At 53.3% G+C, this 57671-nt stretch carries 47 protein-coding genes and 3 pseudogenes (1 of these 50 running past the window's edge); 20 read left to right on the top strand and 30 right to left on the bottom strand.

Features of this window, described 5'->3' with window-relative positions; all coding sequences use genetic code 11:
• From urtC to GF617_RS03445, 5 genes are all read right to left on the bottom strand, one after another.
• Positions 1 to 289, bottom strand: partial view of an urea ABC transporter permease subunit UrtC gene (gene urtC / locus GF617_RS03465; protein WP_181623479.1) — the start only. It extends 785 nt beyond the left edge of the window; 289 of the gene's 1074 nt are visible here — the first part of the coding sequence; the start codon lies at positions 287 to 289; the stop codon falls past the left edge of the window.
• Positions 289 to 1863, bottom strand: coding sequence for an urea ABC transporter permease subunit UrtB (urtB, locus tag GF617_RS03460; RefSeq protein WP_203451062.1), 1575 nt, complete (start codon positions 1861 to 1863; stop codon positions 289 to 291). Before urtB ends, urtC begins: the two co-directional genes overlap by 1 nt.
• Positions 1864 to 1888: 25 nt before the next feature.
• A complete protein-coding gene (gene urtA, locus GF617_RS03455) occupies positions 1889 to 3160 on the bottom strand; it encodes an urea ABC transporter substrate-binding protein (RefSeq protein ID WP_203451061.1) in 1272 nt (423 codons plus the stop codon).
• Between the two features lie 201 nt (positions 3161 to 3361).
• Positions 3362 to 4465 carry a cobalamin-independent methionine synthase II family protein gene (locus GF617_RS03450; RefSeq protein WP_181623475.1) on the bottom strand — a complete coding sequence of 368 codons (1104 nt, stop codon included), beginning with the start codon at positions 4463 to 4465 and terminating at the stop codon, positions 3362 to 3364.
• Between the two features lie 168 nt (positions 4466 to 4633).
• The gene (locus GF617_RS03445; protein WP_181623474.1) at positions 4634 to 5035 is read right to left on the bottom strand and encodes a rhodanese-like domain-containing protein; all 402 of its coding nucleotides are present in this window, start codon (positions 5033 to 5035) and stop codon (positions 4634 to 4636) included.
• A 73-nt stretch (positions 5036 to 5108) separates the two neighbouring features.
• Here GF617_RS03445 and ftrA point away from each other — a divergent pair, with 73 nt between their 5' ends.
• From ftrA to GF617_RS03430, 3 genes are all read left to right on the top strand, one after another.
• Complete coding sequence (gene ftrA / locus GF617_RS03440; RefSeq protein ID WP_181623473.1) at positions 5109 to 6101, top strand: transcriptional regulator FtrA; 993 nt, start codon at positions 5109 to 5111, stop codon at positions 6099 to 6101.
• 320 nt (positions 6102 to 6421) lie between these two features.
• On the top strand, positions 6422 to 6727 hold the full coding sequence (locus tag GF617_RS03435) for a hypothetical protein (protein ID WP_203451060.1): 306 nt from the start codon (positions 6422 to 6424) through the stop codon (positions 6725 to 6727).
• Positions 6728 to 6867: 140 nt separating this feature from the next.
• Entirely contained in the window at positions 6868 to 7098 is a 231-nt protein-coding gene (locus GF617_RS03430) for a DUF2554 family protein (protein ID WP_181623471.1), read from the top strand.
• Here the strand turns inward: GF617_RS03430 and GF617_RS03425 are convergent, their stop codons facing one another.
• The gene (locus tag GF617_RS03425; protein WP_203451059.1) at positions 7099 to 9063 is read right to left on the bottom strand and encodes a U32 family peptidase; all 1965 of its coding nucleotides are present in this window, start codon (positions 9061 to 9063) and stop codon (positions 7099 to 7101) included.
• Between the two features lie 80 nt (positions 9064 to 9143).
• On the bottom strand, positions 9144 to 9671 hold the full coding sequence (locus GF617_RS03420; protein WP_203451058.1) for a helix-turn-helix domain-containing protein: 528 nt from the start codon (positions 9669 to 9671) through the stop codon (positions 9144 to 9146).
• 92 nt (positions 9672 to 9763) lie between these two features.
• Here GF617_RS03420 and GF617_RS03415 point away from each other — a divergent pair, with 92 nt between their 5' ends.
• Positions 9764 to 10930 (top strand): benzoate/H(+) symporter BenE family transporter, encoded by a 1167-nt coding sequence (locus GF617_RS03415; protein WP_203451057.1) that lies wholly within the window; start codon positions 9764 to 9766, stop codon positions 10928 to 10930.
• Here the strand turns inward: GF617_RS03415 and GF617_RS03410 are convergent.
• The gene (locus GF617_RS03410; RefSeq protein ID WP_181623467.1) at positions 10910 to 11782 is read right to left on the bottom strand and encodes a helix-turn-helix domain-containing protein; all 873 of its coding nucleotides are present in this window, start codon (positions 11780 to 11782) and stop codon (positions 10910 to 10912) included. The two genes, GF617_RS03415 and GF617_RS03410, sit on opposite strands and share 21 nt — an antisense overlap.
• Positions 11783 to 11953: 171 nt before the next feature.
• On the opposite strand from GF617_RS03410, the gene GF617_RS03405 reads away from it, so the two are divergent.
• The gene (locus tag GF617_RS03405; RefSeq protein WP_203451056.1) at positions 11954 to 12850 is read left to right on the top strand and encodes a DMT family transporter; all 897 of its coding nucleotides are present in this window, start codon (positions 11954 to 11956) and stop codon (positions 12848 to 12850) included.
• A 40-nt stretch (positions 12851 to 12890) separates the two neighbouring features.
• Here GF617_RS03405 and GF617_RS03400 read toward each other — a convergent pair whose 3' ends face one another.
• Positions 12891 to 13565 (bottom strand): DUF3313 domain-containing protein, encoded by a 675-nt coding sequence (locus GF617_RS03400; RefSeq protein ID WP_181623465.1) that lies wholly within the window; start codon positions 13563 to 13565, stop codon positions 12891 to 12893.
• Between the two features lie 135 nt (positions 13566 to 13700).
• Positions 13701 to 15296: an ABC transporter substrate-binding protein gene (locus GF617_RS03395; protein ID WP_203451055.1), complete on the bottom strand. Its 1596-nt coding sequence runs from the start codon at positions 15294 to 15296 to the stop codon at positions 13701 to 13703.
• A 112-nt stretch (positions 15297 to 15408) separates the two neighbouring features.
• On the opposite strand from GF617_RS03395, the gene pepT reads away from it, so the two are divergent.
• Complete coding sequence (gene pepT / locus GF617_RS03390; protein ID WP_181623463.1) at positions 15409 to 16638, top strand: peptidase T; 1230 nt, start codon at positions 15409 to 15411, stop codon at positions 16636 to 16638.
• On the opposite strand, the gene tehB is transcribed toward pepT, so the two are convergent.
• Positions 16635 to 17228, bottom strand: a complete 594-nt coding sequence (tehB, locus tag GF617_RS03385) for a tellurite resistance methyltransferase TehB (RefSeq protein WP_203451054.1) — start codon at positions 17226 to 17228, stop codon at positions 16635 to 16637. The two genes, pepT and tehB, sit on opposite strands and share 4 nt — an antisense overlap.
• Positions 17225 to 18229, bottom strand: coding sequence for a dicarboxylate transporter/tellurite-resistance protein TehA (gene tehA / locus GF617_RS03380; RefSeq protein ID WP_203451053.1), 1005 nt, complete (start codon positions 18227 to 18229; stop codon positions 17225 to 17227). Before tehA ends, tehB begins: the two co-directional genes overlap by 4 nt.
• Positions 18230 to 18351: 122 nt before the next feature.
• Here tehA and ydcK point away from each other — a divergent pair, with 122 nt between their 5' ends.
• Entirely contained in the window at positions 18352 to 19329 is a 978-nt protein-coding gene (gene ydcK, locus GF617_RS03375) for a YdcK family protein (RefSeq protein ID WP_203451191.1), read from the top strand.
• Here ydcK and rimL read toward each other — a convergent pair.
• Both rimL and GF617_RS03365 read right to left on the bottom strand, forming a co-directional pair.
• A complete protein-coding gene (gene rimL / locus GF617_RS03370; protein WP_203451052.1) occupies positions 19324 to 19872 on the bottom strand; it encodes a 50S ribosomal protein L7/L12-serine acetyltransferase in 549 nt (182 codons plus the stop codon). The genes ydcK and rimL overlap by 6 nt on opposite strands.
• Positions 19873 to 19951: 79 nt before the next feature.
• A complete protein-coding gene (locus tag GF617_RS03365; protein WP_181623459.1) occupies positions 19952 to 21607 on the bottom strand; it encodes a glucan biosynthesis protein D in 1656 nt (551 codons plus the stop codon).
• Positions 21608 to 21637: 30 nt separating this feature from the next.
• On the opposite strand from GF617_RS03365, the gene GF617_RS03360 reads away from it, so the two are divergent.
• Positions 21638 to 21883 (top strand): hypothetical protein, encoded by a 246-nt coding sequence (locus tag GF617_RS03360; RefSeq protein WP_203451051.1) that lies wholly within the window; start codon positions 21638 to 21640, stop codon positions 21881 to 21883.
• A gap of 82 nt (positions 21884 to 21965) precedes the next feature.
• Here GF617_RS03360 and GF617_RS03355 read toward each other — a convergent pair whose 3' ends face one another.
• Entirely contained in the window at positions 21966 to 22739 is a 774-nt protein-coding gene (locus GF617_RS03355) for an ABC transporter substrate-binding protein (RefSeq protein ID WP_181623457.1), read from the bottom strand.
• A gap of 10 nt (positions 22740 to 22749) precedes the next feature.
• Positions 22750 to 23919, bottom strand: a complete 1170-nt coding sequence (locus GF617_RS03350; protein WP_181623456.1) for a pyridoxal phosphate-dependent aminotransferase — start codon at positions 23917 to 23919, stop codon at positions 22750 to 22752.
• 113 nt (positions 23920 to 24032) lie between these two features.
• On the opposite strand from GF617_RS03350, the gene GF617_RS03345 reads away from it, so the two are divergent.
• Entirely contained in the window at positions 24033 to 24875 is an 843-nt protein-coding gene (locus GF617_RS03345; RefSeq protein ID WP_203451050.1) for a LysR family transcriptional regulator, read from the top strand.
• Here GF617_RS03345 and GF617_RS03340 read toward each other — a convergent pair.
• Both GF617_RS03340 and GF617_RS03335 read right to left on the bottom strand, forming a co-directional pair.
• On the bottom strand, positions 24862 to 26370 hold the full coding sequence (locus GF617_RS03340; RefSeq protein WP_203451049.1) for a carboxylesterase/lipase family protein: 1509 nt from the start codon (positions 26368 to 26370) through the stop codon (positions 24862 to 24864). The genes GF617_RS03345 and GF617_RS03340 overlap by 14 nt on opposite strands.
• 42 nt (positions 26371 to 26412) lie before the next feature.
• A complete protein-coding gene (locus GF617_RS03335) occupies positions 26413 to 27756 on the bottom strand; it encodes a VOC family protein (protein ID WP_181623453.1) in 1344 nt (447 codons plus the stop codon).
• Between the two features lie 274 nt (positions 27757 to 28030).
• Between GF617_RS03335 and GF617_RS03330 the strand changes: the two genes are divergently transcribed.
• A complete protein-coding gene (locus GF617_RS03330; RefSeq protein WP_203451048.1) occupies positions 28031 to 28954 on the top strand; it encodes a LysR substrate-binding domain-containing protein in 924 nt (307 codons plus the stop codon).
• A 288-nt stretch (positions 28955 to 29242) separates the two neighbouring features.
• Positions 29243 to 31627, top strand: a complete 2385-nt coding sequence (locus GF617_RS03325) for a glucose/quinate/shikimate family membrane-bound PQQ-dependent dehydrogenase (RefSeq protein WP_203451047.1) — start codon at positions 29243 to 29245, stop codon at positions 31625 to 31627.
• Positions 31628 to 31678: 51 nt separating this feature from the next.
• Here GF617_RS03325 and GF617_RS03320 read toward each other — a convergent pair whose 3' ends face one another.
• The 4 genes from GF617_RS03320 to GF617_RS03305 all read right to left on the bottom strand — a co-directional run bounded on the left by GF617_RS03320 (position 31679) and on the right by GF617_RS03305 (position 35548).
• Complete coding sequence (locus GF617_RS03320; RefSeq protein ID WP_203451046.1) at positions 31679 to 32170, bottom strand: hypothetical protein; 492 nt, start codon at positions 32168 to 32170, stop codon at positions 31679 to 31681.
• Between the two features lie 102 nt (positions 32171 to 32272).
• Positions 32273 to 33964 carry a methyl-accepting chemotaxis protein gene (locus GF617_RS03315; protein ID WP_203451045.1) on the bottom strand — a complete coding sequence of 564 codons (1692 nt, stop codon included), beginning with the start codon at positions 33962 to 33964 and terminating at the stop codon, positions 32273 to 32275.
• A 156-nt stretch (positions 33965 to 34120) separates the two neighbouring features.
• Entirely contained in the window at positions 34121 to 35239 is a 1119-nt protein-coding gene (locus GF617_RS03310; RefSeq protein ID WP_181623448.1) for an S-(hydroxymethyl)glutathione dehydrogenase/class III alcohol dehydrogenase, read from the bottom strand.
• 33 nt (positions 35240 to 35272) lie between these two features.
• Positions 35273 to 35548, bottom strand: coding sequence for a metal/formaldehyde-sensitive transcriptional repressor (locus GF617_RS03305; RefSeq protein WP_134350232.1), 276 nt, complete (start codon positions 35546 to 35548; stop codon positions 35273 to 35275).
• Positions 35549 to 35710: 162 nt separating this feature from the next.
• Between GF617_RS03305 and GF617_RS03300 the strand changes: the two genes are divergently transcribed.
• Both GF617_RS03300 and GF617_RS03295 read left to right on the top strand, forming a co-directional pair.
• A complete protein-coding gene (locus GF617_RS03300; protein WP_203451044.1) occupies positions 35711 to 36457 on the top strand; it encodes a DeoR/GlpR family DNA-binding transcription regulator in 747 nt (248 codons plus the stop codon).
• A 13-nt stretch (positions 36458 to 36470) separates the two neighbouring features.
• Complete coding sequence (locus tag GF617_RS03295; RefSeq protein ID WP_203451043.1) at positions 36471 to 37544, top strand: oxidoreductase; 1074 nt, start codon at positions 36471 to 36473, stop codon at positions 37542 to 37544.
• A 39-nt stretch (positions 37545 to 37583) separates the two neighbouring features.
• Here GF617_RS03295 and GF617_RS03290 read toward each other — a convergent pair whose 3' ends face one another.
• Together GF617_RS03290 and cybB are read right to left on the bottom strand one after the other, a co-directional pair.
• On the bottom strand, positions 37584 to 38840 hold the full coding sequence (locus tag GF617_RS03290) for an MFS transporter (protein ID WP_203451042.1): 1257 nt from the start codon (positions 38838 to 38840) through the stop codon (positions 37584 to 37586).
• Positions 38841 to 38889: 49 nt separating this feature from the next.
• Positions 38890 to 39420 carry a cytochrome b561 gene (cybB, locus tag GF617_RS03285; RefSeq protein ID WP_181623444.1) on the bottom strand — a complete coding sequence of 177 codons (531 nt, stop codon included), beginning with the start codon at positions 39418 to 39420 and terminating at the stop codon, positions 38890 to 38892.
• Positions 39421 to 39609: 189 nt separating this feature from the next.
• On the opposite strand from cybB, the gene gap reads away from it, so the two are divergent.
• On the top strand, positions 39610 to 40611 hold the full coding sequence (gene gap, locus GF617_RS03280) for a type I glyceraldehyde-3-phosphate dehydrogenase (RefSeq protein ID WP_203451041.1): 1002 nt from the start codon (positions 39610 to 39612) through the stop codon (positions 40609 to 40611).
• 39 nt (positions 40612 to 40650) lie between these two features.
• Here the strand turns inward: gap and aldA are convergent, their stop codons facing one another.
• Positions 40651 to 42090 (bottom strand): aldehyde dehydrogenase, encoded by a 1440-nt coding sequence (aldA, locus tag GF617_RS03275; protein ID WP_203451040.1) that lies wholly within the window; start codon positions 42088 to 42090, stop codon positions 40651 to 40653.
• A 194-nt stretch (positions 42091 to 42284) separates the two neighbouring features.
• A complete protein-coding gene (locus GF617_RS03270; protein WP_203451039.1) occupies positions 42285 to 43088 on the bottom strand; it encodes a YdcF family protein in 804 nt (267 codons plus the stop codon).
• Between the two features lie 386 nt (positions 43089 to 43474).
• On the opposite strand from GF617_RS03270, the gene GF617_RS03265 reads away from it, so the two are divergent.
• Positions 43475 to 44794, top strand: a complete 1320-nt coding sequence (locus GF617_RS03265) for an MFS transporter (protein ID WP_239006313.1) — start codon at positions 43475 to 43477, stop codon at positions 44792 to 44794.
• A 185-nt stretch (positions 44795 to 44979) separates the two neighbouring features.
• Here the strand turns inward: GF617_RS03265 and hrpA are convergent, their stop codons facing one another.
• Complete coding sequence (hrpA, locus tag GF617_RS03260) at positions 44980 to 48882, bottom strand: ATP-dependent RNA helicase HrpA (RefSeq protein ID WP_203451038.1); 3903 nt, start codon at positions 48880 to 48882, stop codon at positions 44980 to 44982.
• A 204-nt stretch (positions 48883 to 49086) separates the two neighbouring features.
• Here hrpA and azoR point away from each other — a divergent pair, with 204 nt between their 5' ends.
• Together azoR and GF617_RS03250 are read left to right on the top strand one after the other, a co-directional pair.
• Complete coding sequence (azoR, locus tag GF617_RS03255) at positions 49087 to 49692, top strand: FMN-dependent NADH-azoreductase (protein WP_181623438.1); 606 nt, start codon at positions 49087 to 49089, stop codon at positions 49690 to 49692.
• A 198-nt stretch (positions 49693 to 49890) separates the two neighbouring features.
• Positions 49891 to 50286 (top strand): VOC family protein, encoded by a 396-nt coding sequence (locus GF617_RS03250; protein WP_181623437.1) that lies wholly within the window; start codon positions 49891 to 49893, stop codon positions 50284 to 50286.
• Between the two features lie 128 nt (positions 50287 to 50414).
• Here the strand turns inward: GF617_RS03250 and paaY are convergent, their stop codons facing one another.
• The 3 genes and pseudogenes from paaY to paaK form a co-directional block, all read right to left on the bottom strand.
• Positions 50415 to 51011, bottom strand: coding sequence for a phenylacetic acid degradation protein PaaY (paaY, locus tag GF617_RS03245; protein ID WP_181623436.1), 597 nt, complete (start codon positions 51009 to 51011; stop codon positions 50415 to 50417).
• 9 nt (positions 51012 to 51020) lie between these two features.
• Positions 51021 to 51956 (bottom strand): phenylacetic acid degradation operon negative regulatory protein PaaX, encoded by a 936-nt coding sequence (gene paaX / locus GF617_RS03240; RefSeq protein ID WP_203451037.1) that lies wholly within the window; start codon positions 51954 to 51956, stop codon positions 51021 to 51023.
• A gap of 85 nt (positions 51957 to 52041) precedes the next feature.
• Positions 52042 to 53136 (bottom strand): annotated as a pseudogene (gene paaK / locus GF617_RS03235) (phenylacetate--CoA ligase PaaK); the annotation flags it as partial.
• On the opposite strand from paaK, the pseudogene tynA reads away from it, so the two are divergent.
• From tynA to GF617_RS03220, 3 genes and pseudogenes are all read left to right on the top strand, one after another.
• Positions 53134 to 54096 (top strand): annotated as a pseudogene (gene tynA, locus GF617_RS03230) (primary-amine oxidase); the annotation flags it as partial. The pseudogenes paaK and tynA overlap by 3 nt on opposite strands.
• Positions 54097 to 54471: 375 nt before the next feature.
• Entirely contained in the window at positions 54472 to 56445 is a 1974-nt protein-coding gene (locus GF617_RS03225) for an alkyl/aryl-sulfatase (protein ID WP_203451036.1), read from the top strand.
• Positions 56446 to 56520: 75 nt separating this feature from the next.
• A pseudogene (locus GF617_RS03220) lies at positions 56521 to 57615 on the top strand (membrane-associated sensor domain-containing protein).
• Positions 57616 to 57671 lie beyond the last annotated feature (56 nt).

The following is a 57671-nucleotide window of genomic DNA, read 5'->3' as shown; positions in this document are numbered from 1 at the left end:
GCATCAGGTACATCCCCATGGCATACCCTCCAAGCGCGAAGAAAATACCGTGCCCCAGCGATAACATCCCGGCATACCCCCACACCAGATCAAGCGCGACCGCCACAATGGCATAACAGAGAATTTTGCCGGTTAAGGTCAGCATCCAGGTCGATAAGGCCAGCGGATGGCTGGCGGGCAATAAGGCGAAAAATGGCATAATCAGCAAGAGTGCGACCAGCAAACAGCCGACAATTTGCGTCGTCCGTGGCGCTTTGCGCGCCAGCGTTAAGGTAAGTGGCTGGCTCATTAGTCTGTAACCCTCCCTTTCAGGGCAAACAATCCCTGCGGACGTTTCTGAATAAACAGTATGATCGCCACCAGAATCAGGATTTTACCCAGCACCGCGCCCATCTGTGGTTCAAGGATTTTGTTGAAAATGCCCAGACCAAAGGCCGCCGCGACGCTGCCGGCCAGTTGACCAACACCCCCCAACACCACCACCAGGAAGGAGTCGATGATATAGCCCTGGCCCAGCTCCGGCCCGACGTTACCGAGCTGCGAAAGTGCCACACCGCCCAGACCTGCAATACCTGACCCAAGACCAAATGCCATCATGTCAACGCGACCAGTCGGTACGCCGCAACAGGCCGCCATACTGCGGTTTTGCGTCACGGCACGCACGTTCAGACCCAGACGGGTTTTATTCAGGATAAGCCAGGTAAAGAACAGCACCAGCAGGACAAAACCCAGCACCACAATCCGATTCCACGGCAGCGTCAGGTTGGCAAAAACCTGCACCCCGCCGGAGAGCCAGGCCGGGTTGGCGACCTCAAGGTTTTGCGCACCGAATGTCATGCGCACCAGCTGAATGATCATCAAGCTGATGCCCCAGGTGGCGAGCAGGGTTTCCAGCGGTCGGCCATACAAATGACGGATGATCGTCCGCTCAAGTATCATTCCCACGGATGCCGTGAGCATAAACGCAACCGGCAAAGCGACGACCGGATAAAGCGTCAGCCACTGCGGGGTAAACTGCGTCATCCCCTGCTGAACCATCCAGGTGGCATATGCGCCCAACATCAGCATTTCGCCGTGAGCCATGTTGATAACACCCAGCAGGCCATAGGTGATCGCCAGCCCCAGTGCAGCCAGAAGTAAGACCGACCCAAGAGAAAGCCCCATAAAGGCTTGTCCGAGTATGTCGCCCCACATCAGGCGATGCTGGATGTGACGCAGGCTCTCTGTGGCAGCCTCCCGAACGGTGGCATCCGGCTCGGTCTGGGCCTGCGTAAACGGTGTGAGTTTCGCCTGAACATCCGGATCATCAGACTGCCCCAGCAGCCCGACAGCCTTACGACGAATATCCGCCTGCGGACTGGTTAACTGCAGGTTGGCAAGCGCCAGCATAAGCGCCTGACGCGCCACGCTATCCGTCTCACCGCTCACGCGTTTTTGCAGAAAATCGAGCATATCTGGCTGGGCATCACGCTGAAGTTGCCGTGCGGCAACTCGCCTTTCCGTTACGTTGTCACTGACAAGCTGATGCGTTGCCAGCGCCGTCGCGGCCAGCACCCGCAGGCGGTTCGTCAGGCGAACGGCTTTGGTCTGCCCCTCAGCCGCCGTCGACTCCCCCAGGGCGATCATCGCGTCGTTGTGGCGAGCAAACGCATGCTTCTGACTGTCGACGTACAGATTTTCCTTTTGCAGCGCCTGAAGCAACGGCAGCCGCGTCGGATCGGGCGCGGCTGCCCACTGCTCCAGCATCGCAGCCTGCTGGCTGCGATTTGCGGCAACAAAAACATCGGCATCCGCTGCCTGCACCATCCCTGGCAGCAGTCCGGCAAGCCACACTATGGCGACAAGAATGCGCATGGCGTTCATGGCTTTTCTCCCTTATGGCATCAGCTTAATTGCTGGCGGTTTTCATCGGCTGGTCAGGCTTTTTATCGTTCCCGGCAATGTAGGGACTCCACGGTTGAGCACGCACCGGCTTATCCGTTTGCCAGACCACGTTAAACTGCCCGTTGCCTTCGATTTCCCCGATCATGACCGGCTTATGCAGATGATGATTGGTTGCGTCCATCGTCAGCATAAAACCGGACGGCGCTTTAAAGGATTGCCCTGCCATCGCGGCGCGCACTTTGTCCACGTCCGTCGTCCCGGCTTTTTCCACCGCCTGGGCCCACATGTGGATGCCCACGTAAGTCGCTTCCATCGGGTCGTTGGTCACGACGGTATCGGCATTAGGCAGCTTATGGGCTTTGGCATAGGCTTTATAATCCGCCACAAAGGCCTGGTTAGTCGGGTTATCAACGGATTCGAAGTAGTTCCACGCCGCGAGGTTACCCACCAGCGGTTTGGTATCAATGCCGCGCAACTCCTCTTCCCCCACGGAGAATGCCACGACCGGAACATCGGTCGCCTTCAACCCCTGGTTCGCCAGCTCTTTGTAGAATGGAACGTTGGAGTCGCCGTTAATAGTCGACACGACTGCCGTTTTGCCACCCGCAGAGAATTTTTTGATATTGGCGACAATGGTTTGATAGTCGCTATGACCGAACGGGGTATATACCTCTTCGATATCTTTATCCTGAACGCCTTTGGAGTGGAGGAATGCCCGGAGGATCTTGTTGGTGGTGCGCGGATAAACGTAATCGGTTCCCAGCAGGAAGAAGCGTTTCGCACTGCCCCCATCTTCACTCATCAGGTACTCTACCGCCGGGATCGCCTGCTGGTTCGGTGCTGCACCGGTATAGAAGACGTTCGGAGACATCTCTTCACCTTCGTATTGCACCGGATAGAACAGCAGCCCGTTCAGCTCTTCAAAGACCGGCAATACCGATTTACGTGAAACCGACGTCCAGCAGCCAAACACCACCGCGACCTTGTCCTGGCTCAGGAGTTGCCGGGCTTTTTCCGCAAATAACGGCCAGTTAGATGCCGGGTCCACCACCACCGGTTCCAGCTTTTTACCCAGCACACCGCCTTTGGCGTTGATCTCATCGATCGTCATCAGCGCGACATCTTTCAAGGGCGTTTCAGAAATGGCCATCGTGCCGGACAACGAGTGCATGATCCCAACTTTGATGGTATCGGCAGCCTGGACGCCAAAACTCATTCCCATGGCGACCACAGAGGCCGACAGTGCAAAAGCTTTTAACAAGGTACGACGGTGCATATTTTCACTCCTGAAAAGAAAGCTGCGCTAAACGTCCATTACGGCATGGACGCAGAAAATAAAAACGTCAGCTTAAGGAGAGCAAAAAAGATGCCAGGGTGGAGGATGCGGATTTTCAGGGATGAGAAAAGAGGATTCGGAGAAAACGACTCAGGATGGTACAACGCTGCACTTTTATAATGCAGCGTTGTACCAGAGGCATTACCAGACGTCGCTGGCGATCTGCGTCACCAGACGCACTTTATCCCACTGTTGCGATTCGCTCAGGGCGTTCCCCTCTTCGGTGGACGCAAAACCACACTGTGGGCTGAGGCAAATCTGATCTTTTGCCACGTACTTTGCCGCCTCTTCCAGCCGCGCCTTCACGCCCTGTGGGTTTTCCAGCTCGCCATTTTTGGTAGTGATAAGCCCCAGCACTACCTGCTGTTTGCCCGGACGGACAAAACGCAATGGTGCAAAATCACCGCTACGGTCATTGTCATATTCCAGGAAGAAGGCATCCACGTTTACCGTACCGAACAGGATTTCTGCCACAGGCTCATAGCCACCTTCAGAGATCCAGGTTGAACGGAAGTTACCGCGACAAACATGCAGGCCGATGGTCAGATCGTCCGGTTTGCCTTCCAGCGCTTTGTTCAACACGCGGGCATAAATGCGCGCCAGTTCATCGGCATCATCGCCACGCTCGCGGATTTGGCGGCGCTGATCGTCGGAGCAAAGATAAGCCCAGACGGTGTCATCCAGTTGCAGGTAACGGCAGCCCGCCGCGTAAAACGCCTGAATTGCATCGCGCCAGGTGGTCGCCAGATCGTCAAAATAGGCGTCCAGATCCGGGTAAACCGTGGCATCAATATCTTTACGACCGCCACGGAAATGCAGCACGCTCGGGCTTGGAATGGTCATTTTCGGCTGCGCATTACCGCTGATACTTTTCAGGTAACGGAAATCCTCCAGCATTGGATGATCACCAAAACCCAGTTTCCCCGTTACGCGTACGCCATGGGCTTTAGTCTGCACGCCATTGAACTGGATGCCCTGCTGCGAATCGTAGCGTTCAACACCCTGCAACCCATCAAAGAAATCGAAATGCCACCATGCACGACGAAATTCACCGTCGGTCACCACATGCAACCCACAGGCGCATTGTTGTTCGACAACATGACGGATCGCCTCATCCTCAACAGCACGCAGTTGCCCGGCATCAATCTCACCGCTGGCAAACTGCAGACGGGCCTGTTTGATGGCATCGGGACGTAAAAAACTGCCGACTACATCGGCGCGGTATGGGGCGTGTTGTCGCTGCATGGAAATCTCCTTTGTCTGCTGGCGATAATTGCCAACAGTGATAATTCATTATTTGAACCTTTAGACTTCTGGATGTCTAAATGTCCAAAAAAGATGTCATATCTGCTGCTTCACGACAAACGAGAAAATTTCACCTGTATTGAAAAAAATTCATGTTCGGCAGGAGGATCATGAAATATCACTGGCGAATGCCAGGTTCTCGTCCTCCCAGCCGGTGATGCCACCAATCATGATTTTGACCGGCAACCCCAGACGCGCGAGCTTTAATGCCGCTCTGTCCGCGCCGTTGCAGTGCGGACCGGCACAATAAACCACAAAAATCGTCTCTACTGGCCATTCCGCCATACGTTCAGCCGTCATCTGTGACCACGGCAGATGGATGGCCCCAGGAAGGTGGCGGCGTGCAAACTGTTCCGGTTTACCCACGACATGCAGCAACACGAAATCCTGCTCATGGTTTGCCAGCGCATGATGCACATCCGCGCAATCCGTCTCAACACTCAGACGACGCAGAAAATGTGCGACGGCTTCCTGCGGTTCAGCAGTTGGAAATTCAGTAACATAACTCATGACCCTTCCTCCTCTTTGGCGTTTGTGTTAACACTACTCTATCCAAAAATTCATCCGGCGAATGTATCCACTCATGCCAGAAAACAGCAAAAAGATGACAACGTTAAGACCGGTTTTTCGCCCGCGCGTGGTCGTCCTGGCCTATGACGGACTCTGTACCTTTGAGTTTGGCGTCGCCGTTGAGATCTTCGGCCTGCCGCGCCCGGAGATGGGCGATGACTGGTATCGTTTTGCTGTTGTCGGAGTTGATCGCGGTGAGCTTCGCGCAACAGGTGGGATCAGGATGCTTGCTGACGGTGATCTCAGCCTTCTTGAAGAGGCCGATTTGGTGGTGATCCCTGGCTGGCGTGGCGTGGATTCACCTGTTCCTGCTGCGCTGAGTGAAGCACTGAGGGAGGCCAGTGCCCGGGGCTGCCAGATAATGTCAATCTGTTCCGGCGTCTTCGTTCTTGCCGCATCTGGCCTGCTCGACGGGCGAAAAGCTACCACACACTGGCGTTACCTTGAGCAACTCAAAACGCGTTTTCCGGCCGTCACCGTCGTGGAAGATGTCCTCTATCAGGATGAAGGCGACATTCTGACTTCAGCGGGTAGCGCGGCAGGGATTGATTTGTGCCTGCATGTGGTCCGTCGGGACTACGGTATGGAAGCAGCCAACCATGTTGCGCGTCGCCTGGTGATCCCACCGCACCGGGATGGCTCGCAAACACAGCAGCTTAGCCGCCCAGTGGCACAACTGCGGGAAAGCCAGCGTATTGGACAACTGTTCGACTTTCTGCATCAGCACCTTGCGCTTCAGCACAGTATTGACTCGCTGGCGCGGCGTGTCGGGATGAGTCAACGCACGTTCCTGCGCCGTTTTCAGGATGCAACCGGAACAACTCCCTCACGCTGGCTGCTCAATGAACGTCTGTTACGGGCAAAAGATTACCTGGAAAATAGTCGATTAAGCATCGATAGCATTGCGGAACAGACCGGCTTTGGTCAGTCAGCCACATTGCGACACCACTTCCGTCAGCTTTATGCGATCTCCCCAGGAGAATATCGTAAACAATTTCTCCGTTAATTCCGCTAACCACCGAAGTACAGGCAAAAAAAACCGCCAGAAACTGGCGGTAAATGCTTGCATGGATAGATCTGTATTTCTTCTCTGGGTTCCCGACATTCCCTGCCGGGTTGGATCTGATGTAACCCTAACACTGGAAAATTCAATGAAGGCTAAACAAACGTTTTAACCATGCTGAAATTTCGCGATTTCAGTCTGCATATTTCTCTCTTTCCGCTGCAAATCCAGGCCGAATCTGAATATCCCAGGTCATCCACATTTTCTCCATTTTTCGGTGCTGAAATCACCGCCGTTAAATAAACGAGAAAGGAATTATCGACATGAAAAAATTTGCCACACTTACCGCGGTCATTGCGCTGGGGCTCTCTTCTCATGTATTTGCAGACAACAAACCGCCCGTCCAGCCTGAGAAGCCCCCCATTCAGCATAACGAAAAGCAACCACCACGAGATGGCAAACAACCACAGCATCAGGGCAAAGCACCGCAGCAGCATCTGAACGGCGATAAGACTCAGCATCACAATAATAAATCGCAACATGATGGCAAACGCCCGCAGCATAATGACGGTAAACAGCCGCCAAAAGAGGGTAAAAAACCGCTGCCACCGAAAGACGACCGCCGATAAAATGCAGGGGCACAACGCCCCTGTTTTATTTCAGCCACCACAGTAATTGACAATCCCTTTGCGCTAATTTGAATTATTGAATAATAACTCTATGAAATTACCTTCATGATAGCCGTGAAATATCATTCAGCGGTGAGATAATGTTTAAAAAAGGGTTTTCAATCATGTTGTTGATCTGCGCATTATTCTCAGGTCAACTGATGGCGGGGCATAAAGGGCATGAATTTTTGTGGGTCAAGAATGTCGACCACCAGCTTCGTCATGAAGCCGACAGCGATGAGTTACGCAGCGTTGCCGAAGATTCAGCAGACGGTTTGCGCGAACACCACCACTGGCAGAAATCACGCAAACCCGAGACTCACTTTCGCTAATTAACTGCCTTTACGTTTCGGCAGCGTCTTCATCAGATCTTCCGGACTGACGGATGCCACCACACTTCCCGGTTGTGGCATTTTAAAGATGTGATTCTTCATCTTGCCAATCACATGCATTTCACACGGCCGACAGTCAAATTTCAGCGTCAACACCTCGTCACCATTCACCAGCTGCATAGGCGTTGCCTTCCAGCTCTTAATGTTGCCTTTTGCCTGTTTCGGGCACAGATTAAAGGCGAAACGCAGACAGTGTTTGGTGATCATGACCGGCACGTCGCCCTTCTCTTCATGTGCTTCATAAGCGGCATCAATCAACTGCACGCCATAGCGATGATAGAACGCACGCGCTTTATGGTTGTATACGTTTGCGAGGAAGGATAAATGCGTATCGGGATAGACCGGCGCAGGTACGGAAACGGCCTTACGGCTACCACGCGGATACTGAGCCAGACGTGCCTCATCCAGCCTCTCCGTCGTTTCGCGACGGAACTGGTTCAGGAGGCTATTCGGCACAAACAACGCGTCCGGTAAATTGACGTCGATATTGCGCGCGTAATAGATCGTCTGACCGAGTTTCGCCACGCCATCCTTCAGGCTGTTCAGTACTTTTTCGGCATGATTAGCCACGTCGAACTGACCGTCAAGGGTATGCGTTACGCTGACGCCCTCTTCACTGGTCATGGTCAGGATTAGCTGTTCCTTCCAGCCTCCCAGTTCGATATCCACGGCAACACGACGCTCGCTGGAGGTCTTTAGTAATGCCTGTTGCCAGTTGTGATCAAGGTTGCGGTTGAGGGCGGCATTGGGGCGTGCTTTGTATAAGTCAGCAGGCATTTCATTTGGCCAGACGCGGTAGCGATTTTCACCGGTTTTTTCCACCGTATTCGCGCGGAATCCGACCACTTCACGCTTGATCATCACGTTCAGACCATCGCCATTTGCCAGTGGCTCCGTAACCTGAACATCCAGATGATCTTTCGCCACTTTCAGCACTTCACCGACCGGTAAGCCGATAAATTTCGGCGAATCGAACGCACCGATATCCCCTTTACGCGCATTAACAAAGTAATCGGTGCTGCCACGGTGGAACGTTTTGTCTGTCGACGGGATAAAGAAATGCTCGGTACGTCCGGCTGACGCACGCGCCAGGTCGCCACGATCGTCAATGATGGCATCCAGCATCTGACGATAATGCGCGGTGATGTTCTTCACGTAGCTCATGTCTTTGTAGCGCCCTTCAATCTTGAAGGAACGAACGCCTGCGTCAATCAGCGCAGCCAGGTTGGCAGTCTGATCATTATCTTTCATCGACAACAGGTGTTTTTCAAAGGCAACCACCCGGCCCTGATCGTCTTTCAGGGTATACGGCAGGCGACATGCCTGAGAGCAGTCCCCCCGGTTAGCACTGCGACCGGTCTGCGCATGTGAAATATTACACTGACCGGAATACGCCACACACAACGCGCCATGGATAAAGAACTCGATAGTCGCATCCGTTGCCTGGTGAATATCGCGGATCTGATTCAGGTTCAGTTCACGGGCCAGCACAATCTGGGAGAAGCCGACATCGGAGAGAAATTTCGCTTTTTCGACCGTACGGATATCACACTGAGTGCTGGCGTGCAGTTCAATCGGGGGAATATCCAGCTCCAGCACGCCCATATCCTGAACGATCAGCGCATCAACACCGGTCTGGTACAAATCGGTAATCAGTCGCTGCGCAGGTTCCAGTTCATCATCATGCAGTATGGTGTTCAGCGTCACGAACACTTTCGCCCCATAGCGATGGGCAAAAGGCACGAGAGCGGCGATATCACTCAGGCTGTTGCTGGCATTATGGCGAGCACCAAAGCCAGGCCCGCCAATGTAGACGGCATCCGCGCCGTGAAGGATAGCCTCACGGGCGATGGAGGCGTCACGCGCCGGGCTTAAGAGTTCGAGATGATGGGATTGCAGGCGCATACGTCGTCGTTATCCGTTATGGTCAAAATGGCGGCTATTGTAGTCAGAAGTATGCGACAGCGAAACCGTTTTGCGTACCTTCAGCGGGGATAATGTATCAGTGAGTGGAAGTGCACGGTCTGAGCCGTACTATTGCGATAAGCGTGGGGTTTATCGCCCGCAAATTTCACGCCGGAATCAGCCTGAATCGTCTGCCAGACCCCTTCAATGTTCATCTCCAGTTCACCGCTTATGACCACAACATGTTCGATCACCCCCGCTTCGTGCGGCGTTGACTCGCTCAACGTGCCGGGTGCAAGCGTAATGGAAAAATGGTCGTATTTGAGCGCGTCATCCCAGGGGAACAACGGTTTTACCACCATCGCTTGCTGTTGCGGATCAAAGACCGCCTGCGGGCTTGCACCGGGTGTGATAAATGCCGAAAACGGCACGTTCAGTCCGGTGGCAATCTTCCAGAGCGTAGCAACCGTCGGGCTAGATTCATTGCGCTCGATTTGCCCAAGCATCGCTTTCGATACCCCGGTCTCTTCAGACAATTTTGACAGGCTCCACCCGCGTGCCTGTCGCAGTGTTTTCAGTGTAGATGCAAGATGTTGAGTAATATCCATAACCTCTCCTGTTAGGGCGAAGTCTATCACTTGTACGCTATAACGCACAGTGTTACATTGCACCGGACGTTATAACGCACAACGGAGTTCCTATGCGCAGTTCCTCTCATCTCTTTCCTGCCGTACTGGCTGGGTTTGTCGCCGTGCTGGTGGGATATGCCAGTTCTGCTGCCATCATCTGGCAAGCCGCTGCTGCTGCTGGTGCGGATGCGCACCAGATTGCAGGCTGGATGACCGCTCTCGGGCTGGGGATGGGCGTCAGCACCCTTGCGCTCTCCTGGTGGTATAAAGCGCCGGTACTCACCGCATGGTCAACACCAGGCGCCGCCCTGCTTGCCACCAGTTTGCAGGGCGTGACGCTTGCCGAAACCATTGGAATTTTTATTTTTGCCAATGCGCTGATTCTGCTCTGCGGAGTGACGGGGCTTTTTGCGCGCCTGATGAAGCTGATACCTCATTCACTTGCCGCCGCGATGCTGGCTGGCGTGTTGCTGCGTTTTGGTCTCCAGGCCTTTACACACCTGAATGGCCACGTTTTGCTGTGTGGTAGCATGCTGGCGGCGTGGCTGGCAGCGAAAGCCCTTGCGCCACGCTACGCCATTGTCGCGACCCTGTTGGTTGGGGGGTTTGTCGCCTGGGCTGGCGGTGACGTTGTCACGGACAAGATCACCTTATCCGTCGTCATGCCGCAATTTATCGCACCCGTATTTACCGTTTCCAGCCTGATCAGCGTTGGATTGCCCTTCTTCCTCGTCACAATGGCGTCGCAGAATGCCCCAGGCTTCGCCACCATGAAAGCATCCGGTTATCCGCTTGCCGTTTCACCGTTGATTATTTTTACCGGCGCGCTGGCACTGCTGTTTTCGCCTTTCGGGGTCTATTCCATCTGTATTGCTGCCATTACCGCCGCCATTTGCCAAAGCCCGGATGCCCATCCTGATGCCAGTAAACGCTGGATGGCGGCAGCGGCAGCAGGTGTCTTTTATCTGCTGGCTGGCGTGTTTGGCGGCTCCATTACCGGATTACTGGCCGCTCTTCCACTGAACTGGATCCAGACGCTGGCCGGGCTGGCGTTGCTGGGAACAATAAGTGGAAGCTTATATCAGGCGCTGAACAATGAAGCGGAACGTGATGCGGCAATTGTCACTTTCCTGATGACGGCTAGCGGCGTCACAATTCTTGGAATGGGGTCAGCCTTCTGGGGACTGGTACTTGGCGGAGTCTGTTACGCTGTATTTTCACGCGCTCGCCGCGCGTAGCTGCGAAGGCGTCATCCCCATCATGCTGCGAAAGCGGTTGCTGAAATGGCTGGCAGAGTTAAACCCGCACGCGAGTGCAATATCCGTGAGCGGGCTTTCGGTGTATTTCACCAGCACTTTTGCCTTTTCCATCCGCCGGTGCATCACATACTGATGAGGGGCTTGCTGCATCGACTGGCGGAACATACGGGCAAAATGGTACTCACTCAGTGCGGCCTGCGCTGCCAGCTCGGCCAGGGTCAGTGGCTGCGCGAGATTCTCTTCAATAAAGGCCAGTACATTACGCAAAATAAAGGGTGACAACCCGCCAGTCACCACCGGTAACTTCCATTGCACGTTGGTATAATTCTGCAACAGATGCGTCAGCAGCAGTGTGGACGCCGTGCTCAGAGTGAGCTGGTTGGCTTTCTGCTGCCAGTCGCAACCCAGTAAAAACTGACGATAAAGCGCAGTAATTTTAGGGTCGCTGCCAAAGATTTTTTCATCCAGCGTCAACGTCAGTGGGCGTTTATCCCAGATTTTTTCCCCAATATCCCGCAAATGGTCATCGGTGCAATAGAGATGGACAAATGACAGATCATCACGAATATCCCAGGTGGATTCGCTGTCTTTAGGCATCAGGCAGAAACGATCCGGACCACCGCCATTCTTCCAGCCAGCCGGTGTCTTTTGGTAGCTCTCGTAGCCGTCAGCTACGTAAAGGCTCAGGGTGTGGTGATCGCTTTTAACCGTAATGGTGTCGTGCTTGTTGTACCACGCCGCCAACTGGATACCCGAATTGAGCGCAACGGTTTCCCGGAGCACTGCGTTTTGCTGGCGTAGCGTTTCAAAAGTATCGTAAGCGCGAGACATAACCGTTAACACGTGATTAAACAGATCCCCAGTCTATGAACTGTCGCGCCCTGATTCCAGTAGCGGCGACAGAAAAAAGCGCAAGAATTTGCAAGCCCGGCGCAAAACGGTGACAGCACACGATCGCCGTTGCCAGCACAATGTCGTTTTCGGCTGTGAGAAGAGAGACACATGAACGCATTACTGTATGGGCTGGTGGTGATTATCTGGGGAACCACCTGGATTGCAATTTTCCTGCAACAAGGGCCTGTCGCGGCTCCCGTCTCTATTTTCTGGCGCTTTGCCGTCGCCTGCGCCATCATGATGATTGTGCTTATCGCGCTGCGTCGCGTGCGCAAACTTGCGCTCAAAGATCACCTCTTTTGCCTGCTTCAGGGCTGTTGTGTCTTCTGCTTTAACTTCTGGTGCTTTTACACCGCCGCCGCTCACATCAATACGGGGCTGGAGTCCGTCATTTTCTCCATGGCCGTGCTGTATAACGCCATCAATAGCTTTATTTTCTTCGGGCAACGCCCGCCTGCCCGCTTCTGGACAGCGGCTTTTCTGGGGTTGATTGGTATCGTCACCCTCTTCTGGGATGACTTGCTGGCGAGTGGCTGGAGCGCGTCACTGCTCACGGGGATTGGCCTGTCCGCACTTGGCACATATGGCTTTTCACTGGGAAATATGATCAGCATGCGCCATCAGCGCAACGGTCTGGAGACAATGACAACCAACGCGTGGGCTATGCTCTACGGCACGCTGGTGATGGGCGGCATTGCGCTGATCCGCGGTGATAACTTCATGCCGGAATGGACGGTGAGTTATATTGGCGCGCTGCTCTATCTTGCCCTCTTTGGCTCGGTCATTGCGTTTGGCGCATATTTCACACTGGTCGGGCGCATTGGAGCGGGCAAAGCCGCTTACAGCACCTTACTGTTTCCGCTTGTGGCTTTATCTATCTCAACGGTGTACGAAGGTTATGTCTGGCACATCAATGGGATCGTGGGTTTGCTGTTGATTCTGGGCGGGAATATGGTGATGTTTACGAAACCTGAAACCTGGTTCAGACGGCTTCGTACTGCCTGAAAATAAGCCGGCCTGCACTCCATCAGGCCGGCCTGGAGACTTATTTCGCCGGCTTCTTCACGTCAAACATGGTGGCATCCGTCGCCATATCATCAACAACCTGTTTCAGCGTAGCAAAGCCAAGTGGCGTATTTTCATTCGCCAGCTCTTTACCTTCGCCTTTACGGACGACTTTGATAACCGGTTTTCCTGTCGCGGCATCAATCAACTCACCTTCAAAATAGAGGTGGGTATCCATAGTGCGATGACCGGTTGCCATTTGCGTACCCGCCAGAACCAGTGCGACAGGAACAACTTCGTAGAACTGTAACCCTTCCTGTTTAGAGCTAACACCGGTGATAGCACCACGGAAGATCAAACTGCGTGGTCCTGGTGTTGCGACAATAGGCTTACGCTGGCCAATCGCCGTTTTCATTTTGTTGTCCGTATACGTCCGCAATTCATCAAGCGTTTTTTGGCCAATCTGCGTTGTCGGTTTAGGCGCTGGATAATACGTAATAGGATTCCAGACAATATTGTCATATTTCGCATCACTGTATGCCGGGTCGACCCAACGCAGAACCGGTTTACCTGTCGCAGAAGTGGTTTGCTGCAAGCCAGAATAATCTTTTAAAAAACCTGAATACTGCTCGGGTGACGTGACTTTTGAAGCACAGCCCGCCAACGCCAACAGTCCAGAAAGCACTGCAACTTTAAAAAAAGTTTGAGTACGCATGATGGTATTCCATGTTATTTGCAAGTATGCACTTGAAGTTATAGCAAAAGGTGGGCGGGTTTGTTGTGGCAAAAAATGAGGTTAGCAGCACAAATTGATAAATCACTGCCCGAAATCAATTCGGGCAGTTCCTTGCTACTCTTTAATGTCAACCTGCCAGAAAAGGTGTTTCCCAAAGGGATCAATTTCATAGCCCGTCACTTCTTTTCGCACTGGCTCAAAAATCGTCGAATGGGCAATCATGACGGCAGGCATTTGATCGTGCATTATCTGCTGCGCCTGCTTATAAAGCGCGACACGTTTTTCGTGATCGGTTATCGATTTTGCTTCTGCAATGATGTTGTCAAAAGGTTTGTAGCACCATTTAGCCGAGTTCGAACCGCCATTGGCTGAAGTACAGGTAAACAGTGGGCCGAAGAAGTTATCGGGGTCGCCTGTTGCTGTCGTCCATCCCATCAGCGCCGCCTGATGCTCACCGCTCTTCACCCGTTTCAGGTACTCACCCCACTCATAGATCACGATTTTGGTCTGCACGCCAATTTTCGCCCAGTCAGCCTGAATCATTTCCGCCATGCGTTTGGCATTCGGGTTATAGGGGCGTTGAACGGGCATAGCCCATAAATCAATGCTAAGTCCGTTAGCAAACCCCGCCTCTTTCAGCAACGCTTTCGCCTTCTCAGGATCGTATTCATAATCTTTCAGTTCGCTGTTCGCGCTCCAGACACCGGGCGGTAACAGGTTCTTCGCTGCGGTTCCTGTCCCCTGGAACACGGCATCAATAATTGCGGGTTTGTTGATGGCAATAGCCAGCGCCTGGCGCACCTTAACGTTATCCAGCGGCGGTTTTTGGGTATTAAACGCGAGGAAACCGGTATTCAGCCCGGATTTGCTCATCAGGTTGATATCGGGGTTAGCCTTCATACGGGTTAAATCGGCCGGATTAGGGAACGGCATCACCTGACACTCATTTTTTTCGACCTTCGCATAACGTACGGCGGCATCAGGGGTAATGCTAAACACCAGCCTGTCGAGTTTTGACTTGCCCTGCCAGTAATCCGGGAAAGCCGTGTAGAGGATGCGTGAATCTTTTTGATATTGCGCCAGCCTGAAGGGGCCAGTGCCAATCGGATCCATATCCACTTTTTCTGGCGTACCGGCCTTGAGCATCGCGTCGGCATACTCAGCTGAGAGGATCGAGGCAAAATACCATGCCAGATCGGCGACAAATGGCGCTTCAGGGTGCGCCAGCGTGAAGCGCACGGTGTGATCATCCACTTTATCAATCGCGGTGATCAGCGTGCCAAACTCCAGGCTTTCGAAGTTGGAGTAGCTGCCGTTGGAGACATTGTGATACGGGTGATTCGCATCCTTCTGGCGCATGAAGGAGAAAATCACATCATCAGCATTAAAGTCTCGTGTTGGCGTAAAGGTTTTATTGCTCTGAAACTTCACCCCTTTTCGCAGGTGGAAGGTATAAACCTTGCCATCGTCGCTGACATCCCAACGTTCAGCGAGGCTCGGAACCAGCTCCGTGGTTCCGGGTTTAAAATCAACCAGTCGATTGTAAACCGGCACGGCGCTGGCATCGACGCTGGTTCCCGAGGTATATAACTGAGGATTAAAGTTCTCCGGTGATCCCTCGGAGCAATACACCAGCGTTTTCGCCGCAACGGTGGAACTGACCGTCAGTGCCGCAATCGCCAGAGTTAAAACTGTGAGTTTGCTTTTCATCTTTTATTCCTGTCTTTTTAATTCGACGGCTAATTAATTCTTTTGCCATTTCATAAATAACATTAAAGTGATATTGCAAACACCTGATAAAACAAAAAAAGAGGGAATCACTATGGCTTCAGCACTCTCCAGACAATTAACCCAACGCTTTTTTCGTTATCTTGCCATTACCAGCCAGAGCGATCCCAAAGTGAAAACACTGCCCTCCACGTCAGGCCAGCATGATATGGCGCGGGAACTGGCTGACGAGCTTACCCGTCTGGGTTTAGACGAGATTGTGATTGACGAATTCGCCACTGTCACCGCCGTGAAAAAAGGCAATGTAGCCGGAGCACCGCGTATCGGTTTTATTACCCATATTGATACCGTCGACGTCGGTTTATCACCGGATATTCATCCGCAAATATTAACTTTCACCAGTGAAGACCTCTGCCTGAATAAAGAGCAAGACATCTGGCTACGCGTTGATGAGCACCCTGAAATACTGGCTTACCCCAATGAAGAGATTATTTTCAGCGATGGAACCAGTGTATTAGGCGCAGATAATAAATCGGCGGTTACAGTGGTCATGACCGTGCTGGAAAACCTGACGGCCAGGCATCAACATGGCGATATTGTGGTGGCCTTTGTACCCGATGAAGAGATTGGGCTTAACGGGGCAAAAGCGCTGGATCTGAAGCGTTTCGATGTGGATTTTGCCTGGACCATTGACTGCTGTGAGCTGGGGGAGATTGTGTATGAGAACTTTAACGCTGCCGCCGCCGAGATCCGCTTCACCGGCGTAACAGCCCACCCGATGTCAGCCAAAGGCGTACTGGTCAATCCCCTGCTAATGGCAACCGACTTCATCAGCCATTTCGATCGCCAGCAAACACCGGAATGCACAGAAGGCCGTGAAGGGTATATCTGGTTTAACGGTATTCAGGCCGGGCAAAACGAGGCGGTGTTGAAAGCCAACATCCGCGATTTTGATAAAACTCACTTTGCGGCCCGTAAGCAGCAGATCGCCGATGTGGCGGGTCTCATTGCGGCACAACACCCTACGGCCAGCGTGGAATACCGCATTGAGGATACTTACAGCAATATCAGTAACGCCATCGGCGAAGACCGCCGCGCCATTGACCTGATGTTTGAAGCTATGGCGTCTCTGGGCATCACGCCGAAACCGACACCCATGCGGGGTGGCACGGACGGCGCAGCATTATCGGCAAAAGGGTTACTTACCCCGAACTTCTTCACGGGCGCTCATAACTTCCACTCGAAATTTGAGTTTTTGCCGCTGTCGTCGTTCGAGGCGTCTTACCATACAGCCCTGCAAATCTGTCTGCTGGCCGCGCGTTAACGCGCTTTACGTGCCAGCATCGTGGCAAAGCGCAGCTTGATGCGATGACCGTTTTCGTCGGTGCGATGCAACTCACCGACCTCTTCGTTGTATTTCAGCAGTTCCCAGCCTTCATAGTAGTTGCTCAGTTCACCGGCTTTGAAGGCAAACGGGAAGCCAACCGTACACGGATAATCTGGCGTATCCATGGCGGCAACAATCAGGTTGTAACCACCGGGTGTGGTGCAACGCTGCATATTGGCGATAAGACCCGGGATCGTTTTTGCGTCCAGGAACATCATCACCACGGTGGAGAGAATAAAATCGTATTCCCCGTCAAAGCTCAGGGTGTTCAGATCGTTGATCGCCGCGTGCAGGTTGGTGATCTCTTCCGCCGCTTTAATACGCTCAATATTGTCGATGCTCATTGGGTTTTTATCCCACGCGGTCACATCGTAGCCGTTAGCCGCCAGATACAGGCTGTTACGGCCATTTCCACAGCCCAGATCGAGCGTTTTACCCGGTTTAACGATGCCTGCGCTGTACAACACCTCTGAGTGTGTACGCGTCAGACCATATTTCTCGGTGAAATAGTTTTCATCAACAGTCATTGTTTTTCCTCAGGAAGCATAAGCCGTGCTTTGTCAGTGCGAACAAGAAGTTTGCCCTGCATCAGCAAGATAAAAGTACGTATTAACAGCATCGCAATGATGCCATTCGTGAAAATGAACAGGGGAATGGCGATGGCATGGAAGAAACCCGCTGGGCTGCCCTGCCCCAAATGCAAACCAGTGGTCGCAAGCGCAGAGACACCGAACGAGAAGCTCCAGAAAGAGGCATTAAACGGCTGTGAGAGATACCACGGCATCAGGCGCAGCATAAACAGGAGCTGTAACAGTCCATAGCCAAACAGCATTTTGGCAAAGGTATCGGCTTCACCACCATTCACACTGAACCAGGCGCTACAGGCCACCAGAGCTGGCGCGAGTTGAATGCCGAGCGATGTGCGCAAAGGTGAAGGTAGTTCTCCGGCGCTACGCAGACGTTGCAAAATGACCGGTTCGAGGCTGAGCCAGGAGAAAATCCCCGCGCCCAGGAATACCAGACCCGCATCATGAAACCCTAGTGCGCCGCAAGCCATTGCGCTGATGAAATTATTCGCGACGGTAGGTAAGTATAACCCCGGCGTGGTGGCCTCCTGTGGGTGTTGCCCTCGCCACAACCCGGCACTCTGCCAGGCAGAATAGCTGAGTTGTATCACGACGCCGATGCTGAACAAGACCAGTGAAAGGGGCCGAAACCAGGGAACAACACCAATGGCCACCAGCATTGTGGTTGCCGGAAACAGGCTGACAAAACTGCTCATCACCGGATGGCGCATTTCAGCCAGTACACTGTGAGGAAAACGGACAGCCCGGGTGATGAATGCCACCGTCAGTAAACACCAGATACACACCGCCAGAGCAACCAGAATGTCGCCAGGCCAGCGAGTCACGGGCCAGAGCGTGCTGGCATAGCGCCAGGCAAAGCCCATGCCCATTGTCCCCAGCACCATGCCAAAGTAGCCGGAGGGTAAGTTGAGGGCCTGTTGGGTGTGATTATCTTTATGCATTTATTTTAAATCTTAAACTGTATTTTAAATGCCATTTTAAGGGGTTTCCCCTGCGTATGCCAGTACTTCGAAAAAGCCAAAGTTTGCTACGTTTAGTTAAGGCACTTATCAGAGAGATGATGATGACAAAGTATCGGCTTAGCGATGAAACCCGCCAGTGGCACTGGAAAAACGGCGAGGAACAAGCCACGACAACTCTGCGTCAAATTATCGCAATGTCGGATTTTAACGACATCATCAGCGGGACAAAAGGGGGTTGGGTTGAGGACGAACATTCCCTCTCCCAGGACGGGAACTGCTGGGTTTACGATGAAAACAGCGTGGTTTTTGGTCATGCCCGAATCGCGGACAACGCCCGTATCACCCAGTCCTGTGTCATTAGCCATCACGCCAAAATAACGGGTAACAGCCTGATAGAGGCGGCACAAATCAGCCACAGCGCGCTAATAAGTGACAACGTCACCGTTCAACATTCAGAGATCCGTGGCGAATGTCATATCTTCGGCAATGCCCGGATACTGAACCACAGCGTGGTAATCGCGGCAAAAGGGCTGACTGCTGACCATGAGCAAATCCTGAAAATCTACGGCAATGCGACCGTGAGTCAGTCTCGCGTTGTTCATCAGGCGCAGATCTATGGTGATGCGGTGGTGAATTTTGCTTTTATTGAGCACCGTGCCGAAGTGTACGACCACGCCCTGATTGAGGGTAACGATCTCAATAATGTCTGGGTCTGCGACTGCGCCAAAGTGTATGGCAACGCTCGTTTGATTGCAGGGGTTGACGACGACGCAATCCCCACCCTGCGCTACAGTTCGCAGGTTGCAGAGAATGCAGTGATAGAAGGCAACTGTGTCATTAAACACCACGTGTTGATCGGCGGTCAGGCATGGCTGAGAGGTGGCCCGATTCTGATTGATGACCGGGTTGTGATTCAGGGGCGAGTGCGTATCAGTGGCGATGTGTTGATCGAACACCGGATTGAGATCACCGACGATGCGGTGATCGAGGCTTTCGGAGAAAACATCCACCTGCGCGGTGAAAAGGTGATCAACGGCAATCAGCGCATTACCCGTACCCCGCTGCTGGGGGCATTATAGCGAAACGATCTTCGCGTACGTGTTCACATCGTCAAAGTGGCCGTTGAGAAACTCTGCCTCACGCAGGCAACCTTCCAGAACAAAGCCGTTGCGCAGTGCCACCTTATTACTTCTGACGTTATCCACCCGACATTTAATGACAAAACGGCGAATTTCGCCTCGCTCTGCGTAATAACGCATAAACGCCTGGAGCGCATGTGAAAGGATGCCCTTCCCCTGATGCGCCTCATCCAGCCAGTAACCGATATACCCGGTTTTATTGGTCGGTTCGATGGCGTTGAACGAAAGCACGCCAGCCAGCACATCATCCTGAAAGATCAGGTACATTTTGGCGTACCCGCGCTGGTGCAACATTTGATTGCTCTGCACATTACGCCGGGTGTCATCTTCAGTACCAACATACTGCGCCCAGTCGAAGGCGGTTCGCAGCCAGGCTCTGTTTTTCGTAACCAGATTGTGCAGTTCTGCGGTGTAGCGCTCTTCAACCGCGCGGAGTGTGATGCGATCGGTAACCGCGATGGTTTCGGCTTGCGTTGCGGTCATTGTCCCTCCTCATCCCTGTTCCTTCTCCCAAAGGGAGAAGGAACAGGGCAGTAACGAATAATGCAGTCCTTGCCCGACATTACCGCATAATGCGGTCGTCTACGTAATTGCGTTTATCCGGCGCGGGCGGGAAGTACTGATACAGCCAGGTTTCACTGATTGCCTCTCCCTGACAGCGCAGGAACATGCGCATATCCACCGGCTCTGTTGAGTCAGAAGTGGGATACCAGTCAAACAGGATGCGATAACCGTCAAACGGCTCAACGTAGAGAATTTCGACCTGCTTCGCTTCACCGCTGGAGAGCGTAATCACCGGCTCGATACCTTTCGGCGCGGCGGCTTTCAGATCGCCCCCCACGAAATCAATGGCAAAACGCCGGGCCCACACTTTCGGGTAGTTTTCGCCAGGCGCCCAGCCTTCCGGGAAACCACCCATACCGGTACGGGTGGCGTACACGTTCGCCAGGGGGGAACGCACAGGAGGTTGCGCGCTCCAGTACAGGCGATATTTGAACTCCAGTTCATCACCCGCTTCCACCGCTTTCTCGGGTTGCCAGAAGCACACCACGTTATCCAGCGTTTCACCCGTCGTCGGGATTTCCATCAGGCCAACAGCACCTTTGCCCCAGTTATTACGCGGTTCAACCCACAGGCTTGGGCGTTTGTTATACCAGCCCATAATGTCCTGATAATGGGAGAAATCGCGATCAAGCTGTAACAGACCAAAACCTTTTGGATTCTTATCCATATAGGCATTGAATTGCAGCTTTTGCGGGTTATTCAGCGGACGGCAAATCCACTCGCCATTACCACGCCACATCGCCAGACGGTCTGAGTCATGAATTTGCGGGTGGATCGTGTCGCACATACGACGTTCGTTATTGCCGCAGCTGAACATGCTGGTCATCGGCGCGATGCCGAGTTGCTTGATGTCTTTACGGGCGAAGAGATGGTTGTCCACCTCCATGATCACCTGGCTCTTCTCGCAGTGGATCACGAACTTATACGCGCCGGTGATACTCGGGCTGTCGAGCAACGTGTAGACCGTGAAGGAGGTATCACCCGGTTTAACCGTTTCAAACCAGAACGAGGTGAAATCAGGGAACTCTTCCGGTGTATCGGTGAAGGTATCGACCGCCAGACCCCGCGCGGAGAGCCCGTACTGATACGTATCATCAACAGCGCGGAAGTAACTCGCGCCCAGGAAGGAGACGATATCGCGACGCGCCAGTTCTGGCGCTTTAAACGCCCGAAAACCGGCAAAACCGAGATCGCTTTGCCCTTCCAGTTGTTTCGTGTCAACACCCGTATCGTTATAGCTAAAGAGTTCCGGACGGAAATGGATCTCGCGAGCCTGAGATGTTGCCGGATCAAGCGAGAACATCCTCACACGGCGACGGAAGCCCATTCCCATATGGAAGAACTGCACGTCAAGCTGACGGTTTTCGATGTTATTCCACAGCGACTGTTTTTCGTCGTAGCGAATGGCGTTGTACGCCTGAGGCGTCATGGTTGCCAGCGTTTCCGGCAATGGGCGCGGAGCGCCGCCCCACGGGGTTTTCGCCAGATCATGCGCCATGGATTGCAGCACGGAGAAGTCAAAACGACGGCTCTGACCATCAGCAATGTCAGACTCGGCAGCATTCGCTGCACGGGAGAACAGCGTGGCCAGGCCGGAAGTACTGCTCAAGGCAGCCATAGCCAGCGAGCCTTTTAAAAAACGTCTGCGATTCATGCCTGAGAAAACGTCCTTATGGTCGTGTGAATGAGTTTCGCGGTCGGCGAAATGACGGCAAGAAAGAACGCACAGCCTAAACAAAAACGGTTAAGAATCCAATTGTTGGCAGGCGATTATATGAACAAAGTGAGAAATATTTTCTGTCGACCAGAACGGCCTGAAAGTGGTGTAAATAAGAGTAAATACGCAAAATCATTCATGCTGGATCAAGGCCGCGAGTATGAGAATCCCCTGGAGCTTACTGAAGTAAGAGAATGGGGTGAACAGACGTAGCCAACGCAGAGGCAGGCTGAAGAATGACGTGTATTAAAAATGCCCCGGCTGGACATCGACAGACGGGGCAAAACGAGGCGGTTTATTTTACGCTGACATCGATACCCGGGAAGTACTTATCAGCGAGTTTGGCGATCGTGCCATCGGCACGTACTTTATCAATTGCGGCATCAAGTTGCTTTTTGGTGGCCTCATCCCCCTTACGCAACCCGAAGCCGATACCACTGCCCAGAATCGTGTCGTCGGACACCGGTTTGCCAATAAAACCAAACCCTTTACCCTGTGGCTTGCTAAGGAAACCCGCCTGCCCGGCAGCAGACATCACCAGCGAGGCGTCAATGCGGCCATTCAGCAAATCTCCCCACGCCATGTTCTGATCTTTATAAGACACCACGGTGACACCGTGCTTTTCCCAGTGCTCTTTCGCATAGGTTTCCTGAATGGACCCTTGCAACACACCGATGGTTTTACCCTTCAGGCCTTCCGGCGTCGCATCGACCGCACTTCCCGCTTTCCCCACCAGTTGTGACGGAATACGGTAAATCGGCTGGGTAAAATCAATGCTCTTGCGGCGCTGTTCAGTAATGTTCATTGCCGAGTTAATGGCGTCGAATTTCTTCGCCACCAGCCCTGGGATCAAGGCATCGAAAGAGGTTTCCACCCAGTTGCATTTCAGCGCAGCGGCTTTGCAAATAGCATTACCCAGTTCAACATCAAATCCTTCCAGTTCACCCGAGGCATTACGGCTTTCAAACGGTGGATACTCCGCTTCCAGACCGTAGCGAAGCTCCGTTGCGGCAAACGAAGAGAACGAACACAGCACTCCCAGGCCAACAACTAACGCGCGTAATTTCATGTAAAACTCCTTAGCGTGGTTTAACCCGACACAGGGCCTGAGCACCTGCCCGTAACGTAGTCTCATCTTTCGCGAAAGAGAGACGAATCAATTTATTATCTGTACCGTCAGCATAAAACGCTGACAGCGGGATCGTGGCAACACCGCATTCGGTGATCAACCGCTTCACCATATCGCTATCGCGTTCATCGCTGAAATGGCTGTAATCGGCCAGCAGGAAGAACGAACCTGCGCTTGGCAGCAGCCGGAACGGCGACTCGGCCAGCAGGGTCTGCAGCAGGTCGCGTTTACGCTGATAAAACGCCGCCAGCGACAACCAGGTTTGCGGATCCGCCATGTGTTCCGCAAAGGCGTACTGCATAGGGGTATCGGCAGAAAACATCAAAAACTGATGGACCTTACAGATCTCCTCCATCAATACCGCCGGGGCAACACAGTATCCTACGCGCCATCCGGTAACGTGATAGGTTTTTCCAAACGATGAAATAATGACGCTACGCTCCGCCAGTTGCGGATGAGTAGCCATTCCGTGGTGCGGTTCACCATCAAAAACCACGTGTTCGTAGACTTCGTCAGACAAAATAATGATATCGGTATTGCGGGTCAGCGCCGCCAGTTGCTGGAGGTCCTGGGCAGAGAAAACCTGTCCGCTGGGGTTATGCGGCGTATTCACAATGATCATCCGCGTACGCGGCGTGATTGCTGCCCGAACTTCATCCCAGTTCACCGCGAAGTCCGGGACGGTCAGTTTAATGGCGACCGGAGTTGCCCCCTGGAGACGCACGATCGGTGCGTAGCTGTCGAAAGACGGTTCAAAATAGATCACCTCATCGCCAGCATGCACTAACCCGCTGATGGCAGAGTAAAGGCCTTCGCTGGCGCTGGCGGTGACCAGCACTTCGCTGCCAGGGTCGTACTCTGTGCCGTACAGCGATGCAATCTTTTCGGCGATGCGCTCTTTCAGCGGGTGCAGCCCCGTCATTGCTGCGTACTGGTTATGCCCCGCTTCCATGGCCCGCGCCACACTGGCGATCAGTTTCGGATCACAAGAGAAATTGGGTGCACCCTGAGAAAGATTAATGGCGTTATGCTGTGCAGATAGCTGGCCAATGACGGTAAAAATTGTTGTACCGACATCAGGCAATTTTGAACGGGTTTGCACCGGGGTTCTCAAAGTCATCGTTATTCCTTTCTCGTGGTGATTGCATAACTATTCAAACAATAAGTCGGTTGTGGCGACAAACGAATTGTTGTCATAATAGCCATGAGAAAAACGCATACCTGAGGTGTTTTATGTCGCGTCGCTCCTTCCCGCTCAATGCCATTGACGCATTTTTAAAAACCGCGCGTCACCTTAACCTCACCCATGCAGCAAAAGAGCTGTGCCTGACTCAGGGGGCCGTGAGCCGTAAAATTGCCACACTGGAAGAGTGGTTCGGTTTTCCGCTGTTTGAACGCCATGCGCGCGGCTTGCGCCTTTCACCACAAGGCAGCGCCCTGCTTCCTGAACTGCAATCCGCGTTTGAACATCTGCTGACCGTGGCTGACCAGGCGCGTTCCCAGCAAACCGTGGTACGACTGAAGGCGCCTACCTGCGCAATGCGCTGGCTGATCCCGCGCCTGTTGCAGGTAGAGCGCGAACAACCCGATCTGCAAATCGCGCTGACCACGACAACCGATCACAACGTCAATTTCAAAACAGAATCCTATGATGCAGCCATCGTATTTGGGACACACATGAGCGCGGGCGATCTGCTGTTTGAAGAGGCGCTAACACCGGTGATGAGCCCGGCGAGACTGGGTTCAGAACTGGCATCACTCACCTTTCTCCACCCTACGCGAGATAAAACAGACTGGTCGTTATGGCTGGCAAAACAGGCCCTTTCGCCGCAAGCCATGCTCAAAAATCAACACTTCGATACGATGGATCTGGCGATCACTGCCGCGATCCAGGGGCTGGGGATCGCGATAGCGGATGAAACGCTGGTGGAAGAAGATATCCGCGCTGGGCGTCTGGCGCGGCCTTACACGACCAGTATCAGAACAGGCGCAAGCTACCGGCTGGTACTGCGCGAGTCCGGCAGCAAAGATAACGGGCTCGCCGCCTTTCGCGCTTGTCTGCTCAGTCGAGGCTAACGTGGTGCTTCATGACGCGCTTGAAGAGGCTCATTCTTGCGCGCATAAAGCGGTTTTCAAGCCTGAATCCTGCATGTTTATTCACACCTATACGCAATAACACGTCCCGCCTTTTACGACAGGCTGGCCAGTTTGTCGGCCCGTGGAGGACGTCGTGGATGTGGCTGGCATGGCGGGCAAAGCTAACCCAGTAGTCAGCAACCTGTGCAGAAAACTGCAGATCACGCGCAGTAACATACTGCCGGGACGGTTCGACGCTCCCCAGCGAATCAAACACATAGGGCACTTCGTTGCCGTGCCACGCACCATTGATGTAGGTGGCATGTTCGGCTTCAGCAACATAATCAAACCAGTAACGCCAGCACGGCGCACCTATACGTTGCTGAGCCTGCATGACCACATAGCCCAGCGTGGTAAACGCCATATCCCGGCAAACCTGCCGCCCAAGCTCTTCATCACCTTTTACACCGGGATACAGTAGCTTAATCAGCCCCAGGCCAAAACGGCGTTCACGGCGTAATTTTTGAATTTGTCCTGCCAGATCAATCCCAAATACTGCCATAACGCTGGCTTCATCGCTGTTCGAGCCAATCATGACCGGGACGGGATGCTGACGGGCGGCAAAGAAAACATCGAGCATCGGCTCAGGCAATACACAGTCGCCCGCAATCGGCGTCGGGGCGATATTGTGCGGCGCAATCAGAGGCCAGAAAACCTCTGGCGGAAGCGCCCGTAGCTGATCTGCTGTCGCATTTTCAAGACCCAAATGCGCCGCCAGTGCAACGCCTTTCTCCAGCGCCTGCTCGCGCGGGGTATCCGGCAAGGTATAACCGCTTTGCACAATCGCTTTATGGAACAGTCCTTCAGCCAGAGGCGATGCCAGCAACGACAAGACGCTGCGTGCCCCCGCCGACTCGCCAAACAGCGTGATATTGTGCGGGTCACCGCCAAATACCGCGATATTGTCGCGCACCCAGTTCAGCGCCGCGAGTTGGTCGAGCAGTGCAAAATTATGCACCACACGCTCTTCTTCCCCTTCAAGCGCCGGATGGGCAAAAAAGCCAAGATGACCCAACCGATAATTGATCGTCACAACGACGACGTCACGCTGCGCCAGCGCCCGGCCGCTATAAGGGGGAAGCCCGCCTGCACCGATGGTGAACCCACCACCATGCAGCCAGACCATCACCGGAAGCGGGGTTGAACGCGTGGCCGGCGACCAGACGTTAAGATAGAGGCAGTCTTCGGAAAATTGCCCCGGATCGCCGCCTCCCAGCGCCTGGCAATACTCGCTGTTTTGCCAGCTTGACGCCGAAAACGTCGTCGCCTGACGCAGACCCTCCCACGAAACGGGTGGCTGCGGAGCACGCCAGCGTAATGATCCGACAGGCGGTGCAGCATAAGGGATACCGCACCACACATGAACATCCTTATCAGTAAAACCAATCAGTGCGCCCTGGCGCGTTGCAACCACAGGGGCGGAGGGATTTTGCATAACAACCTTCTTTTTCCATCACACCCGTGCAGAGTAACGATTTCAGAGCAAACCGCAACGCTGTTTACTGCGCGCTTCCGCCTCTTCATACAGCGCAAACTCGTCATACACCGGGCATCCCAGCGCCGTTTCAAACGCCTCCCGGCTGGCATTACCGTGGCTGCGCGACTGCGTTTCGTTCCCCAGGTTTGACTGGAAAATCCCCGCCGCACTGACAGGCAGAAAATCTTCATAGGTGATGGGCTGAGCCACAACCCATCCGCGCTCGATCAGCGGTTGTGGATCGTCACCGGGACGAAATGCCTTGCGGTGAGCTTCGCCTGCCGGCGTCAGACGATAGCGGAAATAGGCCAGTCCCTGACGACGCAGGAACATTTCACTGTCCGGGAAGGTGCTAAACACTTCATGCAGGTGCAACTGGTGCGTCATGTTGTCTTTGCCCGTTCCAGCTTGTCCCAACAAACGGTCGTACAGTTCACGTCCTTTCGGCGTCAACGCCACTCCACGCTGCTCAATTTCACCAAATCGTGCCGTGTGTGTACCCAAATGTTCCCCCGAAAACAGCACTGGCTCTTCCAGAGCTTTAAAACTGGTCTGACGAAGCAGGATCGGCACATCACGGCGCGGCGGCCCTTCAATCAGAATTTTCGGCTCGATACCGTACTTAGGCATGAGCTCCTGTGCCCGGTCAATATCCAGCGTGCGCGGCGTGAGATGGTTGATATGACAGCCGGGGAAGCACACCACATCGGCAATCAACCGGTGTTCATTATGCAATGCGAGGTAAGTTTCCTGATCGACCGTGGCATGGCGATGCCAACGGAAGGTTTCAAGCGCTTCCTGGACAAATTCACGCGCCTGCGCGTCAGTAAAGTGTCCTTCTGACTCGAACAGGTCGATTAACGCCAGACAGCGCGGTGTAAAGATATTTCGGCGGGATAAGATCTCTGCCGCCCGTTTACGCAGGACCACGTTGTCGATCAATTCCAGGCGCAACAACGAGGTAAAAATGCGAAACGGGTTACGACAAAGCGCCCCATCCTCTATGGGACGAAACGCTGTCGAGTGAACCGGCACGCCCGCCTGGGACAGGTCATAATAGCTGACCGGGTACATCCCCATAATGGCGAACATCCGTCGCAGCGTGGACAACTCCTGTGCAGTTCCTACACGGATTGCGCCATGACGTTCGACATTCAGGCGAGCCAGTTCATCTGCGTTCGCCAACTGTTCATGTAACAGCGGATTATGTTCAAGAACCGCCAGGTTTACGTCCGCAACCAGCTCCAGCAATGTGCCGTACTGCGGAACTTCCTGCTGGTACATCGTCGACATTGCCTGCGAAAAGTGTTCCCGAATATCATCAGCCGTGATGGTGTTCGCCATGATGTCATGCCTCCAGTGAATATTACCTGGAGTGTAGAAAAGGCCGTTCTGGTCGGCGGGAAGAATTTACGATTTGTGATCTGGACAGGCGAGTGGTTAAAGCCTGTGCTTTACAGGAAAAGCGCAGGATATTGCCCGAAGAGAGAAAAATCCCTGCCGTTGAAAAAAATCTTGTAACTCAAACAGATCAAATGTTAAAAATATTTTGCTATCAGGTTATCAAAATTAAACAACTTAACTTGTCACCCGCACCGCTCTGTTTTTAACATCGCCTATGGAAAAAAATGGTTTGTTCAGTCAGCGCATACGCTTGCGCCATTTGCATACATTTGTAGCCGTCGCTCAACAGGGAACGCTGGGGCGAGCGGCTGAAACCCTTAACCTGAGTCAGCCTGCACTCTCAAAAACGCTGAACGAGCTGGAACAACTTACCGGAACCCGCCTGTTCGATCGTGGACGTTTGGGCGCACAACTCACGCTGGTGGGCGAACAGTTCCTGACCCACGCGGTAAAAGTCCTGGATGCACTCAATACCGCAGGCCAGGCACTGAACCGTAAAGACGAACACAGCAACGAGATTGTTCGTGTGGGAGCCTTACCGACGGCCGCACTGGGTATCCTTCCCGCCGTCATTGGTCAATTTCATAAACAGCAAAAACACACCACGATCCAGGTCGCGACCATGAATAACACCATGTTGCTCGCGGGGCTGAAATCAGGTGAGCTTGATTTGGGGATTGGTCGGATGTCCGACCCGGAGTTGATGACAGGCCTCAACTATGAACTCCTTTTCCTGGAATCACTGAAGCTGGTGGTACGCACCAATCATCCCCTGTTACAGGATACCGTTACCCTGAGTCGGGTCATGGAGTGGCCCGTTGTGGTTTCCCCAAAAGGTACAGTGCCGCGGCAAAATGCCGAAGCCCTGCTACAACTTCAGGGCTGCACGCTGCCAGGTGGCTGCATTGAAACCCTGTCGGCATCACTGTCGCGTCAACTGACAGTGGACTTTGACTACGTCTGGTTTGTCCCCTCAGGTGCGGTTAAAGACGACCTGCGCCACGGAACACTCGTTGCCCTGCCGGTCACCATCCCTGGCGCGGGTGAACCCATCGGTATTTTAACCCGCGTCGACACGCCATTATCGCCAGGCGCGCAAGCGCTGCTCAGTGCGATACGGAAATCCATGCCTGCCTGACACGCCCTTCATTCGCACGGACAGAACCCGTCTGAAGACGGGTTTTTTATCTCTTCTGATCAAATAATGCGAAATCATTTATTAACAATTGCGTAAAACATTTTAACAGTTTTATCATAGCCACGAATTCACCAAATGGTTCATTTGAATATTTGGATAGTGGTTCAAAGCGCAATTAACACGGTAACAACCGTAAGAAACTATCATATCCTCGTCTTTTATTACCCATTTGGTACAGATGCCGCACAGCACAGACCTGAAAAGACGGGAGTATTTAAGGAGACAGAAATGGCATTTGGCAGCGCACCGCGCGGGATACCTCGTATCCTGCAGTGGCTCCTTGTCGGGCTGATGACAATCATCGGTCTGGCTGTTGGCGGGTTGGGCCTTAAGCTCGCCACCGTCGGCGGAAGTTGGTACTTCATGATAATGGGTGTGGTGATGGTGATTTCTGCCATCCTGATCCTCACCAACCGCATCAGCGGCATTGTGCTGTATGCCATCGCCTTTATCGCCTCGATTTTCTGGGCGGTGGGCGATGCAGGCTGGGATTTCTGGCCACTCTTCTCTCGCCTCTTCACCTTCGCGGTTCTGGCATTCCTCTGCGCCATCGTCTGGCCTTTCCTGCGAGCAGCAAACAGCAATGCACCGGTCAACAAAGCCCCGTCGTTTGGCCTTGCGGCCGTACTTGCGGTTCTGATGCTGGTAAGCGTGGGCTGGATGTTTAAACCCCAGACTCTGGTGAGCGCCAGTGAGCCGGTTCCGGTTAAACCTGTCGCCCCTGGCGAGCAACAAAAAAACTGGGAGCACTGGGGGAATACCACGCACGGTGACCGCTTTGCCGCACTTGATCAGATCAACAAACAGAACATCAACGACCTGAAGGTTGCCTGGGTTGCCCATACGGGAGATATTCCGCAGAGCAACGGTTCGGGCGCAGAAGATCAAAACACCCCGCTTCAGGTTGGCGACACGCTCTATGTCTGTACTCCATACAGCAAAGTGCTGGCGCTGGATGTTGATTCCGGGAAAGAGAAATGGCGTTACGATTCTAAAGCCACCGCCCCTAACTGGCAGCGTTGCCGTGGTCTTGGATATTTTGAAGATCACAGCAGCGTGACAACGTCACAACCCACTGTGCAGCCTGCCGCCTGTCCACGTCGCCTGTTCCTGCCAACCACCGATGCCCGTCTTATCGCCATCAATGCCGACACCGGCAAGGTTTGTGAAGACTTTGGCGATCACGGTATTGTCGATCTCAGCGTCGGCATGGGTGAAATCAAACCGGGTTATTATCAGCAAACCTCAACGCCGCTGGTTGCGGGCAACGTGGTGGTGGTCGGTGGACGCGTTGCAGACAACTTCTCCACAGGTGAGCCGCCGGGAGTGGTACGCGCTTATGACGTTCACACCGGGAAACTGGCATGGGCGTGGGACCCCGGTAATCCGAACCTGACCGGTCTGCCGCCGGAAGGCCAGACCTATACCCGCGGGACGCCGAACGTCTGGTCTGCCATGTCGTATGACGCCAGACTGAACCTGATCTATCTGCCAACCGGTAACGCCACACCAGACTTCTGGGCCGGTGAACGTACCGCGCTGGATGATAAATACAGTTCATCGATAGTGGCCGTGGATGCGACGACCGGTCAGGTACGCTGGCATTTCCAGACTACCCACCACGACCTGTGGGACTTTGACCTGCCTTCACAGCCACTCCTGTACGACCTGCCTGACGGTAAAGGCGGTACAACGCCTGTACTGGTGCAGACCAGTAAACAGGGCATGATCTTCATGCTCAACCGTGAGACGGGCAAACCGGTCGCGAAAGTAGAAGAACGTCCGGTTCCGGCCGGAAACGTCGAGGGTGAACGTTATTCCCCTACTCAGCCTTACTCCGTTGGCATGCCAATGATTGGCAACCAGACGCTGACCGAATCAGACATGTGGGGCGCAACGCCGGTTGACCTGCTGCTGTGCCGTATTCAGTTTAAAGAGATGCGTCATCAGGGTGTCTTTACGCCTCCGGGTCTTGACCGTTCGCTGCAGTTCCCTGGATCCCTTGGCGGCATGAACTGGGGCAGCGTCTCTGTTGACCCTAATAACAGCCTGATGTTTGTGAATGATATGCGTCTGGGGCTGGCAAACTACATGGTTCCACGCGCAAACGTCGCCAAAAATGCCAGCGGTATCGAGATGGGTATCGTCCCGATGGACGGTACGCCATTTGGCGCAATGCGTGAGCGTTTCCTGTCACCGCTGGGCATTCCATGTCAGAAACCGCCGTTTGGTACGATGTCAGCCGTTGACCTGAAAACCGGCAAACTGGTCTGGCAGGTTCCGGTTGGAACCGTTGAAGATACCGGCCCACTGGGGATCCGCATGCATATGCCTATCCCAATCGGGATGCCAACACTGGGTGCGTCACTGTCAACCCAGTCCGGTCTGCTGTTCTTTGCCGGTACTCAGGACTTCTACCTGCGCGCATTTGATACCGCAACAGGTAAAGAGATCTGGAAAGACCGCCTGCCTGTGGGTAGCCAGTCCGGCCCGATGACCTATGTTTCACCGAAAACCGGTAAACAGTACATCATCATCAACGCAGGCGGTGCTCGTCAGTCGCCGGATCGTGGTGATTACATCATCGCGTATGCGCTGCCGGACAAACAGTAACAACAGAAACAACAAGGGGCCTTGCGGCCTGAGGGATCCCCAGAAACATCATCAATACACCATGATGATGTTTCGATAGGCCCTTGCCATATCTGCATATACCCTGTCGGGGTTCATCCCCGACAGGAGCCCCGGTGACTGCCGGATGACATTTTCACTCAATGTCAGATACGACAGCACCCTGCGTGATTTCTCACTGTTCGCCTGGAACCATCGATTTATTCCCTTACTTTCAAGGTAATATCCCGTCAGCCATAGGATGATGCTGTAGAGAACTGCAACCAGGCAAAGCACGGATAGTCTTTTTTCTCCCCGACTTTTACTTGCCCGCAGTCCCAGTCCATAGCGCTCGCTTTTTTCATCTCTGATAATCTTGTGCTTAACACGTGCGGGGCCTGGCAGGTATCTGCCGATGCTGGTAAGAGAAAGCGAAGCACCACGTGTCAGGGCCACGGTCATATCGAGCAGGGCGTTTTTACGGTACTGATGAATGGAGTTCAGGGACTGGCTGAAAAATTTATGGCAAACTTGTGAAGCAGGCATAGAGGAGTGACCTTACTTTTTGGTGGAACACTAAGTAGATCACAACCTTCTATGCCTGTCTTTATTTATGGGGAGCCTTCAGGCCTTGCGGCCCCTTTTTTATCAGAAGGTTTCCCAGTTATCGCCACTGCTGGCCGATACCGGGCGCAACGCCGTCGGTTTTACCGTTGGCTGAGCACGCGGCCCACGGCTCTGCGTCGCGCCGTTTAAACGGAATGCGCCTACAGCTTCCGTCAGACGTGCACCTTGTTCTTCCAGCGACGCCGCTGCTGCCGAGGCCTCTTCGACCAGTGAGGCGTTCTGCTGCGTCACTTTATCCATTTCAGATATCGCCTGGCTTACCTGCACAATACCGCGACTCTGCTCATCAGAGGCTGCTGCAATTTCCAGCATGATATCGGTGACACGTCTTACGGCATCAACAATCTCACTCATGGTATTGCCCGCCGCCACTACTTCACCAGATCCCTGGTCAATCAACGATACGGATTCATTGATCAGGCTTTCGATCTCTTTTGCCGCGTTTGCACTACGACTGGCAAGCGTTCGGACCTCGCTGGCCACCACCGCAAAACCACGGCCTTGTTCACCCGCACGCGCAGCTTCTACCGCAGCGTTCAGGGCCAGAATGTTCGTCTGGAAAGCGATGCTGTTAATCACCGCGGTAATTTCAGAGATTTTCTTCGAACTACTGGAGATGTTGCCCATCGTTTTGACCACACCCGAAACCATCTGACCACCGCGGCTGGCTTTGCCGGAAGCATCTTCCGCCAGCTTGCTGGCATGGTGAGCGTTATCGGCGTTCTGTTTCACCGTTGCCGTCAACTGTTCCATACTGGCAGCGGTCTGCTCAATGGCTGCCGCCTGCTGCTCGGTACGGGAAGAGAGATCGGTGTTACCCGCGGAGATCTCGCTCGTCCCACGATAAATCTCTTCTGCACCCTGACGCACCGTTCCTACGGTATCTACCAGCGAGTGCTGCATGGTTTGCAGGTCACGCGTCAGACGACCAATTTCACTGCGCCCCGCTGCATCATCTGGCATCGTCAGGTCGCCCTTCGCGATGTTCTCAATGCGAGTCGCGGCGCGTTGTAACGGGTTGATAACCGTCCGGCGCAGCACCACGAATGTCATGGCGGTCAGTACCAGAGCCAGGGCGAATGCCCCCACCATAAACATCAATCCTAACTGTGTACGGGTATGTGCAAGGGCAGTCAGTTCGTTGGCGCGGTCAGTACGGATCTTAATCGCTTTTAACAGCACGCCATTGTAGGCATCATCCAGAGGACGCGCCGTTTCATTTTCATGGTTAATGATGGCCTCAAACATGCCGTTTTTAGCGTATTTGAGCATTGGCTGCAGGCCGGCAATGTAGGCTTCGTATTTGGCTTTCAGATCGGTATCCAGGGCTTCATCTGCTGGAGTCCGTACCGAACGGTGCAAATAGGCGTTAAAGCTCTCTTGCGATTGCTTAATGCGCGTTTCCGCCTCGCTGATGTTTTGCTTCATCGCATCCATTTCGGCAATACGGCTCGCCGCACCTGCGTGGATCATGTTGATTCGGGCGGTCCGCAGATGGTTGGAGCTATTCGATAGCCCCATACGGACCTGAATTTCTGACGTGACATCCTGCTGATCGGTATCCGCTTTTAACAGGAAATATCCCGCAAGGGCGGAGCTCAAGGCAAACAGAAGAATAATGCCACCGAGAATGGAGGAAAACAGCGGAACCAGCCTGATATGATGCAAGAAGCTCAGCTTTTGCTGCGCCTGCATCGATGTTGTGTTGTCCATGACCGTCGACTCTCTTATAGGTAAGATGCGTAAAAACACGCCTGTAAAAGAGTCATCGGCACGGCAGGGAATTTGATTACAGAGAAAAGCGCTAGCTACGTCACACTTTGAATAATAAGTAAAAAACGCCAGCGGAAGGCTCCGCTGGCGAGAGGATTAGTGATCCCCGAAGTGGATAACCGTACGGATAGATTTCCCTTCGTGCATCAGGTCAAATGCTTCGTTGATCTGATCCAGCGGCAGGCGGTGCGTAATGAACGGATCGAGCTGAATTTTCCCGGTCATTGCGTCCTCAACCATACCCGGCAACTGCGTGCGCCCTTTCACACCACCAAACGCAGAACCGCGCCATACGCGCCCCGTCACCAACTGGAATGGACGAGTGCGAATTTCCTGTCCGGCCCCCGCTACACCGATGATAATGCTTTCGCCCCAGCCTTTATGGCAGCATTCCAGCGCCGATCGCATTACGTTAACGTTGCCAATGCATTCGAAACTGTAATCCACGCCGCCATCCGTCAGCTCAACGATCACATCCTGAACGGGTTTGTCATAATCTTTCGGGTTCACAAAATCGGTCGCACCCATTTCGCCTGCCAGGGTGAACTTCTCAGGGTTGGTATCCACCGCGATGATTCGACCCGCTTTGGCCTGTACTGCGCCCTGGATAACCGCAAGACCAATCCCGCCAAGGCCGAATACCGCAACGGTATCGCCTTCTTTCACTTTAGCCGTGTTGTGGACGGCGCCAATACCGGTAGTCACGCCACAACCCAGCAAACACACTTTGTCCAGGGGCGCTTGTGGGTTCACTTTTGCAAGTGAGATTTCCGCACACACGGTGTATTCGCTGAAGGTACTGGTTCCCATGTAGTGGTAAATCGGCTCGCCGTTATAGGAGAAACGCGTGGTTCCGTCTGGCATCAGCCCTTTACCCTGCGTAGCGCGAACCGCCTGGCAGAGGTTGGTTTTACCGGATTTACAGAACTTACACTCGCCACATTCAGCGGTGTAGAGCGGGATTACGTGATCGCCTGCTTTCAGGCTAGTCACACCCTCGCCCACTTCCACTACGATACCGCCCCCTTCATGGCCCAGAACGGCCGGGAACACACCTTCAGGATCATCGCCAGACAGGGTAAATGCATCGGTGTGGCATACGCCGGTGTGGGTAATTTTGATCAGCACTTCGCCTTTTTTTGGCGGTGCAACGTCAATTTCAACGATTTTCAGTGGCTGGCCTGGGCCAAATGCGACAGCTGCGCGAGATTTCATAATGTCTCTTCCCTTGTTGTGAGGTCTGTGGGTTTATTTTAGATAAGAGCGCAGCAAATGGCCGACTTCTGCCATGCGAACAGCTCGCTGATCCGGCGTTGTCTCCCCCGCGACCAGCTCATCTTTGAGGTGAATTTCAACCATTTCGCCCATCAGGCCATTCGCAGCACCGCGTACCGCGGCGATTTGCTGAAGGATGGCAAGACAGGGTTCGCCAGATTCCAGCGCCCTTTCGAGGGCATCAACCTGCCCCCGAATGCGACGGACGCGGGTAAGGATGCGTTTTTTATCTGCGGGTGAATGTGGCATATGCTCTCCTACATACTATAGGGGGGCATGGTATATGATCCTGGTGAACATTGTAAACATGAAAGTTCAGCGCAAAAACGCTTGCCCAGGAAATGGCGTTCCTCTTTCCGTCAAATGCTGTAATATGCAAGTTATTGCGACATTTTGCGGGTTCAGAAAATAATGCATAAGACCGCCAGACAAAAATATATTATTGATATTATTAGTGAAAATGGTCAATCCAGCATTAGCGACCTCGTGGAGACATTGCATGTTTCTGCGGATACCATCCGGCGCGATCTCAGCGATCTTGAAAAACAAGGCCTGGCGCAGAAAAACCACGGGGGCGCAATCGCTCTCGATCTCTCCGCCATGCACCGTCAGGGCAGAAACACCTTGCTCCCCCACACCAAACAGCGCCTGGGTAAGCAGGTCGCAGAAAGCGTTCCGCCAGGCTCTACGCTGTTTCTGGATGCCGGAAGCACGGTACTGGCCGTCGCGACCTTTCTTCAGGGGCCGCTGACGGTCATCACGCCCTCCCTCGATATTGCCCACCACTTTAGCGATCGCAGTGATATCGAATTGATTCTCCTGGGCGGTAAGTGGGATCAGCGGCAACGTTTATTCGCCGGGAGTGCAACGCTCTCCCTGTTGTCCCGATACCGGGCCGATATCGCCATTCTGGGAGCATGCGCCATTCACGCCACCCTGGGTTTAAGCGCCAGTCAGGAAGCCGATGCCGAAGTCAAACGGGCGATGCTGGACGCAAGTCAGCAACACTGGATCGTTGCCGACCATCTGAAACTGAACCACTGCGAGCCATACCTGGTCGCCGGGTTATCTGAAATTCATCAACTGTTTTTAGACTGTCCCTGGGACGAGCTTGGGGACAATAGCGCATTGCACGTCACAATTGTTGATGCGAAATAACGTGGAGAGGATCATGAACAAAGTTAACAGTAAGACAATAAATGTTGCGCTGATCGGTTATGGATTTGTGGGTAAAACCTTCCATGCCCCGCTGATCCAGTCCGTTGACGGACTTAAGCTGGCGGTAGTCTCTTCCCGCGATGAAGAAAAAGTTAAACGAGATATCCCGGACGTTATCGTTGTCGCCTCGCCAGAAGAGGCCGTACAGCATCCTGATGTTGATCTGGTGGTCATTGCTTCTCCTAATGCCACCCATGCACCGTTGGCGACACTGGCCTTACATTCGGGGAAGCATGTAGTGGTTGATAAACCCTTCACGCTTGATATGCAGGAAGCGCGTGATCTGATTGCTCTGGCGGAAGAAAAACAGCTGCTGCTTTCCGTCTTCCACAACCGCCGCTGGGACAGTGATTTTCTCGGCATTAAGCAGGTCATTGAACAAGGGCTTATCGGTAAAGTTAAACATTTCGAGTCGCATATTGACCGCTTCCGCCCCGAAGTGCGTGTGCGCTGGAGAGAGCAGAATGTTCCGGGCAGTGGTTTATGGTTTGATTTAGGGCCACATCTGATAGACCAGACGCTGGAGCTGTTTGGCCTGCCTCAGTCCGTGCAGGGCAATATTGCCACCCTGCGCAACGGCGCTGAAATAAACGACTGGGCGCATGTGGTTTTAAACTACCCGGAACATAAAGTTGTGCTGCATTGCAGCATGCTGGTTGCGGGCGGCGTGTCTCGCTTTACCGTTCACGGAGACAAGGCGAGCGTGGTGAAAGCCAGCATCGATCAGCAGGAAGCACAGTTACTGGCAGGCGTGATCCCGGGCACTGAACACTGGGGAGAAGACCGCGACAGCATGGTGTTGTTCGACGCCAGTGGCGAACCGCAGCGCGTGAACACGCCGAAGGGCGATCAGCGTCAGTACTACATCAACGTGCGTGATGCACTGCTCGGTAAAATCGACAACCCTGTCCACCCTGTGGAAGCATTAGCCGTAATGGCCGTACTGGAAGCGGCAGTAAAATCATCGGATACAGGCACAACGCAGACGCTGGGATTAACGGCGGCAGAGCGGGTTCATCTGCAATAAAGAATGTGCAGGGTCTGCGGTTATCCGCAGGCCACCCTCTTAACGCGGTAGCCGCTGCCCTGCCGTCTCTCTGGCACACAGCACCGTCAGGAAGGTCACAAAGGCGGCGCCCATCACCACCCAGGCCGGTGAAAAAGGATTACCCGTCATCGACATCAACCAGGCCGAGAACCAGGGAGTGATCCCGCCACACACCGCCACCGTCACATTGTAGGCAATGGCCATGCCACCAACGCGGATGCGTGTCGGGAATAACTCCGCCATTGCGGCATTACTCGCCCCATCAACCGCCGCAATACACAATCCAAGAATGAGCATGGCCAGAACGGCAGAGAACATATCGCCTCGTGCCATCAGCATCATCGCGGGCCCTGTAAAGAGGATGAAACCCACACACCCTGCCAGCATCAGAGGTTTACGCCCCACGCGATCGGATAATGCCCCCATTACCGGCACGATAACGGCAATCACAAATAATCCAATCGTAGTGATCGCATAGGCATCCAGCGTTGAGTGCGGCATTTCGCTGGTAAGGTAGTTGGGGATAAAGGTTTGCAACGTCCAGTGGCCCACCGCTTTGATGACCACAAAACCAACACAGAATAAGAGCGCCCCTCTTGAATGCGCCATTGCTGTACGGACGGGCGAAGCCTCCGCCAGACCATTTTTAACCGTTGCCAAAAATTCAGGAGTGTCTTCCAGGTGTTTTCGCAGATACAGGCCAACCAGCCCCAGCGGCCCGGCAAGCAGAAAGGGAATACGCCAGCCCCACGCATTCATTGCCTGTTCGCCCAGTCCTGCTGTCAGCAGGAATACCAGACCAGAACCGGCAACAAAGGCCATAAAACCAAAATTATCTATCCAACTGGTGAAATAGCCGCGACGCCGGGAAGGTGCATATTCAGCAAGAAAAGTGGTTGCGCCAGCACTTTCGCCCCCGGCCGCAAATCCCTGCACCAGCCGGGTGATGACCAGTAACACCGTGGCGCTGACACCCAGTTGCGAGTATGTCGGAAGAAGCCCCATCACAAAGGTCGCACCGGAGGTGAGCAAAATGACGGTGACCAGCACTTTTTTTCTGCCGACCCGATCCCCACGAGAGCCAAAACAGAGGCCACCAAGCGGGCGCATAATGAACCCTGCGCCAAAAACGGCAAACGAAGAGAGAAGCGCGACGGCCTGGCTTTCTGCATGGAAAAATTGCATGCCAATCATCGCAGCAAGCGTGCCGTAAAGACCAAAGTCGAACCACTCAACAAAATGACCAATACCGGTGGCGAGCACGACTTTGCGCATTGTTCTCACGGCAACACTCTCGTTTCACATGCCCAATGGCCGATGAGGTTTACTGACGTTTCTTCGGCATCATGCGCAGCAGCGTATTGTCCTTCCAGTAATAGTGGTGAGCCAGCGCCGCCAGCGCATGCACGCCAATCAGGAAATACCCTGTATTCGCCAGAATAGAGTGCCACTCTTTTAACAGATCAACGCGATCAAAATTGGCTTCGGCAGCATGCGGCATGGTAAGGCCGAAGGCGTACCAGTCATTGCCCCGATAGAACATCATAGTCAGGCCAATCAGCGGTAACGCAATAAACAGCAAGTAGACCAGCAAATGCCCCAGATGCGACATACCGGTGATCATCGGCTTCGGTTTAGGCTGAATCGGCGGTGCGGGGAATTTCAGTCGTACCAACAAGCGCGCCACCATTAACACCAGAATGGAGATGCCACAGGAGACATGAATCATGTTAATCAGAGGGCGAGCGGTACGTGGAAAGAAGCCTCTGAACTCCATGGCACAATAGGCCACGATGACTAACAGAAACACCAGCCAGTGAATGCCGATTTGCAGCCCTGTATATTTAGTACGCATGTGATTTCCTGATAAATGACAAATACAGCGCCAACATAACCACCTTTCCTTAAAAATTCATTAACTTTTCTGTATGGTTTTTCAAATACTTCCTCAGGCATGAAGCATCTTCAATTGCCGCCCGGCCCGACATGGTCTAAGCCTGGATGAGTTCAAACTGTCGCTTCATAAAACCATCAGGAGTCGCTCATGAGCAAAATTGGCATTAACGGATTTGGTCGTATTGGACGTCTGGTTCTTCGTCGCCTTCTCGAAACGCAGGACAGCAATACCGTAGTCGCGATCAATGACCTTACCTCTCCAAAAGTACTGGCATACCTGCTCAGGCATGATTCGAACTATGGTGAGTTTCCGTGGAGCGTTGATTTTACGGAAGACTCACTGATTGTGGATGGCAAGTCCATCTCGGTGTATGCCGAGAAAGAGGCGAAACACATCCCCTGGAAGGCGGCCGGAGTGGATCTCGTCGTGGAGTGCACCGGTTTTTATACCTCTGAAGAGAAGTCCAGAGCACATCTGGATGCGGGGGCTAAAAAAGTGCTGATCTCTGCCCCGGCGGGCGAGATGAAAACGATCGTCTTTAACGTTAATGACGATACGCTCGCCAGCAGCGATACCATCATTTCCGTTGCCTCTTGTACCACCAACTGTCTGGCGCCACTGGCGAAAGTTCTGAATGATGCTTTTGGCATTAAAGTCGGCACAATGACCACCATTCACGCCTATACCGGCACACAGGCGCTGGTTGATGGCCCGCGCGGGAAGGATCTCCGCGCCTCACGTGCGGCAGCGGAAAACATCATTCCGCATACCACCGGAGCGGCAAAAGCTATCGGTCTGGTTATTCCGGCGCTTAGCGGGAAGTTGAAAGGCCATGCGCAGCGCGTCCCGGTGAAAACGGGCTCGGTCACCGAACTGGTGTCGATTCTGGATAAAAAAGTCACCGTGGAAGAGATCCACCAGGCACTGAAAAAGGCTACTGAGAATAACGAATCCTTCGGATACACCGACGACGAAATCGTCTCTTCCGATGTCATCGGCTCACATTTTGGCTCGGTATTTGATGCCACTCAGACAGAAGTCTCTGAGGCGGGTGATGTCCAGTTGGTCAAAACCGTGGCCTGGTACGACAACGAATACGGGTTTGTAACTCAACTGGTGCGAACGCTGGATAAATACGCCGCACTCTAGTTCAACGTCCCCCTCTCTTTTCGGGAGGGGGAACTCGCGTTATGACTGTAAATACACAACCTGCGTTTGCAGATATTCATTCAGACCATGCTTGCCGTCAGCACCACCAATGCCCGACTTACGCCAGCCTGCATGGAATCCTTGCATGGCTTCAAAATTCTCGCGGTTGATGTAGGTTTCGCCAAACTTCAACCCTTTAATGGCTTTCATCGCCACATTCAGATCTTGTGTATAAACAGAGGAGGTCAGGCCATACTCGCTGTCGTTTGCCATTTTCAGTGCCTCTTCCAGCGTGTCAAAGACCACCACGGGCAACACCGGACCAAAAGTTTCTTCATGCATGATCGCCATCTCCTGGCGGACATCCAGCAGCAATGTTGGCGGATAATAGAACCCTTTACCTTCAACCGCCTTACCGCCAAGCACCACTTTCGCCCCTTGCTCTACCGCACGAGCCACTTTCTGCTCCACGCGCGCCAGCGCAGCGGCATTAATCAGCGGTCCCATGGCAATGTCGTTGCGTTCTGCCGGGTTGCCAAACTGTACGGCTTTCATGGCCTCCCCCAGACGGTTCACAAAGCGGTCATAAATCCCTTTCTGGACATACACCCGTTCTGCACAGTTACACACCTGCCCGGTATTGATCACCCGCGAATCGACAATCGCTTTAACGGCCAGCTCAAGATTGGCATCATCCATCACGATAGCTGGCGCTTTTCCGCCTAATTCCAGACCGACTTTGGTGATGTTTTTTGCTGCGGCGGCCATGATCTTCTCACCCGCCACCACGCTGCCCGTCATGCTGACCATCGCCACTTTTGGGTTACCCGCCAGCTCCTGGCCCACGGTTTCGCCTCTCCCCAACACCAGGTTAAAGACCCCTTTTGGCAAGCCGATTTCGTCGACAATTTTGGCAAACGCAATGGCATTGTTCGGGGTGAATTCGCTGGGTTTAATAACAATGGTATTCCCGGTCAGCAAGGCTGGCGCCAGTTTTCGGGCAATCAGGAAAAACGGGAAATTCCACGGCAGGATCCCGGTGGTGACTCCCAGAGCGCGCCTGAAGACGAGAATGTTTTCACCTGGTCGATCGCTCTGGATAATTTCACCTTCATAGCGACGCGCCCACTCGGCCATGTAGTCAATATAGTCGGCAGTAAAAGCCACTTCGACCTCTGCCAGTTGCTGGATTTTTCCACCTTCCGCGACAATTAAAGCGCTGATCTCGCTGGCACGTTCGCGGATCCCGGCAGAAATTTTACGCAGCCAGTTTGCTCGCTCAATGGCAGGAAGCGCTTCCCAGCCAGCCTGTGCCCGTTCAGCCGCGTCAATCGCTTTACGGGCATCGTCGGCACGCCCGTCGGGGATGCGGGAAATGACCACCTCCGTGGCCGGATTAATCACATCAATCCAGGCATCCCCCTGCCAGGCGACAAACTGTCCATCAATATACATAGGATGTTGTACGGGTACTGTCATGACCTGCTCCTGTAATTATGCTGTTCTTAACACGTAAAATTATTGTTAAAAATTACAATCACAGGGCGCTATTCCTGTTCTGTCACACCGTTTTTGTGAGACATCTCATAAAAGAACTGGATCAGCTGATTTTTAAAATTACAAACGGGCAACATAAAATGCCCGTTTGCGATAAACCCAGCGCAAACGGGCAATCACTTACTGAGAGCACGCCGGGTCAGGGCTTCGGTCAGAATCACATCGTGACGTAATACCTCCCATGCAGCGCTCACCGCAGCGGGAAAATCAACATGGACGATAAAATCGCGCCCGGCCGGACCATAGCCGTTTGCATCATCATACAGACGAGGAAGTTCCCCCAGTACCAGCGACAGATAGCGTTCAACGCTCCACAACCCCTCGCCTCCACCGCTGAACACCACGCTATTTTCGCCGTTTTGCAACTGCGGACTGACGCCTGGGTGGCTCACCCAGCGTGGTGAGGAAGGCTCATCGCGACAAACCCGGGCAAGCGTCGCAATAGTACGCCGTTGCATGGTGGGATCCTGCACCACCAGCACACGTTCAGCGCGCCACTGATGCGTTTGCATCATATGCCAGCTAAAGCGCGCATTTTCACCGCAGTTGGTTGAGCGATCCTCCACCCAGACACGATCTTGCGGGATGTGCCAGAACTGGCGTGCGATGTCAGCCAGGATGCTGGCTTCTGCCCGATCGGCTACAGGAAGCGTGTGGTAGCGCGGATGAGCGGCAATCGCACCGTATAAAAATGTCGTCGAATGGCCAATACCGCCGCTAATCAGTAGCGGAACCTGATGTTCAGCAGCAAACCGGCATGCAGCATCAATGGACGGGATCACCGCATTCCCCGCCAGTATCACGGCATCGATATCCTGGGAAGTCTCGCTGCGTAAATCCTCCTGCGCCAGCCAGCGACCTACTGTGTTGACGGCTGCCAACGTAGCCTCTGGCAGGCAGGGAAAGCCTGCCTGAATCATTGTATTCTCCTGTTCTCATTTCCATTCAGGGTAACGGTTTTCACCTGATTAAACAGCGGCGTCCTCTCAAAGCGGCCCTCTGTTATCGCGCCGTGTGTCATTTTTCTGAAATAACCAGAAACATCCAAAAACAGACAGGTTGCACCTGCATTTTATTCTCACAATGCTCAACCAAACAAAACATCACACCGTTAAACACAAATATAAAAGCACCAATTGCTGATAAATACACCGTGTTCTGACCAGTTTACTCCCCTCTCCGCTTGCCAAAATTAACACACAACTCCAAGTTGATTAACAATTTAACAACAATTACTTCTCCAGGTTGCACCTGAAGCGCGTCGGGTGACACCTCTTTTCTTCTCTACGTGACGAGGTTAGGGATCATGACAGAACGTGAAAGCACGGCAACGGTATTACGAAAAAACAAAAAGGTGTTGATTGCCAGCCTGACGGGCAGCTCCATTGAATGGTTTGACTATTTTCTCTATGGCACAGCTGCGGCGCTGGTGTTTAACAAGATCTTCTTTCCCATGGTGGACCCGGTCATTGGGTTGATTCTCTCGTATCTCTCTTTCTCATTAACCTTCTTCATCCGCCCCATTGGCGGGGTACTTTTCGCCCACATCGGGGACCGTATTGGACGTAAAAAAACGCTGGTGTTAACCCTTTCGCTTATGGGGGGTGCAACCGTGGCAATCGGCTTGCTCCCGACCTATGACATGATCGGGATGTGGGCGCCAGCCCTGCTGATCCTGATGCGAATCATCCAGGGGATGGGAATTGGTGGGGAATGGGGTGGCGCACTGCTTCTGGCGTATGAATATGCCCCTGAAAAACGAAAAGGCTTCTTTGGCAGTATTCCACAGGCGGGTGTAACCATCGGTATGCTGATGGCAACCTTTATCGTATCGCTAATGACATTGTTCAGCGAAGAAGATTTCCTTTCCTGGGGCTGGCGTATTCCGTTCCTGTTAAGCTCGGTGCTGGTGCTGATTGGTTTGTGGATCCGCAAAGACATCGACGAAACACCCGATTTCAAGAAAGTGAAAAAATCTGGCCAGGTGGCCAAAGCACCGCTGCGTGAGACGCTGAAGTATCACTGGCGTGAAGTGCTGATCGCCGCCGGATTGAAGGTCGTGGAAACCGCTCCCTTCTATATTTTCTCCACCTTCGTGGTCAGCTATGCCACGACCACACTGACATACCAAAAATCACAGGCACTTGAGGCAGTAACCCTCGGCGCACTGGTGGCCACTATCATGATCCCGCTCATGGGACTGTTGTCCGATAAAGTTGGCCGCCAGAAAATGTATGCCGTGAGCGTCTTTGTGCTGGGGTTGTTTATCGTACCGTGGTTTATGTTGCTCAATACCGGAACAACCTGGGCGATCGTGCTCGCAACGGTGATTGCCTTCGGTGTGCTGTGGGCGCCTGTTACCGCGGTGCTGGGAACCCTCTGCTCAGAAATCTTCAGCGCCAACGTTCGCTACACTGGCATCACGCTGGGCTATCAGCTTGGTGCAGCCCTGGCTGGGGGCACTGCGCCACTGATCGCCACAGGATTGCTGGCAAAATATGACGGAGACTGGGTTCCGGTTGCCTGGTATCTGGCAGTCACGGTGACAATTTCACTGATCGCGATTTTCTTCGCCAGCCGGATGAAACGCATCCCTGCCATACAGGCCCAACCCGGCGAGCTTTAATCCTCTGGTGGCCAATGAGCCTGGTCGCCCTTTTCCTCCCTCCTGATCTCATTAACATTTGATTGATGATCAAAAATCATAGGTAGGGATTAAGGGCTGGGATGGGTTTACGCTGGCGATTGTAAACGGGTGAAGAATGGTGTGGCCTGATTCCCTCCCCCTTGGGGGAGAGGGAATCAATGCCGTTAACCGGAAATCTGCTCCATTGCCTGCAAAATACGCTTATCTGAAATCGGATATGGCGTCCCCAACTGCTGAGCAAAGAAACTGACGCGCAGCTCTTCAATCATCCAGCGGATCTCCTGCACATCGTCATCCTCACGGCGTGCTGGCGGCAGTTTGTTAAGCCACTGCTGCCAGGCCTGCTGGACGCTTTCCACTTTCAGCATCTGCGCACGATCCCGGTGGGGATCGATGGCCATTTTTTCCAGCCGTTTTTCAATGGCGTGGAGATAACGCAGCGTATCGCCCAGACGTTTAAAGCCATTGCCGGTCACAAACCCACGGTAAACCAGCCCCGTCATTTGCGCTTTCACATCGGATAATCCCAGCGCCATGGTCATATCAACCCGCCCTTTCAGACGCTTATTGATATTAAAGACCGCGGTCAGGATCTGCTCCACCTGTTTGGCAATTTCAACGACGGTATCGTTGAGTTCAGCGCGCACCTTGTCGTGCAATCTGGCGAATGCATCTTCCGTCCAGACCGGGCCACCAGCTTCGTTGATCAGTTTGTCCACACCGCAGGAGATGCAGTCATCAATCAGATCCAGCACTTTGCCATACGGGTTAAAATAGAGCCCCAGTTTGGCTTTGTTCGGTAACTTCTCGTGCAAGTACTTAATGGGCGACGGAATGTTCAGCAGCAGTAAACGGCGCAGGCCGCGCCACATCATCTGTTGCTGTTCCTGTTGGTTATCGAATAGCTTGATCGCCACGCTGTCACGCTCATCCACCAGCGCAGGCCAGGCTTTCACCTTGTAGTTACCGCGTTTCTGCTCGTAGCTTTCCGGCAACTGACCAAAGCTCCAGATATGCAACCCGCTCTGTTCAATACCATCGTCCGCCACGGAGGACAGCGTTTCCTGAACTTTGCCTTTGAGCACCTCTTTCAGTTCAGTCAGCGAGCGTCCTTCCTGGAGCTTTTTGTTTTTGTCATCCACGACGCGGAACGTGATTTTCAGGTGATCGGGAACCTGATCCCAGTGCCAGGAATCCCGGTCAATCGTTACCCCTGTCATTCGGCGCAGTTCGCGCTCCAGCGCATCCAGCAATGGCAGTTCCAGCGGCGTCACCCGGCCCAAAAAGGCCTCGGCATAGTTAGGTGCTGGCACAAAATTACGACGTACCGGTTTTGGCAAAGACTTGATCAGCGCAATCACCAATTCGCGGCGAAGCCCTGGGATCTGCCACTCAAATCCACTCTCCTCAACCTGATTGAGTAACGGCAGAGGAATATGCACCGTCACACCGTCCGCGTCTGCGCCCGGTTCAAACTGGTAGGTCAAACGCAGTTTGAGGTTGCCCTGATGCCAGAAGTTCGGATAGTCGAGCTTGCTGACCTGTTCCGCCCCTTCTTTAATCAGCATGCTCTTTTCAAAGTTGAGCAGATCTGGCGCGTCTTTACTGGCTTTCTTCCACCAGTTGTCGAAATGGCGAGCAGAAATCACATCGTGGCTGATACGCTGATCGTAAAACTCAAACAGCGCCTCGTCGTCCACGAGGATATCGCGGCGACGTGACTTGTGCTCCAGCTCTTCCACTTCAGCACGCAGTTTGAGGTTTTCCCGGAAAAAGGCATGACGCGTCTGCCAGTCACCTTCCACCAGCGCATGGCGAATAAACAGCTCGCGGCACAGCGCCGGGTCGATCTGGCTGTAGTTCACTTTACGGGCTGCAACCACAGGCAGACCGTAAACGGTCACTTTTTCGGTCGCCATCACCGCGCCCTGCGCGCGCTCCCAGTGTGGTTCACTGTATGCGCGTTTCAGCAGATGCTGAGCAACCGGCTCCACCCATTCCGGGTCGATTCGCGCGGCGATACGCCCCCACAAACGGCTGGTTTCCACCAGTTCCGCCACCATAGCCCACTTCGGTGGCTTCTTGAATAAGCCGGAACCTGGGAAAATGGAGAAGCGTGCGTTACGTGCGCCGGTAAATTCCTGTTTATCGGTATCTTTCATCCCGATATGCGACAGCAATCCGGTCAGCAACGCGATATGGATCTCGCGGTATTCTGCCGGTTCACTGTTGACCGGAATACCCAGTTCTTTCACTACCTGGCGCAGCTGTGTGTAGATATCCTGCCATTCGCGGACGCGCAAATAGTTGAGGAAATCCACACGACACTGGCGGCGGAACTGATTTGACGACAGCGCTTTTTGCTGCTCACCCAGGTAGTTCCACAGGTTCACGAAAGCGAGGAAATCGGACTCTTTATCATGGAATCGACGGTGTTTCTCGTCAGATGCCTGCTGTTTGTCCATCGGGCGCTCACGCGGGTCCTGAATGGAAAGTGCAGACGTGATGATCATCGCTTCACGCACACAGCCGTGTTTTTGCGCCTCCAGCACCATGCGCGCTAAACGTGGGTCAACCGGCAACTGGCTGAGCTGACGGCCCATCGGCGTCAGTTTATACGCCGTTGCCTGCTCATCAGTGGTGATCGCACCTAACTCTTCCAGCAGACGTACGCCATCCTGGATATTGCGTTTATCCGGCGCTTCAACAAACGGGAACGCGGCAATATCGCCCAGGCCCAACGCGGTCATCTGCAAAATAACCGATGCCAGGTTGGTACGCAGAATTTCCGGGTCGGTAAATTCCGGACGCGACAGGAAATCATCTTCCGAATAAAGGCGAATACAGATCCCTTCCGACACACGGCCACAGCGCCCTTTACGCTGATTAGCCGAGGCCTGCGAAACCGGCTCAATCGGCAGGCGCTGTACTTTAGTGCGGTAGCTGTAGCGGCTGATACGCGCCGTACCGGGGTCGATAACGTATTTAATACCCGGAACAGTCAGCGAGGTTTCCGCCACGTTAGTGGCCAGCACAATGCGACGCCCGTTATGTGCCTGGAATACCCGATTCTGTTCACTGTTTGATAAGCGCGCATAAAGCGGCAGGATCTCGGTATGGCGCAGGTCGCGCTTGCTTAGCGCATCAGCGGTGTCACGGATTTCCCGCTCACCGCTCATGAAGATCAGGATATCGCCCGGACTTTCGCGCCCCAGTTCATCCACCGCATCAAAGATCGCCTGCAACTGGTCGCGTTCTGTATCTTCCGCCTCTTCCACGACAGGACGATAACGCACCTCAACCGGATAGGTACGGCCAGAGACTTCAATGATCGGCGCATTGTTAAAGTGGCGCGAGAAACGTTCAGGATCGATGGTCGCCGAGGTAATAATGATTTTGAGATCCGGGCGACGCGGCAGCAACTCACGCAGATAACCCAGGAGGAAATCAATGTTCAGACTGCGCTCATGCGCTTCATCGATGATGATAGTGTCATACCGCATCAGCAGACGGTCCTGCTGAATTTCCGCCAGCAGAATACCGTCGGTCATCAGTTTGACCATGGTGTTATCGCTGACGTGATCGCTGAAACGCACCTTGTAGCCAATGCAACCGCCCGGCTCCGTCTTCAACTCTTCGGCAATACGGTTTGCCACGGTACGCGCCGCCAGGCGACGCGGTTGGGTATGGCCGATCAGACCTTTAATACCGCGCCCCAGCTCCATACAGATTTTCGGCAACTGGGTCGTTTTTCCCGACCCGGTTTCCCCCGCCACAATCACCACCTGGTGATCGCGCACCGCTTCCAGAATTTCCTGCTTTTTCTGGCTAACGGGCAGGTTTTCCGGGTAGTCAATCACCGGACGCGCCGCTTCGCGCAGCGAAACTTTCCCTGCGGCTTGTTCAATCTCTTTAGCCATCTCCTGGTAAATGGCCTGTTGTGCATCAGGATTTTTAACCTTCTTCACACCATGCAGACGGCGGGCAAAACGCTGTTTATCGCGCAGCATCAGCGTATCAAGCTGCTGCATGAGCATCGGGAAGGTTAATTTTTGTTGTTCTGTCATAGCGTTAACGGGCAGTGCTCTGCCGGGTAAAATCTCATTTTAATGATTGGGATAGAGTACCACATCGGCGCTTTCTACGCCTTATTCAAAAAAATCGAACATAGGATTCGATATATTGCGCTATCCCTGCGGCAGGATTGTGAATAAAGTGTCAACAAGCAACGGGGCAACCCCCTTCAATCAAATACAATATAGGAATCACCCATGAGCAAAGTATTAGTTCTTAAATCCAGTATTCTGGCAGGGTACTCTCAGTCCGGTCAGCTGTCCGATTATTTCGTTGAACAGTGGCGTGAACAGCATAGCGCTGATGAAATCACCGTCCGTGATCTGGCCGCAAACCCGATTCCTGTGCTGGATGGCGAACTGGTTGGCGCCCTGCGTCCGAGCGATGCCCCACTGACTCCGCGTCAGCAGGAAGCGCTGGCGCTGTCCGATGAACTGATTGCTGAGCTGCAGGCTCACGATGTTATCGTGATCAACGCCCCAATGTACAACTTCAACATCCCGACTCAGCTGAAGAACTACTTCGACCTGGTTGCACGTGCTGGCGTAACCTTCCGTTACACCGAAAACGGCCCAGAAGGCCTGGTGAAAGGTAAACGTGCGGTGGTTCTGACCAGCCGTGGCGGTATTCACAAAGATACCGCAACTGACCTGGTTGCACCGTATCTGACCATTTTCCTGGGCTTCATCGGTATCACCGATGTGAACTTTGTGTTCGCAGAAGGTATTGCTTACGGACCTGAAGTCGCGACCAAAGCACAGTCTGACGCGAAAGCAGCAATCGACAGCCTGGTGGCTGCATAAGATTTCCCCCTCTCACCGCCTGGTGGGAGGGTTTTTCTTTTTCTCCTTCCCGTTTTCCCCTTCGTGAACATCCATTTATCACCACACTCTCGCCCGATTGTTCCCTTGCGCAAAACAGGAATACCTGCGTAAACGCACATCCGGGTGATATAGTCTGGCCGCAAAATACCGGTTTCATTGCAAAGGAAGGAGTGGCTTTTGAGAACACAAAAAAGATGCATGGGCCATGTGGCCATCGTTGTTGATGATTACGATCGCGCCATTGAATACTACACCAAGAAACTGGGTTTTAAGCTGGTCGAAGACACACCCCAGCCTGGGAAACGCTGGGTTGTCGTGACACCGAACCCGGAAAGCGACTGCCATCTTCTGCTGGCACGGGCCTCCAATGACACGCAGGAAGCGTTTATTGGTAATCAGTGCGGTGGGCGCGTTTTTCTTTTCCTCCAGACCGACGATTTCTGGCGTGACTATAATGCCATGAAGACGGCTGGCGTTCAGTTTTGTGAAACGCCGCGCGAGGAAGAGTATGGAACCGTCGTCGTATTTGAGGATCTCTACGGAAATCGCTGGGATTTATACCAAAATAAGTGACATCAGGAAGCGCCTTCTGGCGCCTCTTCTTATTGACGACGTAAGGCTGTGTTCAGAATTTTGTGTCACGCTTAATCGGGCGACCTGAACTGGCGAATTTTGACGAGTAACACGCTACGCTACAGCCTTTACCCTGCCGATTTAGGGCGTAAATTTTCATCAAATTCCAGTCGTTTACGTCCGGGTTCAACATCCCGCAACGGCTCAACCTGGTGCATCGTTTTTTTGCAGCGTTCCACCAGCACCTGATATTCACGTGTCCCCTGTTTTTTCCAGACGAGTTCTTGCTCGCTCAGTTCGCGGATGGCTTTCGCCGGACTGCCGATAATCAGATGATTGGCGGGCATATCCGCCTTCGCTTTCACAAACGCCGCCGCCCCGACAATGCTGTTTTCTCCGATCACCGCCCCATCCATCACCACCGCATTCATCCCAACCAGCGCGTTGCGGCGAATAATGCAGCCATGCAAAATGGCGCTGTGACCAATATGCCCGTCTTCCTCCACGACGGTATCCTGCTCAGGAAACCCGTGCATCACACAGTTATCCTGGATGTTCGCCCCATCTTTCACCACGATACGGCCAAAATCGCCACGCAGGCTAGCATTCGGGCCGATGTACACCCCTTTGCCCAGAATCACATCGCCAATCAAAACGGCAGTGGGATGGACATAACTCTCATCAGGGACAACCGGCGTCAGACCGTCAATTTGATAAACAGGCATACCCTCTCCTTATGCGATATTCAGGCCACCAAAGCGCTGAAAAAAGAGCGACCCAGGCACAGGCAATTCACCCACAGAGGTTTCACCTTTTTCACTGACAAAAGCCAGCGCGCCTGAGGCTAGGCGTTGGTAGATATTAATGCACAGCTGTCTGGCACTCTGTCCTGCCCAGTGCGCAGGCAGTAACTCCTCCGGCAACAGCGGGTCTTTGAGCACCACACGGCGATAAAAATGGATCAGTAACAGCTGGATCTGGAAGCAACGCTCAGGCGTAAGTTCCTCCGGCTCGGCCTCCTTCAATAGCGGCAACAGAGGCCGGAAGGAGTCAATAAAGGTTTCGTACATCGTATTTTGTTCGGTGAGTTGCCAGCACTCTTCCACCCGCGCACGCAGTGCCGCACGGGAAAGCGCCAGCGGGGAATGTGCTTCAAAAAAGATCACGTTTTCCGCCACACCCGCTTCATGCAGCAGAGATTGCACATCCGCCAGATGTTGCAAAGGCGAGGCCATCAGGCTTGGCGCAAGCGTGCCAAACCCCTGCCAGATCAGCTGTTTTTTTACATCGGCAAGCGTGACTTTATCCAGCCCTTCAGACAGCAGCAGCAACCACTTGCCATCCCAGGCGGGCAGTTCCGCGCGATAGATTTTGTTCTCCGCACGACGCGTCAGGCGCAACCCTTTATCGCTCAGGCGGTAAAAACTGCGACGCCCAAGCCGCGATACGTCCAGCCAACCTTCTTTGTTCAGGCGAAACAACGCGGTACGCACAAAGCGTTCACCGAATCCCATTCCTTCAAGCAGCGCAGCCAGGCTCCCCAGCCAAATTTCGCCTCCACGATGGGAAAGCGCATCACCATACAGTGACGAAATCAGCGATGTTCCGCTAATGGGAACAGAACTCACGGCATGCTGGATAAAGGCATCAAGTTTATTCATATGATTCATTCTGTTGTCTTTATTGTCGATAATGAATCATAGCACAGCCATTTTTACCGGCCCTCTCCCAAAAAAGAGAGGGCCAGATTCAGGCTCAGGTATTCACAATCGCTTTACGCATATCAAAGACGCGGCAGGCTTTACCTTCTGAACGTGGAATACTGCCGCAGTTCACGATGGTGACATCCGTTGAAATCCACACCATCGATTTAATACGGTGGCGCAACTCATGGCATACCTGACAGCGCTGCTCATGGCTCAACGTTAAACTACTCTCTTTCAGCTCCACTTTGACAGAAAGCGAATCAAGATGACCGCGACGGTTTACCTCCAGCTGATAATGGGGCGAAAGATGTTCAAACTTGACGATCTCTTCCTCAAGCTGCGACGGGAAGACGTTTACCCCCCGGATGATCAGCATATCGTCGCTGCGTCCGCTGATGCGATCCATCCTGCGCATGGTGCGCGCCGTACCTGGCAACAGGCGTGTCAGGTCACGCGTGCGGTAACGAATCACCGGTAACGCTTCTTTGGTGAGCGTGGTGAAGAGCAGTTCCCCTTGCTCGCCATCGTCCAGCGGAGTTCCGTCTTTCGGATTGACGATTTCCGGATAGAAATGATCTTCCCAGATGGTCGGGCCGTCGGCGGTTTCGATACACTCCATCGCCACGCCTGGCCCCATCACTTCTGACAGCCCGTAAATGTCCAGCGCGGTGATCCCCAGACGCTTCTCGATTTCGCGGCGCATTGCCAGTGTCCAGGGCTCTGCCCCAAACACACCGACACGCAGAGAGCATTTGCTGGCATCTCCGCCCATCTGTCGCTCCAGCTCTTCAATCAGATTGAGGCAATACGACGGCGTGACCATGATCATATCAGGCTGAAAATCGCGGATCAGTTGCGCCTGCTTCTCGGTCTGGCCGCCGGACATCGGGATCACGGTGGCCCCCAGACGTTCAGCGCCATAGTGCGCGCCCAGCCCGCCGGTAAACAATCCGTACCCGTAAGCCACATGGATTTTGTCTTTTGCACTGCCGCCAGCAGCGCGCAGCGACCGGGCGACGATGTTTGCCCAGGTGTCGATGTCATTTTGGGTATATCCCACGACGGTCGGCTTCCCGGTTGTACCGGACGAGGCGTGAATACGCACCACCTTCTCCATCGGAACGGCAAAGGTATCGAACGGATGCTGGATGAAACCATTCCGGATTACACCGGGGCGCCAATGACCATCCCACGCGCTATCGCCATTTTCGAACGTTACGCCGGGCCAGAGTATAAACACCAGGAAATGGGACAGCCAAACGTCAGTACCGAACGTCGTGAACTGGTTGTGCGCTGGGTCAGTACCGTCGGGAACTATGACTATATCTTTGACTGGATCTTCCACGAAAACGGTACAATTGGCATTGATGCTGGCGCAACGGGCATTGAAGCGGTGAAAGGCGTACTGGCAAAAACCATGCATGATCCGAGCGCCAAAGACGACACCAAATACGGCACGCTGATTGATCACAACATCGTGGGAACTACCCACCAGCACATCTATAACTTCCGTCTGGATATGGATGTTGATGGCACGAACAATACCCTGGTTGCCATGGACCCGGAGGTAAAACCAAACACCGCCGGTGGCCCACGCACCAGTACCATGCAGATCAATCAGTACAATATCGATACCGAGCAGCAGGCGGCCCAGAAATTCGACCCAGGTACAATTCGTCTGCTGAGCAACACCAGTAAAGAAAACCGCATGGGCAACCCGGTCTCCTACCAGATCATCCCGTATGCTGGCGGTACACATCCGGTGGCAACTGGGGCGAAATTTGCACCAGACGAATGGATTTACCATCGCCTGAGCTTTATGGACAAACAGCTGTGGGTCACGCGTTACCACCCGAACGAGATGTACCCGGAAGGGAAGTTCCCGAACCGTTCCACGCATGACACCGGGTTAGGCCAGTACAGTAAAGATAACGAATCGATAGACAATCAGGATGATGTGGTCTGGATGACGACGGGGACAACCCACGTTGCCCGCGCGGAAGAGTGGCCGATTATGCCAACAGAATGGGTACATACCCTGCTCAAACCGTGGAACTTCTTTGACGAGACGCCTACGCTTGGCAAGAAGAAAGACGACAAGTAACCCTCCGGCCGGGCCCTGTGCCCGGCTTTTTTATCGCCTTAAAAACGATAACGTTCACGCAGTCACTAACGCGCCTGACGCGACAAAAGCGAAACAGCCTACCTCTCTATAAAATTATTACTTTCATTATTCATCTTGCACAAACCGTCTCTGATAATTAACAACAGCCTACGAAGTATTACCTGCAATAGTGTATTGAGCGTAGACCAGTTTTATTCTAATTCAATTGGTTGATTTTTATTTCTCACCTTGCTGAATGATGTTCTCTGATTATATTTAGACATGCTTCCCGTTTTCATTCCTTGAAACATTTTCAGTTAACCAGGCCACAGAGTTCACACAAACGACGCTGTATATCCACTGAGAGGTTTTAGAATGAATGTCAATTTGATTGTCAGAAGTCTCGCGCTGGCGGGATTTTTCATTTCGGTCAGTACCGCTAATGCCGCTGAAGCCCCGAAAGAGGCGACATCCGCAACACAACAAGCCAATAATGCACTTTATAATCAACTGCCTTTTTCTGATAACACTGATTTTACCAATGCCCATAAAGGATTTATTGCGCCACTTCCCCAGGATATTATCAAAGGGGAACAAGGAAATGTCATCTGGGATCCACAGCAATATTCTTTTATTAAAGAAGGTGATAAATCACCGGATACCGTTAACCCAAGTTTATGGCGTCAATCTCAGCTGATTAATATTAGCGGTCTGTTTGAAGTGACGGATGGGGTATATCAAATCCGTAATCTTGACTTATCAAATATGACTATTATTGAAGGGAAAGAAGGCGTTACGGTTGTCGATCCACTGGTTTCAGCTGAGACCGCTAAAGTCGGGATGGATCTCTATTTTAAAAACCGTGGTAAAAAACCAGTGGTGGCGATTATCTACACCCACAGCCATGTTGACCACTATGGCGGCGTGCGTGGTGTTGTGGATGAGGCTGACGTGAAATCCGGTAAAGTAAAAGTGTATGCCCCTTCCGGATTTATGGAGGCTGCAGTGGCGGAAAACATTATGGCCGGTAACGTCATGAGCCGCCGCGCCAGCTATATGTACGGCAACCTGCTGAAACCTGACGCCAAAGGACAGGTTGGCGCAGGCCTGGGAACCACGACATCTGCCGGTACAGTGACCCTGATTGCCCCCACCAATATCATTGAAAAGGATGGGCAGAAAGAGACGATCGACGGCCTGACGTATGATTTTATGCTAGCCCCTGGATCGGAAGCTCCCTCCGAAATGTTGTGGTTTATCGAAGAGAAAAAACTCATCGAATCCGCCGAAGATGTCACCCACACGCTGCACAACACCTACTCCCTGCGCGGGGCAAAAATTCGAGAGCCTCTGCCATGGTCAAAATACATTAACGAAGCGATTGTCCGCTGGGGCGATAAAGCCGACATCCTGATGGCCCAACACCACTGGCCAACCTGGGGTAACGACAACGTCGTAAAACTGCTGAAAAGTCAGCGCGATCTCTACCGCTATATCAACGACCAGACCCTGCGAATGGCGAATGAAGGCCAGACCCGCGACGAAATTGCCGCTAATTTCACGCTGCCGGATTCGCTGGCGCATACCTGGGCCAACCGGGGTTATTACGGTTCGGTAAGCCATGATGTGAAAGCAACCTACGTGCTCTATCTTGGCTGGTTTGATGGCAACCCGGCAACGCTCGACGAGCTGCCACCAGAAGAGGCGGCGAAGAAATTTGTCGACTACATGGGAGGGGCTGATGCCATTCTGAGCAAAGCAAAAACCGACTTTGATCAGGGCAACTACCGCTGGGTTGCACAGGTCGTCAGCAAAGTCGTGTTTGCCGATCCGAACAATCAGGCCGCCCGTAATCTGGAAGCCGATGCGCTGGAGCAACTGGGTTATCAGGCCGAATCCGGACCGTGGCGCAACTTCTACCTGACAGGTGCGCAGGAGCTGCGCAATGGCGTGGTGAAAGGCCCAACGCCAAACACTGCCAGCCCGGATACAGTGCGAGCCATGACGCCAGAAATGTTCTTCGACTACCTTGCCGTTCATATCAATGGGCAGAAAGCCGCGGACGCCAAATCGGTATTTAATATCGATCTCGGCAGTGACGGAGGCAAATACAAGCTCGAACTGGAAAACGGTGTGCTTAACCATACCGCGAACAGTGAAGCGAAGGATGCCGATGCCACCATTTCACTGAACCGCGATACGCTGAATAAAATAATCCTGAAGGAAGTCACGCTAAAACAAGCGCAGGATAACGGCGAGGTGAAAATTACTGGCGACGGCAGCAAACTGGATGCCATGCTGGGTTATATGGATAAATTCGAGTTCTGGTTCAACATTGTGACACCGTAACGCAGAGAAACATGGGTGGCGACCCCGCCCATGTTTCTCTCCCCCAGTTCCCTTTGATGAGGGAAATTAGTATCGATGGAAAAGAGACACCCTTCGACGCCTGAACCTGCAACCTGGTTAACACGTCGGGCGATGGTTGCCCATGGTCTGGCAATGAATCTTCCGTGGCTGGCCTTTGTGAATGTGAGTTTTGCGCTCATGGTTCTGCTGCGTAACCGCCTATTCCACAATATTGATAACGCCTTCCAGACCGGGCCACATCCAACGTTAATGATCGACGCCTCAATGCTGGGCATTATTATTCTGTCTATCACGATAATGATCATGGCCTGGCGACAGATAGCAGGGATAAGCCTGATTTTGTTCATCTGCAGTTCGATCTGATCAATATCCTGTTACTGGTTCATTACTGACTGGCAACTTCCTCACGCCTGGCCACTTTGCGTGATCCTGTTGTTGACCGGGATGACGGCACTCTATTTTGATTCAGCGGGGTTATTGTCCTTTGTTTCACCGCTCTGGTTTACCCTGCCGATCGCCAGCGTGGCGCTGAATCAGGGCATCAACATTCGCTTTGCCGTCGTCTGGGTCGTCTTTACGTTGATCCTGGTATTTGGTCGTTTTATTCTGCTGCGCTGGTTTGAAGAAGCCTGGCGGCGCAACCAGCAAAATCAGTTGTTAATTTCACGTCTGGATGCACTGGCACATCTGGACCCCTTAACTGAAACCGCAAACCGACGGGCGATGGAAAGCGTGCTGGAACATGCAGTGACGCAGCGCACCGCGTTTTCAGTGATCATGCTGGATGTCGACTGTTTCAAACTCTACAACGACACCTACGGACATCAGGCGGGAGATGATTGTTTGACCCGTGTGGCACAGATCCTGAAAGCGTCAGTGCGCACACCTGACGATGTGGTTTCGCGCTATGGCGGCGAAGAGTTTGTCATGATTCTCTTCGACTGCCCGGAAAACAGCGCAGAACGGGTTGCGGAGCGGATTCAGGACGGGCTGCGCCGGGAAGCCATTCCGCATGTCGCTTCAACCGCGAGCGATCATGTGACAGTGAGTATGGGGATTGCCGGCATGACGGCCGGTTTGACTGCCAGTGAGATTATTGCCCATGCCGATGCAGCGCTTTATCGGGCGAATAAATATCCTCCGGCATAGCCGGAGGTTTTTCTGATGCGCCTGTAAGGCTCTCTTACCAGCCACGCCCTAACAGG

It is taken from the genome of Lelliottia sp. RWM.1, from assembly GCF_016859735.1.
GTDB lineage: Bacteria > Pseudomonadota > Gammaproteobacteria > Enterobacterales > Enterobacteriaceae > Enterobacter.
The sequence above is the reverse complement of the archived record's forward strand: the minus strand, read 5'-3'. Positions and strand labels throughout refer to the sequence as shown.

Bases quoted from the DNA above. Each gene is read 5' to 3' on its own strand.
- urtB (WP_203451062.1), bottom strand. From the start codon at position 1,863: ATGAACGCCATGCGCATTCTTGTCGCCATAGTGTGGCTTGCCGGACTG.
- urtA (WP_203451061.1), bottom strand. From the start codon at position 3,160: ATGCACCGTCGTACCTTGTTAAAAGCTTTTGCACTGTCGGCCTCTGTG.
- GF617_RS03450 (WP_181623475.1), bottom strand. From the start codon at position 4,465: ATGCAGCGACAACACGCCCCATACCGCGCCGATGTAGTCGGCAGTTTT.
- GF617_RS03445 (WP_181623474.1), bottom strand. From the start codon at position 5,035: ATGAGTTATGTTACTGAATTTCCAACTGCTGAACCGCAGGAAGCCGTC.
- ftrA (WP_181623473.1), top strand. From the start codon at position 5,109: ATGCCAGAAAACAGCAAAAAGATGACAACGTTAAGACCGGTTTTTCGC.
- GF617_RS03435 (WP_203451060.1), top strand. From the start codon at position 6,422: ATGAAAAAATTTGCCACACTTACCGCGGTCATTGCGCTGGGGCTCTCT.
- GF617_RS03430 (WP_181623471.1), top strand. From the start codon at position 6,868: ATGTTTAAAAAAGGGTTTTCAATCATGTTGTTGATCTGCGCATTATTC.
- GF617_RS03425 (WP_203451059.1), bottom strand. From the start codon at position 9,063: ATGCGCCTGCAATCCCATCATCTCGAACTCTTAAGCCCGGCGCGTGAC.
- GF617_RS03420 (WP_203451058.1), bottom strand. From the start codon at position 9,671: ATGGATATTACTCAACATCTTGCATCTACACTGAAAACACTGCGACAG.
- GF617_RS03415 (WP_203451057.1), top strand. From the start codon at position 9,764: ATGCGCAGTTCCTCTCATCTCTTTCCTGCCGTACTGGCTGGGTTTGTC.
- GF617_RS03410 (WP_181623467.1), bottom strand. From the start codon at position 11,782: ATGTCTCGCGCTTACGATACTTTTGAAACGCTACGCCAGCAAAACGCA.
- GF617_RS03405 (WP_203451056.1), top strand. From the start codon at position 11,954: ATGAACGCATTACTGTATGGGCTGGTGGTGATTATCTGGGGAACCACC.
- GF617_RS03400 (WP_181623465.1), bottom strand. From the start codon at position 13,565: ATGCGTACTCAAACTTTTTTTAAAGTTGCAGTGCTTTCTGGACTGTTG.
- GF617_RS03395 (WP_203451055.1), bottom strand. From the start codon at position 15,296: ATGAAAAGCAAACTCACAGTTTTAACTCTGGCGATTGCGGCACTGACG.
- pepT (WP_181623463.1), top strand. From the start codon at position 15,409: ATGGCTTCAGCACTCTCCAGACAATTAACCCAACGCTTTTTTCGTTAT.
- tehB (WP_203451054.1), bottom strand. From the start codon at position 17,228: ATGACTGTTGATGAAAACTATTTCACCGAGAAATATGGTCTGACGCGT.
- tehA (WP_203451053.1), bottom strand. From the start codon at position 18,229: ATGCATAAAGATAATCACACCCAACAGGCCCTCAACTTACCCTCCGGC.
- ydcK (WP_203451191.1), top strand. From the start codon at position 18,352: ATGACAAAGTATCGGCTTAGCGATGAAACCCGCCAGTGGCACTGGAAA.
- rimL (WP_203451052.1), bottom strand. From the start codon at position 19,872: ATGACCGCAACGCAAGCCGAAACCATCGCGGTTACCGATCGCATCACA.
- GF617_RS03365 (WP_181623459.1), bottom strand. From the start codon at position 21,607: ATGAATCGCAGACGTTTTTTAAAAGGCTCGCTGGCTATGGCTGCCTTG.
- GF617_RS03360 (WP_203451051.1), top strand. From the start codon at position 21,638: ATGAGTTTCGCGGTCGGCGAAATGACGGCAAGAAAGAACGCACAGCCT.
- GF617_RS03355 (WP_181623457.1), bottom strand. From the start codon at position 22,739: ATGAAATTACGCGCGTTAGTTGTTGGCCTGGGAGTGCTGTGTTCGTTC.
- GF617_RS03350 (WP_181623456.1), bottom strand. From the start codon at position 23,919: ATGACTTTGAGAACCCCGGTGCAAACCCGTTCAAAATTGCCTGATGTC.
- GF617_RS03345 (WP_203451050.1), top strand. From the start codon at position 24,033: ATGTCGCGTCGCTCCTTCCCGCTCAATGCCATTGACGCATTTTTAAAA.
- GF617_RS03340 (WP_203451049.1), bottom strand. From the start codon at position 26,370: ATGCAAAATCCCTCCGCCCCTGTGGTTGCAACGCGCCAGGGCGCACTG.
- GF617_RS03335 (WP_181623453.1), bottom strand. From the start codon at position 27,756: ATGGCGAACACCATCACGGCTGATGATATTCGGGAACACTTTTCGCAG.
- GF617_RS03330 (WP_203451048.1), top strand. From the start codon at position 28,031: ATGGAAAAAAATGGTTTGTTCAGTCAGCGCATACGCTTGCGCCATTTG.
- GF617_RS03325 (WP_203451047.1), top strand. From the start codon at position 29,243: ATGGCATTTGGCAGCGCACCGCGCGGGATACCTCGTATCCTGCAGTGG.
- GF617_RS03320 (WP_203451046.1), bottom strand. From the start codon at position 32,170: ATGCCTGCTTCACAAGTTTGCCATAAATTTTTCAGCCAGTCCCTGAAC.
- GF617_RS03315 (WP_203451045.1), bottom strand. From the start codon at position 33,964: ATGGACAACACAACATCGATGCAGGCGCAGCAAAAGCTGAGCTTCTTG.
- GF617_RS03310 (WP_181623448.1), bottom strand. From the start codon at position 35,239: ATGAAATCTCGCGCAGCTGTCGCATTTGGCCCAGGCCAGCCACTGAAA.
- GF617_RS03305 (WP_134350232.1), bottom strand. From the start codon at position 35,548: ATGCCACATTCACCCGCAGATAAAAAACGCATCCTTACCCGCGTCCGT.
- GF617_RS03300 (WP_203451044.1), top strand. From the start codon at position 35,711: ATGCATAAGACCGCCAGACAAAAATATATTATTGATATTATTAGTGAA.
- GF617_RS03295 (WP_203451043.1), top strand. From the start codon at position 36,471: ATGAACAAAGTTAACAGTAAGACAATAAATGTTGCGCTGATCGGTTAT.
- GF617_RS03290 (WP_203451042.1), bottom strand. From the start codon at position 38,840: ATGCGCAAAGTCGTGCTCGCCACCGGTATTGGTCATTTTGTTGAGTGG.
- cybB (WP_181623444.1), bottom strand. From the start codon at position 39,420: ATGCGTACTAAATATACAGGGCTGCAAATCGGCATTCACTGGCTGGTG.
- gap (WP_203451041.1), top strand. From the start codon at position 39,610: ATGAGCAAAATTGGCATTAACGGATTTGGTCGTATTGGACGTCTGGTT.
- aldA (WP_203451040.1), bottom strand. From the start codon at position 42,090: ATGACAGTACCCGTACAACATCCTATGTATATTGATGGACAGTTTGTC.
- GF617_RS03270 (WP_203451039.1), bottom strand. From the start codon at position 43,088: ATGATTCAGGCAGGCTTTCCCTGCCTGCCAGAGGCTACGTTGGCAGCC.
- GF617_RS03265 (WP_239006313.1), top strand. From the start codon at position 43,475: ATGACAGAACGTGAAAGCACGGCAACGGTATTACGAAAAAACAAAAAG.
- hrpA (WP_203451038.1), bottom strand. From the start codon at position 48,882: ATGACAGAACAACAAAAATTAACCTTCCCGATGCTCATGCAGCAGCTT.
- azoR (WP_181623438.1), top strand. From the start codon at position 49,087: ATGAGCAAAGTATTAGTTCTTAAATCCAGTATTCTGGCAGGGTACTCT.
- paaY (WP_181623436.1), bottom strand. From the start codon at position 51,011: ATGCCTGTTTATCAAATTGACGGTCTGACGCCGGTTGTCCCTGATGAG.
- paaX (WP_203451037.1), bottom strand. From the start codon at position 51,956: ATGAATCATATGAATAAACTTGATGCCTTTATCCAGCATGCCGTGAGT.
- GF617_RS03225 (WP_203451036.1), top strand. From the start codon at position 54,472: ATGAATGTCAATTTGATTGTCAGAAGTCTCGCGCTGGCGGGATTTTTC.